The sequence below is a fragment of the Pseudomonas sp. A-RE-22 genome, from assembly GCF_019956035.1.
Classification (GTDB): Bacteria; Pseudomonadota; Gammaproteobacteria; order Pseudomonadales; family Pseudomonadaceae; genus Aquipseudomonas; species Aquipseudomonas brassicacearum.
This window is the reverse complement of the sequence record NZ_JAHBCZ010000041.1, coordinates 1-48,949: the sequence shown is the minus strand read 5'-3', so window position 1 is coordinate 48,949 and position 48,949 is coordinate 1. Positions and strand designations below refer to the sequence as shown.

At 61.2% G+C, this 48,949-nt stretch carries 51 protein-coding genes and 1 pseudogene; 16 read left to right on the top strand and 36 right to left on the bottom strand.

Going from position 1 to position 48,949, the window contains the following annotated elements; all coding sequences use genetic code 11:
• Nucleotides 1–131 (bottom strand): annotated as a pseudogene (locus KGA89_RS20055) (alkaline phosphatase family protein); the annotation flags it as partial.
• Nucleotides 132–342: 211 nt separating this feature from the next.
• Nucleotides 343–1,410: an ABC transporter substrate-binding protein gene (locus KGA89_RS20050; protein ID WP_003204550.1), complete on the bottom strand. Its 1,068-nt coding sequence runs from the start codon at nucleotides 1,408–1,410 to the stop codon at nucleotides 343–345.
• A 349-nt stretch (nucleotides 1,411–1,759) separates the two neighbouring features.
• On the opposite strand from KGA89_RS20050, the gene KGA89_RS20045 reads away from it, so the two are divergent.
• Nucleotides 1,760–2,506 (top strand): UTRA domain-containing protein, encoded by a 747-nt coding sequence (locus KGA89_RS20045; RefSeq protein ID WP_223472370.1) that lies wholly within the window; start codon nucleotides 1,760–1,762, stop codon nucleotides 2,504–2,506.
• A gap of 7 nt (nucleotides 2,507–2,513) precedes the next feature.
• Here the strand turns inward: KGA89_RS20045 and KGA89_RS20040 are convergent, their stop codons facing one another.
• The 7 genes from KGA89_RS20040 to minC form a co-directional block, all read right to left on the bottom strand.
• Nucleotides 2,514–2,696, bottom strand: coding sequence for a hypothetical protein (locus KGA89_RS20040; protein WP_003204546.1), 183 nt, complete (start codon nucleotides 2,694–2,696; stop codon nucleotides 2,514–2,516).
• A gap of 245 nt (nucleotides 2,697–2,941) precedes the next feature.
• Complete coding sequence (locus tag KGA89_RS20035) at nucleotides 2,942–4,231, bottom strand: M18 family aminopeptidase (RefSeq protein ID WP_014339686.1); 1,290 nt, start codon at nucleotides 4,229–4,231, stop codon at nucleotides 2,942–2,944.
• A 95-nt stretch (nucleotides 4,232–4,326) separates the two neighbouring features.
• Complete coding sequence (locus KGA89_RS20030) at nucleotides 4,327–5,430, bottom strand: hypothetical protein (RefSeq protein ID WP_223472369.1); 1,104 nt, start codon at nucleotides 5,428–5,430, stop codon at nucleotides 4,327–4,329.
• Between the two features lie 44 nt (nucleotides 5,431–5,474).
• Nucleotides 5,475–6,110, bottom strand: coding sequence for an RluA family pseudouridine synthase (locus KGA89_RS20025; protein ID WP_013694041.1), 636 nt, complete (start codon nucleotides 6,108–6,110; stop codon nucleotides 5,475–5,477).
• 104 nt (nucleotides 6,111–6,214) lie between these two features.
• Nucleotides 6,215–6,469 (bottom strand): cell division topological specificity factor MinE, encoded by a 255-nt coding sequence (minE, locus tag KGA89_RS20020; protein ID WP_003179111.1) that lies wholly within the window; start codon nucleotides 6,467–6,469, stop codon nucleotides 6,215–6,217.
• Nucleotides 6,469–7,281: a septum site-determining protein MinD gene (gene minD / locus KGA89_RS20015; protein WP_003179114.1), complete on the bottom strand. Its 813-nt coding sequence runs from the start codon at nucleotides 7,279–7,281 to the stop codon at nucleotides 6,469–6,471. Before minD ends, minE begins: the two co-directional genes overlap by 1 nt.
• Before the next feature lie 200 nt (nucleotides 7,282–7,481).
• Entirely contained in the window at nucleotides 7,482–8,219 is a 738-nt protein-coding gene (gene minC, locus KGA89_RS20010; protein ID WP_003204540.1) for a septum site-determining protein MinC, read from the bottom strand.
• Between the two features lie 118 nt (nucleotides 8,220–8,337).
• Between minC and KGA89_RS20005 the strand changes: the two genes are divergently transcribed.
• Together KGA89_RS20005 and KGA89_RS20000 are read left to right on the top strand one after the other, a co-directional pair.
• Nucleotides 8,338–9,270 carry a lipid A biosynthesis lauroyl acyltransferase gene (locus KGA89_RS20005; RefSeq protein ID WP_003204537.1) on the top strand — a complete coding sequence of 311 codons (933 nt, stop codon included), beginning with the start codon at nucleotides 8,338–8,340 and terminating at the stop codon, nucleotides 9,268–9,270.
• Between the two features lie 49 nt (nucleotides 9,271–9,319).
• On the top strand, nucleotides 9,320–10,474 hold the full coding sequence (locus tag KGA89_RS20000; RefSeq protein ID WP_223472368.1) for a patatin-like phospholipase family protein: 1,155 nt from the start codon (nucleotides 9,320–9,322) through the stop codon (nucleotides 10,472–10,474).
• 224 nt (nucleotides 10,475–10,698) lie between these two features.
• Here KGA89_RS20000 and KGA89_RS19995 read toward each other — a convergent pair whose 3' ends face one another.
• The 6 genes from KGA89_RS19995 to puuE all read right to left on the bottom strand — a co-directional run bounded on the left by KGA89_RS19995 (nucleotide 10,699) and on the right by puuE (nucleotide 16,353).
• Nucleotides 10,699–11,484 (bottom strand): outer membrane protein OmpK, encoded by a 786-nt coding sequence (locus KGA89_RS19995; protein WP_214509621.1) that lies wholly within the window; start codon nucleotides 11,482–11,484, stop codon nucleotides 10,699–10,701.
• 356 nt (nucleotides 11,485–11,840) lie between these two features.
• Complete coding sequence (locus tag KGA89_RS19990) at nucleotides 11,841–13,142, bottom strand: urate hydroxylase PuuD (protein ID WP_223472367.1); 1,302 nt, start codon at nucleotides 13,140–13,142, stop codon at nucleotides 11,841–11,843.
• 51 nt (nucleotides 13,143–13,193) lie between these two features.
• Nucleotides 13,194–13,697, bottom strand: coding sequence for an ureidoglycolate lyase (locus KGA89_RS19985; protein ID WP_223472366.1), 504 nt, complete (start codon nucleotides 13,695–13,697; stop codon nucleotides 13,194–13,196).
• Between the two features lie 139 nt (nucleotides 13,698–13,836).
• Nucleotides 13,837–14,832, bottom strand: a complete 996-nt coding sequence (alc, locus tag KGA89_RS19980) for an allantoicase (RefSeq protein WP_003204527.1) — start codon at nucleotides 14,830–14,832, stop codon at nucleotides 13,837–13,839.
• A gap of 67 nt (nucleotides 14,833–14,899) precedes the next feature.
• The gene (gene uraD / locus KGA89_RS19975) at nucleotides 14,900–15,415 is read right to left on the bottom strand and encodes a 2-oxo-4-hydroxy-4-carboxy-5-ureidoimidazoline decarboxylase (protein ID WP_223472365.1); all 516 of its coding nucleotides are present in this window, start codon (nucleotides 15,413–15,415) and stop codon (nucleotides 14,900–14,902) included.
• The gene (puuE, locus tag KGA89_RS19970) at nucleotides 15,412–16,353 is read right to left on the bottom strand and encodes an allantoinase PuuE (RefSeq protein ID WP_003204523.1); all 942 of its coding nucleotides are present in this window, start codon (nucleotides 16,351–16,353) and stop codon (nucleotides 15,412–15,414) included. The genes uraD and puuE overlap by 4 nt, the downstream gene beginning before the upstream one ends.
• A gap of 413 nt (nucleotides 16,354–16,766) precedes the next feature.
• Here puuE and uraH point away from each other — a divergent pair, with 413 nt between their 5' ends.
• A complete protein-coding gene (uraH, locus tag KGA89_RS19965) occupies nucleotides 16,767–17,120 on the top strand; it encodes a hydroxyisourate hydrolase (protein ID WP_014339674.1) in 354 nt (117 codons plus the stop codon).
• A 217-nt stretch (nucleotides 17,121–17,337) separates the two neighbouring features.
• Here uraH and KGA89_RS19960 read toward each other — a convergent pair whose 3' ends face one another.
• From KGA89_RS19960 to KGA89_RS19950, 3 genes are all read right to left on the bottom strand, one after another.
• Complete coding sequence (locus KGA89_RS19960; RefSeq protein WP_003204515.1) at nucleotides 17,338–17,964, bottom strand: LysE family translocator; 627 nt, start codon at nucleotides 17,962–17,964, stop codon at nucleotides 17,338–17,340.
• Between the two features lie 62 nt (nucleotides 17,965–18,026).
• On the bottom strand, nucleotides 18,027–19,376 hold the full coding sequence (locus tag KGA89_RS19955; RefSeq protein ID WP_003204513.1) for an NCS2 family permease: 1,350 nt from the start codon (nucleotides 19,374–19,376) through the stop codon (nucleotides 18,027–18,029).
• A gap of 375 nt (nucleotides 19,377–19,751) precedes the next feature.
• Complete coding sequence (locus KGA89_RS19950) at nucleotides 19,752–20,198, bottom strand: MarR family winged helix-turn-helix transcriptional regulator (RefSeq protein WP_057452451.1); 447 nt, start codon at nucleotides 20,196–20,198, stop codon at nucleotides 19,752–19,754.
• Between the two features lie 82 nt (nucleotides 20,199–20,280).
• Here KGA89_RS19950 and KGA89_RS19945 point away from each other — a divergent pair, with 82 nt between their 5' ends.
• On the top strand, nucleotides 20,281–21,447 hold the full coding sequence (locus tag KGA89_RS19945; RefSeq protein WP_223472364.1) for a PLP-dependent aminotransferase family protein: 1,167 nt from the start codon (nucleotides 20,281–20,283) through the stop codon (nucleotides 21,445–21,447).
• 153 nt (nucleotides 21,448–21,600) lie between these two features.
• On the opposite strand, the gene KGA89_RS19940 is transcribed toward KGA89_RS19945, so the two are convergent.
• The 5 genes from KGA89_RS19940 to KGA89_RS19920 form a co-directional block, all read right to left on the bottom strand.
• Nucleotides 21,601–21,972 (bottom strand): glutathione S-transferase N-terminal domain-containing protein, encoded by a 372-nt coding sequence (locus tag KGA89_RS19940; RefSeq protein WP_003204508.1) that lies wholly within the window; start codon nucleotides 21,970–21,972, stop codon nucleotides 21,601–21,603.
• 104 nt (nucleotides 21,973–22,076) lie between these two features.
• Nucleotides 22,077–22,622 carry a GTP cyclohydrolase I FolE gene (gene folE / locus KGA89_RS19935; RefSeq protein WP_003204506.1) on the bottom strand — a complete coding sequence of 182 codons (546 nt, stop codon included), beginning with the start codon at nucleotides 22,620–22,622 and terminating at the stop codon, nucleotides 22,077–22,079.
• Nucleotides 22,623–22,699: 77 nt separating this feature from the next.
• Nucleotides 22,700–23,257: a Smr/MutS family protein gene (locus KGA89_RS19930; RefSeq protein ID WP_003204497.1), complete on the bottom strand. Its 558-nt coding sequence runs from the start codon at nucleotides 23,255–23,257 to the stop codon at nucleotides 22,700–22,702.
• A 74-nt stretch (nucleotides 23,258–23,331) separates the two neighbouring features.
• Entirely contained in the window at nucleotides 23,332–23,652 is a 321-nt protein-coding gene (locus KGA89_RS19925) for a hypothetical protein (RefSeq protein WP_003204495.1), read from the bottom strand.
• A 130-nt stretch (nucleotides 23,653–23,782) separates the two neighbouring features.
• Entirely contained in the window at nucleotides 23,783–24,373 is a 591-nt protein-coding gene (locus KGA89_RS19920) for a cysteine hydrolase family protein (RefSeq protein ID WP_003204493.1), read from the bottom strand.
• A 254-nt stretch (nucleotides 24,374–24,627) separates the two neighbouring features.
• On the opposite strand from KGA89_RS19920, the gene prmB reads away from it, so the two are divergent.
• Nucleotides 24,628–25,536: a 50S ribosomal protein L3 N(5)-glutamine methyltransferase gene (gene prmB, locus KGA89_RS19915; RefSeq protein ID WP_003204491.1), complete on the top strand. Its 909-nt coding sequence runs from the start codon at nucleotides 24,628–24,630 to the stop codon at nucleotides 25,534–25,536.
• Between the two features lie 140 nt (nucleotides 25,537–25,676).
• Here prmB and KGA89_RS19910 read toward each other — a convergent pair whose 3' ends face one another.
• Nucleotides 25,677–26,465, bottom strand: a complete 789-nt coding sequence (locus tag KGA89_RS19910; RefSeq protein WP_003204489.1) for an N-acetyltransferase — start codon at nucleotides 26,463–26,465, stop codon at nucleotides 25,677–25,679.
• Between the two features lie 107 nt (nucleotides 26,466–26,572).
• Complete coding sequence (locus KGA89_RS19905; RefSeq protein WP_003204487.1) at nucleotides 26,573–27,538, bottom strand: alpha/beta hydrolase; 966 nt, start codon at nucleotides 27,536–27,538, stop codon at nucleotides 26,573–26,575.
• Between the two features lie 142 nt (nucleotides 27,539–27,680).
• Here KGA89_RS19905 and aroC point away from each other — a divergent pair, with 142 nt between their 5' ends.
• The 3 genes from aroC to KGA89_RS19890 are packed head-to-tail and all read left to right on the top strand — an operon-like array spanning nucleotide 27,681 to nucleotide 30,520.
• Entirely contained in the window at nucleotides 27,681–28,772 is a 1,092-nt protein-coding gene (gene aroC / locus KGA89_RS19900; protein ID WP_003204486.1) for a chorismate synthase, read from the top strand.
• Between the two features lie 34 nt (nucleotides 28,773–28,806).
• Nucleotides 28,807–29,952 carry an MFS transporter gene (locus tag KGA89_RS19895; RefSeq protein ID WP_223472363.1) on the top strand — a complete coding sequence of 382 codons (1,146 nt, stop codon included), beginning with the start codon at nucleotides 28,807–28,809 and terminating at the stop codon, nucleotides 29,950–29,952.
• 34 nt (nucleotides 29,953–29,986) lie between these two features.
• On the top strand, nucleotides 29,987–30,520 hold the full coding sequence (locus KGA89_RS19890) for an acireductone dioxygenase (RefSeq protein ID WP_013694037.1): 534 nt from the start codon (nucleotides 29,987–29,989) through the stop codon (nucleotides 30,518–30,520).
• 211 nt (nucleotides 30,521–30,731) lie between these two features.
• Here KGA89_RS19890 and KGA89_RS19885 read toward each other — a convergent pair whose 3' ends face one another.
• On the bottom strand, nucleotides 30,732–31,010 hold the full coding sequence (locus tag KGA89_RS19885; RefSeq protein WP_003204481.1) for a DUF3509 domain-containing protein: 279 nt from the start codon (nucleotides 31,008–31,010) through the stop codon (nucleotides 30,732–30,734).
• 356 nt (nucleotides 31,011–31,366) lie between these two features.
• On the opposite strand from KGA89_RS19885, the gene KGA89_RS19880 reads away from it, so the two are divergent.
• From KGA89_RS19880 to KGA89_RS19865, 4 genes are all read left to right on the top strand, one after another.
• Complete coding sequence (locus KGA89_RS19880; protein WP_223472362.1) at nucleotides 31,367–33,205, top strand: long-chain-acyl-CoA synthetase; 1,839 nt, start codon at nucleotides 31,367–31,369, stop codon at nucleotides 33,203–33,205.
• Nucleotides 33,206–33,299: 94 nt separating this feature from the next.
• Entirely contained in the window at nucleotides 33,300–33,818 is a 519-nt protein-coding gene (locus tag KGA89_RS19875) for an ankyrin repeat domain-containing protein (protein ID WP_003204479.1), read from the top strand.
• Nucleotides 33,819–33,998: 180 nt separating this feature from the next.
• Nucleotides 33,999–34,529 (top strand): hypothetical protein, encoded by a 531-nt coding sequence (locus KGA89_RS19870; protein ID WP_003204477.1) that lies wholly within the window; start codon nucleotides 33,999–34,001, stop codon nucleotides 34,527–34,529.
• A gap of 71 nt (nucleotides 34,530–34,600) precedes the next feature.
• A complete protein-coding gene (locus KGA89_RS19865; RefSeq protein ID WP_003204476.1) occupies nucleotides 34,601–34,792 on the top strand; it encodes a PLDc N-terminal domain-containing protein in 192 nt (63 codons plus the stop codon).
• Between the two features lie 60 nt (nucleotides 34,793–34,852).
• Here the strand turns inward: KGA89_RS19865 and KGA89_RS19860 are convergent, their stop codons facing one another.
• From KGA89_RS19860 to gcl, 9 genes are all read right to left on the bottom strand, one after another.
• Nucleotides 34,853–36,055: an MFS transporter gene (locus KGA89_RS19860; RefSeq protein WP_223472361.1), complete on the bottom strand. Its 1,203-nt coding sequence runs from the start codon at nucleotides 36,053–36,055 to the stop codon at nucleotides 34,853–34,855.
• A gap of 278 nt (nucleotides 36,056–36,333) precedes the next feature.
• Entirely contained in the window at nucleotides 36,334–37,332 is a 999-nt protein-coding gene (locus tag KGA89_RS19855; RefSeq protein ID WP_223472360.1) for a sulfate ABC transporter substrate-binding protein, read from the bottom strand.
• Between the two features lie 96 nt (nucleotides 37,333–37,428).
• Nucleotides 37,429–38,253 carry an ion transporter gene (locus KGA89_RS19850; protein ID WP_223472359.1) on the bottom strand — a complete coding sequence of 275 codons (825 nt, stop codon included), beginning with the start codon at nucleotides 38,251–38,253 and terminating at the stop codon, nucleotides 37,429–37,431.
• Nucleotides 38,254–38,273: 20 nt separating this feature from the next.
• Nucleotides 38,274–39,176: an urea transporter gene (locus KGA89_RS19845; protein ID WP_223472358.1), complete on the bottom strand. Its 903-nt coding sequence runs from the start codon at nucleotides 39,174–39,176 to the stop codon at nucleotides 38,274–38,276.
• Nucleotides 39,177–39,299: 123 nt separating this feature from the next.
• Nucleotides 39,300–40,715: a pyruvate kinase gene (gene pyk / locus KGA89_RS19840; protein WP_223472357.1), complete on the bottom strand. Its 1,416-nt coding sequence runs from the start codon at nucleotides 40,713–40,715 to the stop codon at nucleotides 39,300–39,302.
• Nucleotides 40,705–41,985 carry a glycerate kinase gene (locus KGA89_RS19835; RefSeq protein ID WP_223472356.1) on the bottom strand — a complete coding sequence of 427 codons (1,281 nt, stop codon included), beginning with the start codon at nucleotides 41,983–41,985 and terminating at the stop codon, nucleotides 40,705–40,707. The genes pyk and KGA89_RS19835 overlap by 11 nt, the downstream gene beginning before the upstream one ends.
• Nucleotides 41,986–42,131: 146 nt before the next feature.
• Complete coding sequence (locus tag KGA89_RS19830) at nucleotides 42,132–43,022, bottom strand: 2-hydroxy-3-oxopropionate reductase (RefSeq protein WP_223472355.1); 891 nt, start codon at nucleotides 43,020–43,022, stop codon at nucleotides 42,132–42,134.
• A 158-nt stretch (nucleotides 43,023–43,180) separates the two neighbouring features.
• Nucleotides 43,181–43,963, bottom strand: coding sequence for a hydroxypyruvate isomerase (gene hyi, locus KGA89_RS19825; protein ID WP_027911521.1), 783 nt, complete (start codon nucleotides 43,961–43,963; stop codon nucleotides 43,181–43,183).
• 136 nt (nucleotides 43,964–44,099) lie between these two features.
• On the bottom strand, nucleotides 44,100–45,875 hold the full coding sequence (gene gcl, locus KGA89_RS19820; protein WP_003204462.1) for a glyoxylate carboligase: 1,776 nt from the start codon (nucleotides 45,873–45,875) through the stop codon (nucleotides 44,100–44,102).
• 268 nt (nucleotides 45,876–46,143) lie between these two features.
• Between gcl and KGA89_RS19815 the strand changes: the two genes are divergently transcribed.
• Both KGA89_RS19815 and KGA89_RS19810 read left to right on the top strand, forming a co-directional pair.
• On the top strand, nucleotides 46,144–46,584 hold the full coding sequence (locus KGA89_RS19815) for a GlcG/HbpS family heme-binding protein (protein ID WP_223472354.1): 441 nt from the start codon (nucleotides 46,144–46,146) through the stop codon (nucleotides 46,582–46,584).
• 212 nt (nucleotides 46,585–46,796) lie between these two features.
• Nucleotides 46,797–47,255 (top strand): REP-associated tyrosine transposase, encoded by a 459-nt coding sequence (locus KGA89_RS19810; RefSeq protein ID WP_223472353.1) that lies wholly within the window; start codon nucleotides 46,797–46,799, stop codon nucleotides 47,253–47,255.
• Nucleotides 47,256–47,357: 102 nt separating this feature from the next.
• On the opposite strand, the gene KGA89_RS19805 is transcribed toward KGA89_RS19810, so the two are convergent.
• Nucleotides 47,358–47,963 carry a TetR/AcrR family transcriptional regulator gene (locus KGA89_RS19805; RefSeq protein ID WP_003204456.1) on the bottom strand — a complete coding sequence of 202 codons (606 nt, stop codon included), beginning with the start codon at nucleotides 47,961–47,963 and terminating at the stop codon, nucleotides 47,358–47,360.
• A 130-nt stretch (nucleotides 47,964–48,093) separates the two neighbouring features.
• Here KGA89_RS19805 and KGA89_RS19800 point away from each other — a divergent pair.
• On the top strand, nucleotides 48,094–48,949 hold an 856-nt coding region (locus KGA89_RS19800; protein ID WP_223472352.1), incomplete at its 3' end, for a DUF808 domain-containing protein.

Genomic DNA, 48,949 nt, shown 5'->3' with positions numbered 1-48,949 from the left:
GGCAACTCACATTCCAGTTTGTAGAGGGCCGCGCGTCCTGCGCCGACGTAAGCCTGCAAATGCCCCATGGCATGCCGGGCGACCTCATGGTTGAGACCGTCGAGCACCACCAGGATGACGTTGTGCTTCATGGGTACCGGGACTCCGGGCAGATACCAGAAAACTCGAATCCTCCAAGCTCCACTGTAAGAGCAGGCCTGTGGGAGCAAAGCTTGCTCGCGATGCTGGCGACACGGTGCAATTTCAAGACCGTGTCATCGTTTATCGCGAGCAAGCTTTGCTCCCACAGGGACCGCTTCTACAGTTGGGTGCCCAGTGGATATCCGAGCGGGAGCTAGCGCCTCACTTCATCTCGACGATGACTTGTTCATTCCACGCCTGCGGCAGTGCCTTGGAAGTCTTCTCCCAAGCATCCGCGTCCTTGATCGGGGTCACGCCTTTGTACTGCTCGTTCGGCAGCAGCTTGGCCTTGACCTCTGCCGGCAGGGTCAGGTGCTCGGCGCGGATCGGACGGGCGTTGCCCTTGGCCAGGTTGATCTGGCCGGCGTCGCTGAAGATGTACTCACGAGCCAGCTTGGCGGCGTTCGGGTGCTTGGCGTATTTGTTGATGATGGTGGTGTAGCCGGAGATGACCGAGCCGTCGGACGGAATCAGCACGATGTAGTCATCCGGGTTGGCCATCTTGGCCTTGTAGCTCAGGCCGTTGAAGTCCCAGACCACGCCGACTTCGACTTCACCCTTTTCCATCGTGGCGATGGTCGGGTTGGCCATGGACAGGCGCCCTTGCTTGGCGATCTCGGCGAACATCAACAGCGCCGGCTGGACGTTCTTCTCGTTACCGCCGTTGGCCAGGGCCGCGGCCAGCACGCCGTTGGCGGCCTGGGCGGCGGTGCTCACGTCACCGATGGAGACTTTGTATTTGCCGGTCTTCAGGTCCGCCCATTTGGTTGGTACTTCGGAACCGTGCAGCAGCTTCTTGTTGACGATGAACGCGATGGTGCCGGTGTAGGCCAATGCCCAGTTGCCGTCCTTGTCCTTGGCCCAGGCAGGGACTTGTTCCCAGGTGCTTGGCTTGTAGGGTTGAACCACGCCCTGCTTGACCGCGATCGGGCCGAAAGCTGCACCGACGTCGCCGATGTCGGCGCTGGCGTTGTCTTTCTCGGCGGCGAACTTGGCGATTTCCTGGGCCGAGCTCATGTCGGTGTCGATGTGTTTCAGGCCGTAGACCTTGGCCAGGTCGTCCCAGGTGCCTTTCCAGTTTGCCCAGTCATCGGGCATCCCGACGCTGTTCACGGCGCCTTCCGCTTTCGCAGCGGCTTCCAACGTTTTCAGATCGGTGTCAGCGGCCATGGCGGCGGTGCACATGGCAATGGTCGAGCCTAACAGTGATGCCAGGAAAAGCTGTTTCATCCGAAGCTCCTATGGGCGTTTTCAACGCTGCGATTGCGGTTGTGTTGGTCTAGGTCAGCAATACCTGAGCCAATGTAGGCGAGCCCTGTGACATTTTGATGTCGGTGTTGGAGGGTCCAGGAAATGCCCGGCTCGTGGAGGTTGCCTGCGAATTAAGCGTAGACCATGGTTAAATAGCTGATCTGAAAGGACTTGGCCGTTAATTTGCACGCTTGCAAAACGACCGTTCGGCGGCTCTGTCATCTGCCAGTCATGTGCAGTGCCTAGGCTTGCTGGACCAAGAAGCGGATCGATGGACAGTCGATCTTGCCCCGAAACAGTGCTGGTCTAGTCCAGATAGGTAACGTTGATGCGCATCGATGCAACCAAAGCGGTGACAGCCATCGGACAGGTCCTGCAAGAGCAACTCGACCACGGGTTGCTGGCGCCCGGTAGCAAGCTGCCGGCCGAGCGCAAGCTCAGTGAATTGTTCGGGACCACGCGGATTACCGTGCGTGAGGCGTTGTTGCAGCTCGAAGCCCAGGGGCAGATTTATCGGGAGGAGCGCCGGGGCTGGTTCGTCTCGCCGCCGCGCCTGGCCTACAACCTGATGCAGCGCAGCCATTTCCACGCCATGGTCGCAGCCCAGGGGCGTGTGCCTTCTACCCAAGTGATCTCGGCGCGCCTGCAACCTGCCTCGGCGGCGGTGTGTGCCTGGTTGCAACTGCCGGCGTTGTCCAGCGTGATCCAGATCTGCCGCGTGCGGCGTATCGACGAGCGGCTGGTGCTGTACGTCGAGCACTACCTGAACCCGCAGTATTTTCCGGACATCTTGGGGTTTGACCTCAACCAGTCCATCACCGAGCTGTACGCCCGCCATTACGACCTGCACTACGGCCGGGTGAAGTTTGAAATCGTGCCCACCTCTTTACAGCTGGAAGCGGCAGCGGCGTTGAAGGTCTCGGTGGGCAGCCCCGGGCTTCGCATCGCACGGGTCAACTATGACCAGCATCAGCGGCTGATCGATTGCGACCTGGAGTTCTGGCGACACGATGCGATCCATGTCGGCGTGGATGTGCCGGAGCAACCTGTGCAGGAACAATCGCCCGCAGCCTGAGGCAGGGTCAGAGCGACTCGTTGAGCTTGCTCAGGATCTTGATCACCACCGTGGCGAGGATCAACAACATGCCGATCCACATGGCAAAGACCCCGACGCTCTTGTCACGGAAGTTGAAGCCGATGGCCAGCAGGATCATGCCTGCAACGATGGGCACCAGCATGGCGTTGAACGAAGACATCGAGATCATGGCGACAGCCTTGTCGGGGAAGGATAAGGCCAGTCTAGTTGGGGTTTTGCCGGGGTGTGCTGATGTATGTCACATCGCCCTCATTCCCGAGGCAAACACTGTGTGGGAAGAAAACTGTAAGGGAGCAAAGCTGTGTGGGAGCAAAGCTTGCTCGCGATGAAGGCGACTCGGTCTTTCCAGAAATCGAGTCGCCTTCATCGCGGGCAAGCCTTGCTCCCACAGGGTTCATCATGCCTTCGGGGCGGTTATGGCAATTCGCGAGAGGCGTAGAACGCGCTCAGCACCTTCACCAGATGCGCCAGGTCATGGCTGCCGCACAGTTCGCGGATCGAATGCATGGCGAAGGTCGGCAAACCGATGTCCACGGTGCGCACGCCCAACTGGCTGGCGGTGATCGGGCCGATGGTCGAGCCACAGCCCATGTCGCTGCGCACCACGAAGCTCTGCACCGGCACTTCTTCGGCCATGCACAGGTGGCGGAAGAACCCGGCGGTTTCGCTGTTGGTGGCGTAGCGCTGGTTGCTGTTGACCTTGATCACCGGGCCGGCATTGAGCTTGGGGCCGTGGTTGGCGTCGTGCTTGTCGGCATAGTTGGGATGCACGCCGTGGGCGTTGTCCGCCGACACCAGCAGGGATTTCTGAATGGTGCGGACGAACTCTTCACCTTCGGGCAGCAGGCGACGCAGGGTCTGTTCCAGCATCGGGCCGTCGGCGCCACAGGCCGAGCACGAGCCGACTTCTTCGTGATCGTTGCACACCAGCACGCAGGTTTCTTCGGTGTCAGCGTTCAGCAACGCTTGCAGGCCGGCGTAGCACGACAGCAGGTTGTCCAGGCGCGCACCGGCGATGAAATCGCCGTGCAGGCCAATGACCGCAGCGCTTTGCGTATCGTAGAAACTCAACTCGTAATCGAGTACCACGTCGGCATTCAGGCCGTGTTCGCGAGCCAGTTGATCGGTGAGCACGGCACGGAAATCGACGCGCTCGTCCCCGGCGAACTGGGCAAGGATCGGCGGCAGTTCATTCTGCGGGTTGATGGCCCAGCCCTGGTTGGCTTCGCGATTGAGGTGGATGGCCAGGTTCGGAATCGTGGCGATCGGTGCCTTGAAATCGATCAACTGGCTTTCGACCTTGCCATCGCGACGGAAGGTCACGCGCCCGGCCAGGGACAGGTCCCGGTCGAACCACGGCGCCAGCAATGCACCGCCGTAGACTTCCACGCCCAGTTGCCAGAACCCGTGGCGTTGCAGTTCCGGCTGCGGCTTGACCCGCAGGCAGGGGCTGTCGGTGTGGGCGCCGACCAGGCGGATGCCATCGTGCAACGGTGAGTTGCGGCCGAGCTTGAAGGCGATGATCGAGGAGTCGTTGCGCGTGACGTAATAGCGACCGTTGGCCTCGGTGGCCCAGGTCTCGCGTTCGTCAAGACGCTGATAGCCTGCCGCCTCCAGGCGCTTGGCAAGGCTGGCGGTGGCATGGAACGGGGTAGGGGAGGCCTTGAGAAAGTCGATCAGGCCCTGGTTCAACTCTGCGCGCATAAGTAGCTCCAGACAGCGATGGGCGGCAGTTTAACCTATCGACGACAAGCGTTGCAGGCCCAATCCCTGATGGCGCTTGTGTCCAATGTCCTTGATTACCTCGATACCCCAAGTCGCTCGCGCAGGTAGGCCATGATGATTGGCTTGTCTCGCGCCCTGGACGGTTCGGGCAGGTGCTGCGGCCAGTGTTCCAGTTGGCCGAACAGCTGTTGCTGGCGCTCCGGGTCCAGGCGAAGAATCTCCCGCGATGCCGAATCCCACCAATGGTGCCGGCAAAGGTTGTAGTAAGGATGCTCCGGTGCCGCGCTGCCATACAGCAGGTCACGGCCGATCCTGCGTAAGGCGCCGCGCTGGTGGCGCAATTTCCATTTGATCTTCAGGCGCCGTCCGGCCGACGGGAAAGGCCGGGTGCGCGGTACGTCATGGCAGCGCTTGACCAACTGCGTACTGAACGCCTCGCCGTGTTGGGCAAAGAAGTGCGCCTGCATGGTGTGGAAGAAGCGTTTCTCGGCGAAGTAGTGATAAACGTGTCTGTTGGTTTCGTTAATGGTCTGGTTGCGTAGCGTGAACGAGATCGCGATCTGTTCGATGGTGTGGATGTCGAAGCCACCTTCGGTCCATTCATCGATCAGCCCGACGGCCTGGCCCAGCAGCGCAGCGTCGTTGTCGGTCACGCCGCATAGCCCGCTGTTGTAGAGCTTGAAGCTGTTGTCCGGAGTGATGCCGTGGCGGCGCAGGTGCGTACCTAGCTTGAGGTAATCCTCGCGCTTGCAGACGTAGTCCCAGTTGTATTCGAAGCTGTCCATCAGGTACTGCCCTGGCTGGATTTGCTTGAACAGCAGGTTGGGATCGGCGAGGAACAGCGTGTCGGTGTCGACGAACAGGGTTTTTTCCGCCAGCGTCAGGCTGGCCGCGATGGCGCAGGCTTTGCGCCGGTGAATGTAACCGTTATTGCCCCGCCACTCTGTCAGCAACTGCGGGCTCAGCGCGAGGGTCTCGACCGGCCAGCCCTGATAATCCTCAGGCCGGTCGGTCAGGATCCTGATGGTGGGCAGGGTCGACGGATTGCCGTGGGCGAGGGCGGTCAGGATGCTGAACTTGGCCTCGTGGCGATAAGCGTCCTTGTCGCCATAGACCAGATACAGCAGTTGGTGCCGAACTTTTTTGACGGGTGTTTCCTGAAAATCAATAACCTGCATGCCAAGCCTTTATCGGATGAAGCCATTTTCCATGGGGAAGCAATCTAGAACGGTGCCGGGCACTCGAAGCGCAAGCGCTCGCCGCTTTGCGGATGGGTGAAGCTGAGCATGCTGGCGTGCAGGCACAGGCGCGGCCAGGCAGCGAGGGCCTGCGGGTGGGCGTAGAGTCCGTCGCCCAGCAGCGGATGACCGATGGACAGCATGTGCACGCGCAATTGGTGCGAGCGCCCGGTAATCGGCGTGAGTTCGACGCGGCACCAATCGCCGCAACGTTCCAGCACGCGCCAGAAGGTCAGGGCGTGTTTGCCGTGCTCATGGTCCACCACATGCCGAGGTTTGGTCGGCGGGTCATAGCGCAAGGGCAGGTCGATGCTGCCGCTGTCCAGTTCCGGTTGGCCCCAGCACAGTGCCGTGTAGGCTTTTTCGGTTTCGCGATCATGAAATTGCCGGGACAGTTCGCGATGGGTGTCCGGGTCGCGGGCCAACAGGATGATGCCGGAGGTTTCCCAGTCCAGTCGGTGCACGATTCGCGCTTCCGGATAGCCGTTTTCCTGCAGGCGGGTGATCAGGCAGTCCTTGTTGTCGTCGGCCCGGCCGGGCACGGAGAGCAACAGGGTCGGCTTGTCGACCACCAGGACGGCGTCGTCCTGATGAATGATGCGGATGTTGGACAGGGGCATTGAAAACAGTCTCGTTACAAACGCCAACGGCGGCTCGGGCCTTTTTTCCTAACCCTGTGGGAAGGACTCCAGGACCCGAGCCGCCGTGGCTCCCGCAGGATCTATCAGCGATCCGGCAGGGTGATGTTGAGTTCCAGGATCGAGCAGCTGCCCTGGCTTTCCAGTGCCACGTGCACGTCATCGCTACCGATGTTGACGTATTTGCGGATCACTTCCACCAGTTCCTTCTGCAAGGCCGGCAAGTAGTCAGGGGTGCTGCGTTGGCCGCGTTCGTGCGCCACGATGATCTGTAGACGCTCTTTCGCGACCGAGGCGGTACTGGGCTTTTTGTTGGCACGAAAGAAGTCAAAAAGGTTCATTACCTACCTCCAAACAGGCGCTCGAAGAAACCTTTCTTCGTTACATCGAGGAAACGATGCTCCACGGTTTTGCCCAGCAGGCGATCGACGGCATCGCTGTATGCCTGGCCGGCGTCGCTCTGGTCGTCGAGAATCACCGGTACGCCGGAGTTGGAGGCCTTGAGTACCGCTTGGGATTCCGGAATGACACCCAGCAGGGTGACGGCGAGGATTTCCTTGACGTCTTCGACGCCCAGCATTTCGCCATCGCTGACCCGTTGCGGGTTGTAGCGGGTCAGCAGCAGGTGTTCCTTGATCGGCTCTTCGCCCTTCTCGGCGCGACGGGATTTGCTCGCCAGCAGGCCCAGCATGCGGTCGGAGTCACGCACCGACGACACTTCCGGGTTGGTCACGACGATCGCTTCGTCAGCGAAGTACATGGCCAGGTGGGCACCTTTCTCGATACCGGCCGGGGAGTCGCACACCACGAACTCGAAGTCTTCCTTGAGTTGCATCAGGACTTTTTCCACGCCTTCCTGGGTCAGCGCGTCTTTGTCGCGGGTCTGACTGGCGGCCAGCACGTAGAGGTTCTCAAGGCGCTTGTCCTTGATCAGGGCTTGCTGCAGGTTCGCTTCGCCGTTGACCACGTTGACGAAGTCGTAGACCACGCGACGCTCGCAACCCATGATCAGGTCCAGGTTACGCAGGCCGACGTCGAAGTCGACGATGACTGTCTTGTGGCCGCGCAGAGCGAGGCCGGTACCGATAGCGGCGCTGGTGGTGGTCTTACCCACACCACCCTTGCCGGATGTAACCACGAGAATCTTGGCCAAGGTGTTTCACCCCTAAGGAAAAAGGACTTTTTCAGCCCCTGAAAAACATCTCTGGAAAACTGCTGCAATTGGACAGGCTTGGCTGGAATCGGATGTCGGGCGGGGTCTACCTCCGGTAAACACTGCCTGATCCTTTTTCCTACGTCGTTTAAGCCGTTTTCGCTCGTTTTAGAGATGCTTGGAAAATGCGGCAGTATCCGTTAAAGCCGAATGATGTTCAACACGTCGCCCGACAGGCTGATCTGAACGCCGGCCCCCCACAACGGATCGCGGCGCAAATCCTCGGAGACCTTGTACTGCCCGGCGATGGAGACCAGTTCAGCGCTCAATTGCTGACAGAAGATCCTGGCTTTCGTATCGCCCTTGACGCCGGCCAGCGCACGACCGCGCATCGGGCCGTATACATGGATGTTGCCATCGGCGAGAAGTTCCGCCCCCGGGCTGACCGAGGACACGATGACCAGATCGCCACCCTGGGCATAAATCTGCTGCCCGCCGCGCACTGGCGAGGTGATGACACGCGTCGGCTTGATGGTGGGCTCTGGTGGTTTTTCCGGGGCTTTCTTGGCTTCGACCGGGCTCAGCTCCAGCACGCGCTCCCGGGCGCCGGACGGCGGCAGCACCGGAATGTCCACGGCGATGGCGGCGGCGATGTCTTCGATGCGGCTGGCGCGGATCGCCAGGGTGCGCAGGCCGTGCTGGCGGCAAACGCGCATCAGGCCTGGCAGGTCCACCGCGCCTTCGCCGGCCGGCAGCTTGTCCAGGGCCAGCACCAGCGGTGCATTGCTGAAGAAGTTCGGGGCCTGGGCGACTTTGGCCGCCAACTGCCGGTCAAGGCCTTCCAGGTCGTTGCGGGCCAGCTCCAGCACCGTAATGGCGAGCATGCTGCCCTTCAGCTGGAACACGGGATCTTGGTCTAGCGGTTCGGTTTGGCTCATGGTCGGCGTACAACGGCTTGTCACTAAAAGTGCCGAGACTTATAACGAGATCGTCCGCCAGCCGCAACCCGGGTCGAACAATGTAGAATGCGCGGCCCATGTCCTAATGGAAGCTGTAATGGATCGCCCGCGTTTTCGAGCTGCATTTTTTCATCCGCGTTTCTGGCCGCTGTGGTGCGGCCTGGGCCTGTTGTGGCTGATCGTTCAATTGCCTTATCCGTTGTTGCTGCGGGTCGGTCGCGCACTGGGCGCGCTGATGTATCGAGTAGCCGGCGACCGACGGCGCATCGCCCGTCGCAACCTGGAACTGTGTTTCCCGCAAAAGTCCGCCGCCGAACGCAAGCGTCTGCTCAAGGAAAACTTTGCCTCCACCGGCATCGCCTTTTTCGAAATGGCCATGAGTTGGTGGTGGTCGCGTTCGCGCCTGGCGAAACTGGCCCATGTCGAAGGGCTGGAGCATCTCAAGCAGGCCCAGCGCGAGGGCAAGGGCGTGATCCTGATGGCACTGCATTTCACCACCCTGGAAATCGGCGCGGCCTTGCTCGGTCAGCAGCACACCATCGATGGCATGTACCGCGAGCACAAGAACCCGCTGTTCGACTACATCCAACGCCGCGGCCGCGAGCGGCACAACCTCGACTCCCTGGCCGTGGAGCGTGACGACGTGCGCGGCATGCTCAAGCTGCTGCGGGCCGGGCGGGCGATCTGGTATGCGCCGGACCAGGATTACGGCGCCAAGCAGAGCGTGTTCGTGCCGTTGTTCGGCATCCAGGCCGCGACGGTCACCGCCACCAGCAAGTTCGCCCGCCTGGGCAAGGCGCTGGTGGTGCCCTTCATCCAGGAACGCCTGGCCGACGGCAGCGGTTATCGCCTGGTGATCCAGGCCCCGCTGACGGATTTCCCGGGTGAGACCGAGGAGGCCGATTGCATCCGCATCAACCAGTGGGTCGAGCAGTCGGTGAGTGATTGTCCCGAGCAATACCTTTGGGCCCACCGGCGTTTCAAGAGCCGTCCACCGGGCGAGCCGAAGCTGTACGACAAACGCGGTTGAGTCGGTAGTCCGCCATTTTTCAGCAGCACCTTGAGCACGGAGCATTGCGATGACCCCAGCTGAACCGGTTACAGGTTTGATTCTTTCCGGCGGTGGGGCTCGAGCGGCGTATCAGGTGGGCGTACTGGCGGCCATCGCCGAATTGTTGCCGGACGGTGCGGACAATCCGTTCCCGGTGATCGTCGGCACGTCGGCCGGGGCGATCAACGCAGTCAGCCTGGCGAGCGGGGCGATGGATTTCAAGACCGCCATCGAGCGGCTGACGGCGTTCTGGCAAGCGGTGCGCAGCCATCAGGTCATGCGCAGCGACTGGCGGGGCGTGATCGCCCAGGCGACGCGTTTCATTACCCACAGTCTGTTGGGCCTGGGGGCCAAGTTACCGGTGGCGCTGATCGACAGTTCGCCGTTGCGCGAACTGCTCCAGGCCCAATTCCACGCCTCGGGCATCGAGCAGGCCATTGTCGAGCAGCAACTGCGCGCGGTGGCGGTGACGGCGTTCGGTTATGAATCCGGCCAGGCCGTTACCTTCTACCAGGGGCGCGGGACCATCGATGCCTGGCTGCGCCATCGACGTATCGGAGTGCCGACGCAGTTATCGGTGGAGCACCTGCTGGCCAGCTCGGCGATTCCCTTGTTGTTCGCGCCGGTCAGGATCGGCCCGCAATATTTCGGTGACGGCGCGGTACGGCAATCGGCGCCCATCAGCCCGGCCTTGCACCTGGGGGCCAATCGGGTGCTGGTGATCGGCGTCAGCGGCAACCCCCGTGGTGCTGGCGGGCAGGATCCCACCGAGCGCAGCTACACCGGCCTGCAACCGACCCTGGCGCAGATCGGCGGCCATATGCTCAACAGCACGTTCATTGACAGCCTGGAAAGCGACATCGAGTTGCTTGAGCGCCTGAATGGGTTCAGTCACCTGCTGCCCGATGACGTACCGGCCCACGCCCTCGGCGCGGCGCCGGTAGACGTGCTGGTGATTTCCCCGAGCCAGCCGATCGACGAAATCGCCGCCCGCCATCGCCAGGAACTGCCCCGTGCGTTGCGGTTATTCCTGCGCGGGCCGGGCGCGACCAAGACCAGTGGCGCAGGGGTGCTGAGTTACCTGTTGTTCGAGTCGGGGTATTGCAGCGAACTGATCGAGCTGGGACGCCAGGATGCGTTGGCGCAGCGTGAGGCGTTGAGTCGGTTTTTGGGGTTGGCATAAGGGATGTAAGCAGGTCCACCGCCATCGCGAGCAAGCTCGCTCCCACAGGAGATTTTGCGGTGGACGCTGAAACTGGGTCCAACACACAAACCCATGTGGGAGCGAGCTTGCTCGCGAAGGCGACTGAACATTCAACATTGATGTTGGCTGATGGTCCGCTTTCGCGAGCAAGCCCGCTCCCACAAGGGATTTGTGGTGAGCTCTGAACCTGAGGCTCAGTCAGGTCAGAAATGGTACTTCAGCAAGAAGCTGGTATTGCTCTGGTTGGTCTTGAACCCGTCGCTGTCTTCGATCCCGTACTTGTTCTTCCAGTAGTCATACTCCACGCCCACATACAACTGCTTGGCGCCGAGCTTCAATGCCTTGCCCAGGTCATATTTGATCTGCGGGTTGATGTGCAAGTTGGCGTGGTAGGTGCCCTTGGAGTTGGTGTCGTTGTCCACCACCCAGTCGATGAAACCGTCGATCAGGAGGTCGGATGAACCCATGGGGATGGTATAGGCCCAGGTCGGGGTGATCTGCCAGACGTTGTCGCCGGCGCGTGGGCCTTCGGTCTGGCGGTTGTAGAAGTTCAGCTGGAAGTAGTCGAAGCCGGGAATCGCCAGGTCGAAGCCCGGGCCGATCAGGTAGGACTCGTTGTCGCCTTCGCCGAACTCATACGTCATGGCCAGCAGCACATCCTTGATCGGGCCCAGTTCCAGCTTCTGGTCGAAGATCTTGCCGAACGACAGGCGTGGGCTGAACTCACCGTAGTAGGTGTTCGGGCCGGACTGGCTGTCGTCCTGGCCGTTGTAGAAGATCCGATCGAGGAAGAAGAAGTTGTCCCCGTATTTCCAGGCGTCGGCGTGTTCGAAGGTCACGGTCTGCTGGATGCGCGGGTTGACCTGGAAATCCTTGCCATACAGGTAGGTCAGGCTGTTGTTCTGCCACTGGAACAGGTCGTCGGCCATCGCTTGGCCGCCGGCCAACAAGGCTCCTGCGAGTATCAGGCTGGTGCACGTACGTTTCATTCGGTTTGCTCCCAAAGGTAAGTGGTACCGCTTTTTTTCAGGTCAGCGCTCTGGTGTGGCGCCTTTTTCCTCGGATAAAAAACATCCGTTCGGTCAGCTTTTTGCTTGTGGCCAGTGCTGATAGCAAGAGCTGAGCCAAGGTCAAAAAAGGCTCGTCCAGCTATTTGGAACAGTCGAAAAAGGTGTTTTCCAGAGACACCCGATATCCCCGTGATGCTGGGATAAGCTGGCGCCTCGGTCAGGATTCGATGATTTTTTACAGTGCTCGGATGCGAACGGCCGCGCAGGGTACGGGCTTGCCCTGACGGGCTCAAGTGCCCTGCAACGGCGCATTCGCGGCGAATTTGGGGCGCGGCTCAGTTGGTCCGCGCGCCCTGGTTGATCCACGCGCCGATCAGGTCGCGTTCCTGCTGGGTCATCTGGGTGATGTTGCCCAGGGGCATGATCTGGTTGGTCACGGCCTGGGCCTGGATGCGCGCGGCCTGTTGCTGGATCTGCTCTGGCGTATCGAACATCACCCCACCTGGTGCGGCGCTGAACAGCGGGCTGGTGGGCTTGGCCGAATGGCAGACCGAGCAGCGTTCCTGGATCACGCTGTGGACCTTCTCGAATGAAGGGCCCTGGGCGTTGGCGGCCTGGGTGGGCGCCGCTGTCGGTGCGGCGGGGGCCGTCGCCGGTTTTGCGCCACCACCCACTGCCGTTTCCGGCAACGGTTGGTACTCGATCACGCCAGCAGCCTTGGCCACCTCCGGTGCGGTGGGCATGGGCTTGGGACCTGTGACATAAGCCAGGCAGATCATCGCCAGGGCTCCGACCGGCAGCGTCCAGGCAAAGCGGTTGCTGTCATGGCGCGTGTTGAAGTAGTGGCGCACCAACACCGCCGCTACGGCGATCCCGGCCAGGATCAGCCAGTTGTACTGGCTGCCGTAGGTGCTCGGGAAATGGTTGCTGATCATGATGAACAGCACCGGCAAGGTGAAGTAGTTGTTGTGGCGCGAACGTAACAGACCCTTGGCCGGCAGTGCAGGATCGGGTGTGCGGTTCTCGGCGATGGCCGCCACCAGCGCACGCTGGGCCGGCATGATGATGCGGAACACGTTGCCGACCATGATCGTCCCGATGACCGCCCCGACGTGCAGGTAGGCGCCGCGACCGCTGAACACCTTGCTGAACCCGTAGGCCGCGGCGATCAACAGCACGAACAGGATCACGCCGAGCAGGGCAGGGCGCTTGCCCAGGGCCGAGTCGCAAAGAAAGGAATAGACGAACCAGCCGACGAGCAACGAACCGAGGCCCAGGGCGACGCCTTCGGGCCCGCTCAGGCTGCTGCCGGGGGCCAGCAGGTAGACGGTCGGGTTCCAATAGAACACCACGCACAACAGCGCGATGCCGGACATCCAGGTGAAGTAGGCTTCCCATTTGAACCAGTGCAGGTTGTCCGGCATGGAGGGAGGCGCGAGTTTGTATTTTTCCAGGTGGTAGATGCCGCCACCGTGGATGGCCCAGAGGTCACCGGCCAGGCCGCTCCTGGGGTTGACGCGATTGAGGTTGTTTTCCAGCCAGACGAAGTAGAACGACGCGCCGATCCAGGCCACGCCAGTGATCATGTGAACCCAGCGCACGCTCAGGTTCAGCCATTCCAGCATATGTGCTTCCACAGTCTTTACCTCTCGCCCGTCACGCTTGTCTTCGCGTGATCGGACCTTCTCTTATTGGTGGGGGGCGAGGATCAAGTACTCATCCTCTTGGAAAAAATGCTCATCGCAGTTATTGCCTGTGCCACTGCGATCAACCACCAGGAAGTCATCCCGCTTTTCGATCGTCAGCACCGGGTGGTGCCAGACGCCGCGATGGTAATTAATGCCCTGCCTGCCGTTGGTGACGAAGGCGCGGACCAAGCCTGATACAGGTGCATCGCCAAGTGGCGCGACCACGATCAGAAAGGGGTTGCCGAGCAGCGGAATGAACGCCTGGCTGCCCAGCGGATGGCGCTCCAGCATGCGCACGGTCAGCGGCATTTCCAGCGCGTCGGCGCGGAAGATGCTGATGATCGCCTTGTCGTCCGGCGTGGCGGTTTCCACCGTCGCCAGGTGATGGAAGCGCATGGTCGAACCGTTGTTGATCATGAAGTGATCGCTGCCGTCGGTTTCGATCACGTCACCGAACGGGGCGAAGGCTTCTTTGGTCAACGGTTCGATCTTGAGTGTGCGCATGCTGGTCTTCTTAATCTTTTGAGTTTGATCGTTCCCACGCTCTGCGTGGGAACGCCGCCATGGACGCTCCGCGTCCACTGTGACGCGGAGCGTCACGGTATGCATTCCCACGCAGAGCGTGGGAACGATCATCGCAATCTTACTTCGACACCTTGCCGAGCACCCGCAGGCGACTCACGCCACCATCCGGGAACACATTCAGGCGGATGTGGGTGATCGGCCCCAGCGCTTTGATCTGCTCGGCGAAGGTGTGTTCGGCGTGCATTTCCAGCTTCTGGCTCGGCAGCAGCTCACGCCAGAACAGCGATTGGGTTTCGATCTGGCTGTCGGTGCCGCCCTTGACGAACGCGCCCTGGATCGAGCAGCTGTCGGGATAGTTGCCCTTGAAGTGCAGGGTGTCGACGATGACTTTCTCGACCTCGCCGGCATGGCCCAGGGCGACGATCACCCAGTCATTGCCCGGGGTACGACGACGGGCGGTTTCCCAGCCGTCGCCCATGTTCACGCCACGACCCGGGTTGAGGATGTTGCTCATGCGGCCGAAGTGTTCGTCGGAGCAGGCCAGGGCACGGCCACCATTGAGGGCGGCAGCCAGGTCGATCTGTTCATTGTCGCCGACGGCCGACCAGTCGCGGTACGGAATGCCATAGACCCGCAACCGGGCCACGCCGCCATCGGGGTAGATGTTGAAGCGCAGGTGGCTGAAGGCCTGGTCGTTACTGATTTCGTGATAGTGGTGGCTGTTGCCTTGCAACTCGACGGCCGACAGCACTTCAGTCCACTGGGTGTTTTCGTCTGGCTCGCCTTCGGTCAGGAAGCAGGCTTCCAGGGAGGCCGACGGTGGGTAGTTACCGGTGAAGAATGAGGTGTCGATGTCCACGCCTTTGATCGAGCCGGCCACACCCAGGCGGATCACCGCGCTGTCATAGCCTTCGAAGCGCTTGCGCCGCGATTCCCAGCCGTCCATCCACTTGCCGTTGTCATCGAACACGCCCTCCTTCCATACGGCCGGGGTCGGTTGGAACAAACGGTTGGCGTCGGCGAACCAGTCATCGGTGACCGAAATGATCTTGGTGCCGAGGCGGGCGTCGGCCAGGTTGACGAACTTCTCGAAAGGTACGGCGTAAGCTTTCATTCTTCTTGTCTGCCTTTAAATAAGTTGGCTGGGGATGCCTGCAGGATCTGGGGCTCAGGACTGCTTGCTAAAGGGTCAGTAGTCGGAACAACGCGATCTTGTTGATCTCTGCCAGCGCGCATTTGAATTCGGTGTCTACCGAATGATGGATGCGTGTTTCGAACGCCGCGAGGATCTGATGCCGGTTGCTGCCTTTTACCGCCATGATGAAGGGAAACTTGAACTTGGCCTTGTAGGCGTCGTTCAGCTCGGTGAAGCGCTGAAACTCTTCGGCCGTGCATTGGTGAATACCGGCGCCGGCCTGTTCGTTCGTGCTGGCTTCGGTCAGTTGGCCCTGGACGGCGGCTTTGCCGGCCAGGTCCGGGTGAGCGTTGATCAGGGCCAGTTGGCTGGCTTGATCGGCACTCAACAGGATGTCGCTCATGCGCTGGTGCAGGGTTTCGATCTGGTCGATCGACGGGTCCTGGCCCAGGTCGAAAGCCTTTTCGGCGACCCATGGCGAATGTTCATAGATATCGGCAAAAGCCCGGACGAAGGCTTCACGGCTCAAGGTGGATGGCTTGAGGGTCTGGAAGGCAGTCATTTCGAAGCTCCTGGTTTCGAAGCTTGCGGGCACGGGTGAGTCTGTTGCCAGTGGCGGGCGATGTCGACACGACGGCTGAACCAGACCTGTTCATGACCCTTGGCATATTCAAGGAAGCGCTTGAGGGACGCGAGGCGGGCAGGGCGGCCGATCAGGCGGCAGTGCAGGCCGATGGAGAGCATCTTGGGGGCTTCGGCGCCTTCGGCATACAGCACGTCGAAGGCGTCCTTGAGGTATTGGAAGAAATCATCGCCCTTGTTGAAACCCTGCACCTGGGTGAAGCGCATGTCGTTGGTGTCCAGCGTGTACGGGATCACCAGGTGCGGCTTGCCGTGGGGTGTGTTCGGTTCCCAGTAGGGCAGGTCGTCGTCGTAGGTGTCGCTGTCATAGAGAAAACCGCCTTCCTCCATGACCAGCCGGCGGGTATTGGGGCCGGTGCGACCGGTGTACCAACCCAGCGGACGCTCGCCAGTGATTTCGGTGAGGATGCGGATCGCTTCGAGCATGTGCTCGCGTTCCTGGGCCTCATCCATGTATTGGTAATCGATCCAGCGATAGCCGTGGCTGCAGATTTCGTGACCGGCGGCAACCATGGCGCGGATCACGTCCGGATGGCGCTGGGCGGCCATGGCCACGGCGAAAATGGTCAGCGGGATATCGAATTCCTTGAACAGCTTGAGGACCCGCCAGACCCCGGCACGGCTGCCATACTCGTAAAGCGATTCCATGCTCATGTTGCGCTCGCCCTGCAGCGGTTGCGCCGCGACCATCTCCGAGAGGAACGCCTCGGATTCCTTGTCGCCATGCAGGATGTTGCGCTCGCCGCCTTCTTCGTAATTGAGCACGAAGGACAGGGCGATGCGGGCATTGCCCGGCCACTGGGGATGGGGAGGGTTACTGCCGTAACCGATCAGGTCGCGTGGGTAGTCAGCGCTCACTGCAGTTTTCCTTCTTGTTCGAACCATGTGGGTGGCGCCCTGATGATGGATCATGGGCTGGCGTCACGACGATGGAGTGATTGTATACAACTTTATGTGCGATTTGTAAGCCTGATTTTTTGCATTTTTTACCGCTGTCCCCGGTTTGTCTACACTGCAAGAAACCTGCCCATCTGGTCAATTAATGGCCGGAAGAATGGTGTATCCGCTGGTTTGGCTTGAGATTGGGCAGGAACCTTTGTCGGAACGCGCATGGACTAAATATCTGTTTTTTATTGTGTACAATTTTATTTTAAAATGTCTTAATTCGCTCATCGCCGTGGCGTTTCGTGCTCCGAAACGGTGCGGCCTGTCTTTCAACTGATTCAGGAGGCGTCGGGCCGGACTGCACAGCAGCGAGGCGCGCACAATCAATGGGACGTTTGACTACTCACGTTTTGGATGCTGCACACGGCTGCCCAGGCAGCTCGATCAAGGTCGAGTTGTACCGCGTGGAAGGTTCGCAACTGCAACTGGTCGCCAGTGCGCTGACCAACAGCGATGGTCGCTGCGACGCGCCGCTGCTGCAAGGGGATGACTACCGTTCGGGCGTCTATCAGATTCAATTCCATGCCGGCGATTACTACCGCGCCCGTGGTGTCCAGTTGTCCGAGCCGGCGTTCCTGGATGTGGTGGTGCTGCGCTTCGGCATTTCGGCCGAGCAGGATCATTACCACGTACCCCTGCTGATTTCGCCTTACGCCTATTCCACCTATCGGGGCAGCTGACCCCCAAGCAGCTGCCTTGTCCTGGAAGCGACTGCGCATGGCGCTTCTTTGGTTTTTCGCCCGCTCACACTGCGGGCTTTTTTTCGTCCGTGGAAATGGGCTGTCTGGGAGGGACTCATCGTCGGATCGCCGCCCGGAGCAAGCTCGCTCCCACGCTGGATTTTGCCGCTCACAAAAAACCTGTGGGAGCGAGCTTGCTCGCGATGCTTTTGCTTTTTTAGCGGCTCAACAAGGAGGCTGCGCCCGCACCGCCAAATAATCCTGCGCTGATGCGGTTGAACCAGCCCTGGCCTTTCCCCGTACGCAGATACCGCGCCGCGCCATGGGCACCAAGGCCGTAGGCCAATTTGCACAGCAGGTCGAGTACGGTCCAGGTGGCGATCATGATCAGCAGTTGTGGCAGGAATGCTTGTTCGGCGCTCAAGAATTGCGGCAGGAAAGCGGCGAAGAACAGGATGTCTTTCGGGTTGCTGGCGCCCAATACGAACGCCCGGCCGAAGAGGGCGCGAAAGCGCGGGACGGCTGCGGCCTGGGGCACGTCGGCGCCTTGGGACGGTTGGCGTGATTGCTGCCAGCTCTGCCAGGCCAGGTAAAACAGGTACAGGGCACCGACAATCTTCAGGGCACTGAACAGCTGTTCCGACGCCATCAACAACGCACCGAGCCCCAGCGCCGAGGCACTCAGCAGGCAGATCGAAGCGATCACGCCACCCAGGAATGCCGGATACGAGCGGCGCAGGCCGTAGTTCAGGCTATTGCCGATCATCAACAACGACAACGGGCCGGGGATGAGGATCACCACCAAGGCGGCACCGCTGAACAACAGCCAGGTTTCCAGATTCATTGCTTTGCTCCTGATGTACAAAAGCCTCACCCATTGGGTGAGGCGGGTGAATACGGTGCCGCTTACAAGAAGATGAACTTGGCGATGAAGATCGCGCAGAGCACCCACAGGCTGACGGAGATTTCCTTGTGCTTACCGGTGCCTGCCTTGAGCACCACATAGGTGATGAAACCCAGTGCGATACCGTCGGCGACCGAGAACGTCAGGGGCATCATGATGGCCGTGACAATGGCCGGGATGCTGTCAGTCGCCTCGTCCCATTCGATGTGGGCCATGCCGCCCATCATCAGCATGGCAACGTAGATCAAGGCCCCGGCCGTGGCGTAGGCCGGGATCATCCCGGCCAGCGGTGCGAAGAACATGGCGGCAATAAATAGCACACCGACGGTCACCGCGGTAAGCCCCGTGCGGCCACCGGCGGCCACACCAGCGGCGCTTTCCACGTAGCTGGTCACCGGCGGCACGCCGACCATGGCGCCAAATACGCTGGAGGCGCTGTCGGCTTTCAAGGCGCGGGACAGGTTCTCGATCTTGCCATCGGCTTTCACCAGGCCGGCGCGCTGGGCAACGCCCATCAGGGTGCCGGCGGTGTCGAACATGTGCACGAACAGGAAGGCCAGCACCACGCTGATCATGCTGACGTTGAACACACCGGCCACGTCCATCGCCATCCAGGTGGGGGCCAGGCTCGGCGGTGTCGACATGACGCCGTTGTACTGCACCAATCCCAGGCCCCAACCGGCCAGGGTCACGGCGATGATGCTGATCAGGATTGCGCCGAACACGCGGTGATAACTGAGCACGGCGATCATCAGGAAGCACACTGCGGCCAACAATGGACCGGGCTCACGCAACGAGCCGAGCTTGATCAGGGTGGCGGGGCTGTCGACGATGATCCCGGCGGTTTTCAGGCCGATCAGCCCGAGGAACAACCCGACCCCCGCGCCCATGGCGAACCGCAGGCTCACCGGAATGCTGTTGAGCAGCCACTCCCGCACCCGTGACAGGGTCAGGACCATGAACAACACACCGGAAACGAATACCGCGCCCAACGCAGTTTCCCAGTTGTAGCCCATGGTGCCGACCACGGTGTAGGTGAAGAATGCGTTCAAGCCCATACCTGGCGCCAGGCCCACCGGCCAGTTGGCGTACAGTCCCATCAACAGGCAGCCCAGGGCCGCGGCGATGCAGGTGGCGACGAACGCGGCACCGTGATCGATGCCGGCGTCGGCCATGATGTTGGGGTTGACGAAGATGATGTAGGCCATGGTGATGAAGGTCGTCAGGCCGGCGATCAGCTCGGTCTTCACCGTGGTGCCATGCAAGCTGAGTTTGAAGATGCGCTCCAGCCAGCCACTGCGTAGTGGCGGCGAGAGGTCCAGCGTCCGGGCTTCGGGTTTGCGGCTTTCCACAGCGAGTACTCCTCAAGAGTCTTATTGTTATTTCCAGCACCGCACACGCCCTGGGGGTGGCTGCGATGCGCTGAGGCAGGTAAGGCTGGCGAAGTATGTTGACCTGTTGGTCAGGAACTCGCACGAAGCGAATTATGCTTTTGTATACAAATAAAGCAAATAATGTTTTCTGTGTTGTCGACGAAATGTCGGGCGATAGGGATATATCGCCCTGGCGGACGCTATCGCGAGCAAGCTTTGCTCCCACGGCGGGCGTCCACTGACCCTCTGTGGGAACAGTTTTGCTTCCAGCAGGTGTCCGCTGGGACCCTCTGTGGGAGCAAGGCTTGCCCGCGATGGCGATAGACCGGGCAATACACAGCTTGCAGAGGAAACTCAGTCGACAGCCACCTGACCCTTTCCCAGCCCCAGATTCACCGCCAACCACCCATCCACCGCCGCTTCCCCGGCCTCGGCAAACACCCGCTCCAGCAATTTCACCTGCTCACGCCGCAACGCCTGCTCGAACCGCTCGCCCTCGGCCGTCAGTTCCAGCAGCCGCTTGCGCTTGTCGGTCTCGGACGCGACGCTGTTCACCAGGTGCATTTCCATCAGCTGCCGCAACGGCATGTTCAGCGCCTGCTTGCTCACCCCGAGCACCGCCAGCAATTCCTTCACGCTCAATGACGGGTAGCGGGCGATGAAAAAAACGATGCGCTGGTGCACCCGGCTCAACCCGCGGCGCTCGAGCATTTCATCGGCCTTGGCGGTGAACGCCTGGTAACCGAAGAAAAACGCTTCCATGGCCATTTGTTGGGAAGTCGGGTTTTTAAGGTCAAGCATATTGACGTATCCACAGAGGTCGGCGTAATTTCGGTCAACCAGTTTGACTCATTATTCCCGTGCCCCGCTACAGGTGACCTCCATGGCTTTTTCCGAACGTGTCTCGCGCCTCAAAAGTTCTTTGATTCGAGAAATCCTCGCGGCAGCGCAGCGCCCTGAAGTGATGTCGTTCGCCGGCGGCCTGCCGGCCGAAGCCATGTTGCCGAAAGTGGAATGGGCGGCCATGCCGTTGTCCATGGGCCAGTACGGCATGAGCGAAGGCGAACCCGCCCTGCGCGAAGCCCTGGCGGCCCAGGCGCGGACGCTGGGTGTGGCTTGTGAGGCGAGTCAGGTGCTGGTTGTCTGCGGTTCCCAGCAAACCCTCGACCTGGCGGCCAAGCTGCACATCGACGTCGGTACGCAAGTGATGCTCGAAGCGCCGACGTATCTGGCGGCGTTGCAGATTTTCCAGCTGTTCGGCGCCGACTGCATCACCGTGCCCCTGGAGGCCGACGGCCCAGACCTGAAACAGTTGCGGGCCCGGCTGGAGCAGCATCGGCCAGCGTTCATCTACCTGATCCCGACGTTCCAGAACCCCTCGGCAGTGCGCTACAGCGAAGCCAAGCGCGATGCGGTGGCGGCGCTGTTGGACGAGTTCGACGTGACCCTGATCGAGGACGAACCCTACCGCGAGCTGACGTTCGATGGCGGCAGTGCCACGCCAATTGTCAGTCGCTTGAAGAAGGCCAGCTGGATCTACACCGGCACCGTGTCGAAAACCCTGTTGCCGGGGCTACGGGTGGGCTACCTGATCGCCAGCCCGGATCTGTTCCCGCACCTGCTGCGGCTCAAGCAGTCGGCGGACCTGCACACCAATCGCATCGGCCAATGGCAGGCGCTGCAATGGATCGGCACCGAGCAGTACCGCAGCCATTTGAGTGAGTTGAGGGATTTCTATCGGGATCGTCGCGACCGCTTTCAGGCGGCGCTGCACAAGCATTTTGCCGACATCGCGGACTGGAGCGTGCCCCAGGGTGGGTTGTTTTTCTGGCTGACTCTCAGGCAACCGCTGGACACCCGCACCTTGCTCCCCGCCGCGCTGGCGGCCGACGTTGCGTTCATGCCGGGGGAACCGTTCTTCCCTGAACCGGACCAGCATCCGGGGCACTTGCGCTTGAACTTCAGCCACATCGATCCGGCGCGGTTGGATGAAGGGCTCAAGCGGTTGGCGGGGGTGGTGCGGGAGGCGTTGGCTGCAAAGGCAGCCTGATATCAGGGGGCTTTGCGGTGGCTGTCCGGGCCCCATCGCGAGCAAGCTCGCTCCCACAGTGGGCCTTGGTGAATGCTGGATTTGTATCCACCACTGTCCCCTGTGGGAGCCGAGCTTGCTCGCGATGAGGCCAGTCGTCGCACTAGAAAACTATCAGGCTGCCGAGAACCGCTTATCCAGATAATCAATGATCACCTTGGACTCATACATCCAGGTGGTCTCGCCATTTTCTTCAATCCGCAGGCACGGCACCTTGATCCGGCCGCCTTGCTCCAACAGGGCCTGGCGATCCTGCTCGTTGTTTTTCGCATCGCGCAGGGCCACGGGTACGTTGAGGCGGCGCAGGGTGCGGCGGGTTTTCACGCAGAACGGGCAGGCGTGGAACTGATACAGCGTCAGGCTGCGAGCGGCCTGCTCGACCTGCGCCTGGGCCTCGGTCGGGCGCTGTTTCTTGCCCGGGCGGGTGATGAAGTCGATGAAGATGATGAGCTGGCCCAAGCCAACCCGAAGCGCTTTGACGATCACGGTATTAAGCCTCGCGGCAGGGAAGAAGAGGGCGCGCAGCTTACCTGATTTTTCACAGGCGAAAAAAAACCGGCGATCAATGCCGGTTTTCTTCGTGCGACGGATTACTTGATGAGGCTGAGGAATTCGCTGCGAGTGGCGGCGTTTTCCCGGAACTCGCCGAGCATCACCGAGGTGATCATCGAGGAATTCTGCTTTTCCACACCGCGCATCATCATGCACATGTGCTTGGCCTCGATCACCACCGCCACGCCCAGGGCGCCAGTCACTTGCTGGACCGCATCGGCGATCTGGCGGCTGAGGTTTTCCTGGATCTGCAGGCGACGCGCATACATGTCGACGATGCGCGCGACTTTCGACAGCCCCAGCACCTTGCCGCTCGGGATGTAGGCCACGTGAGCCTTGCCGATGAAAGGCAGCAGGTGATGTTCGCACAACGAGTACAACTCGATGTCCTTGACCAGCACCATCTCGCTGTTGTCGGAGCTGAACAAGGCACCGTTGGTGACTTCTTCCAGGGTCTGTTCATAACCGCGGCAGAGGTACTGCATGGCCTTGGCAGCACGCTTGGGCGTGTCGAGCAGGCCCTCGCGGGAAACGTCCTCGCCCAGTTGGCCGAGAATCGCGGTGTAATTCTGTTCCAGAGACATGAAACTACCTGTGGGATTTTACGCAAAGGGCAAGGGTACGGTGGCGGACACGGCGCTGCAAGCTCGGCAAGCGAGGGCTATTCGTCGCGACCTTCCATCATGGTGCGCTTGAGCATCACGTAGACCGCCCCGGCGCCGCCGTGTTTTGCCTGGCAGGAGGTGAAGCCCAACACTTGTGGGTGCTGGCGCAGCCAGGTGTTGACGTGGCTCTTGATCATCGGCCGCTTGCCGTCCAGGCGCACGGCTTTGCCATGGGTGACGCGCACGCAGCGGATTTCGAACTTGGTGGCTTCGGCCAGGAATGCCCAAAGGGTTTCCCGGGCTTTTTCAACGCTCATGCCGTGCAGGTCGAGGCTGCCCTCGAAGGGGATCTGGCCGACCTTCAGCTTGCGCATCTGGCTTTCCTGGACACCGTCGCGTGCCCACATCAACTCGTCTTCCGGTCCGACGTCGATCACGAACTGATCGGACAGGCCATCCACGGTCGTAGCGTCGGTGCGCACGGTGGCGGCCTGGCGCAGCTTGGCGATTTGCGCGCGATCGGCCTTGGGCTTGCCGGTTTCGGCGCGGTCGTGCTTGATCGGTTTTACGCCCTGGATCGCACTTTTGAACAGGGAAAAGTCGTCGTCTTGCATGTCAGCCTCCGCGAAGGCCGGCCAGTTTACCCAACTCTGGCGGGATCAGGCGCGACAAAACGTCGGATGGCGGGTCAGTCGTGCTTTTTCATCAGGTGCGGAGCCATGGCCAGCTCCAGGGATTGGCGGGCGCGACGGCGGCAGCGGCGCCAGAGCCAGACGCCCAGTAACAACACGAAAAGACCGACTGCCAGGATGATCGCCGAACCCAGCGGAGTGGCGTTCAACTCACCCAGTGCGGGCGGGCGGCCCAGCAGGCTGGCGGCACCGGCCATGGCCAGCAGCACACCGAATGTTGCCAGTAGCGCAGCGATTGCCGCGCCAAAACGAAACCGCCAGTTGCTCGGGCCCTTGGGCCGCAAGCGACGTGCGTCAAAACCATCGGATAACTTCATTCCGACCTTCCTCAATGGGTATCGGCCCTTCGACCGGAAGATGTTCGGGTTGTTCCTGACAGTATGGCAATTGCGGCAAATGAGAGGCTTTTGCGGATGAGCGGCGGGAGTGGCCGCTCATCAAGGCGAATCAGATGAAGTCACGAGTCAATGCCAGGGTGGCGAAGTTGTCCGCCATGATCGCCATTTCGGTCTGCTGAACGTGTTCGGCGCTGAGGACGCCGCCCTTGTATGGCAGGTCGCGGGTGGCGCAGGCATCTTCCACCAGGGTACAGCGAAAGCCCAGGTTCTTGGCGGCGCGCACGGTGGTGCTGACGCTGGAGTGGCTCATGAACCCGCACACGATCAGGTCCAGGGGGCCGAAGTCTTCCAGGCGCTTTTTCAACTCGGTGCCGTGGAAGGCGCTGGGCAGCAGCTTTTCGATCACGGTTTCGTCGGCTTGGGGTTCGAGGCCGGGAATGAACTCCCCGCGCTCGCCTTGCGGATCGAACAGCCCGCCATGGGTGCCCAGGTGGCGCACATGCACGATCGGCCGACCGGCTGCACGGGCCGCACCGAGCAATTGCTTGATGTTCGCGACGGCTGCATCCATGCCGCTCAGGGCCAGGGGGCCGGCGAGGTATTCTTTCTGGGCATCGATGATGATCAGGGTCGCTTGACTCAGGTTGGCCGCTGCATAACCACGGCCGCTGAGTTGAAACATCGTTTTTGGAACGGACATTCTGGGGCTCCTTCGAGTGGGGCTTTTGCGACATTGTCCTCTGGCTGAGCGGTTCTGTGAATCGCTTCCATCGCAAGGGCCGCCGTTGCTGGCCTACAGCCTTGTCAAGATGCTCATCTTGTTCAATAGGCGGATCAAAAAACGGATAATTCCTACGATTGGTCCGGGGTTTTTCGTTCGTCATCGGGGCGTGTTTGGGTGGGGCCGCGTTTGGCTGGTAGACTCGCCCGTCGATTTTTCTGGAGTTTGCCGCCGTGATCACTTCCCGTCTCCGTACCCTGCGCGACCATATCCGTTGGGCCGTCAGCCGTTTCCATGGGGAGGATCTGTTTTTCGGTCATGGCACCGACAATGCGTGGGACGAAGCCCGGCAACTGGTGTTGGGCGCATTGCACCTGCCATGGGAAATTGCCGACAGCTATCTGGACTGCCGTCTTGAAGACGAAGAACTGGTCCATGTGCAGCGCCTGCTGCGCCGGCGTATCACCGAGCGTGTGCCAACCGCCTATTTGTTGGGTGAGGCCTGGTTCTGCGGGATGTCGTTCATCGTCGACGAGCGCGTGCTCATTCCGCGCTCACCCATCGGCGAACTGATCGAAAAGCATTTCGAGCCGTGGCTGGGCCAGGAGCCGGCACGAATTCTTGATCTGTGCACCGGTTCCGGCTGCATTGGCATTGCCTGTGCCTATGAGTTCCCGGAGGCCGAGGTGGTGCTGGCCGACCTGTCGTTCGAAGCGCTGGAAGTGGCCAACCAGAACATCGAGCGCCATGGCGTCGATGAGCGCGTGTTCACGGTCCAGGGCGATGGTTTCGACGGTCTGCCGGGGCAACGTTTCGACTTGATCGTGTCGAACCCGCCCTACGTCGATGCAGAAGATTTCGCCGACATGCCGCAGGAATACCAGCACGAGCCGGAGCTGGGCCTGGCTTGTGGCGATGACGGCTTGAACCTGGTGCGCCGGATGCTGGCCGAGGCGGCCGATCATCTGACCGAGAAGGGGTTGTTGATTGTCGAGGTGGGCAACAGCCAGGTGCACGTCGAGGCGTTGTACCCGGAAGTCGATTTCGCCTGGCTCGACTTCGAACGCGGCGGCCATGGTGTGTTCATGCTCAGTGCCGAACAGTGCCGCCAACACCAGGGGTTGTTTGCTTCGCGGGTTTGATCCCCCTTATCCATCTGGGTGCACCCACTGTGGGAGCGAGCTTGCTCGCGATGGCGTCGGATCAGCAGCATTGAAGTTGGCTGATTCACCGCTATCGCGAGCAAGCTCGCTCCCACAGGGTTGTTCAGGCGCTGTCGGGCTTAATGCCGCGTCGCAATCCAGATCAGCAACCCCGCCTGGAACATGGCGAAGGCCACCAGGCAGGTGATGGTGAAGCGCAGGCCGGCGTCTTCGCGCTTGAACTTGGTGACCTTTTCTTCCTGCTGCTTGAGTTTGACTTCCTGTTCCGCCAGGTTCTGCTCGGCCTGTTGCAGCATCTGCGCCGCTTCAAGGATTTCCACGAATTGCAGCTTCTCGGTGTTCCAGTCCCCGAGCAGATCGCCAACGTGGGTTGGCTTGACGCTGCCCTTGAGGTGCTGGGCATCGGCATAGACCACCTCGAAGCCCTGGGCCTTGAGAAAGCGGTCGCGGCGCAGGCGAGTGTCTTCGTTCAGGGCGTCCTTGTTATCCAGGTCGGTGCCGTCTACCCGGTAGGCCGACCAGCGTTTCTTGGCCCAGGTGATGCCCTGGGCCGCCAGGAAACGGCCGATGCCACGGTTGGACGGCTCGACTTGCAGGTTGTCCGGGGAAAAAAACAGGCGTTTTTCGACGTGGTCGGCCCAGACGTCCAGGTGATTCTGTTCCTTGCGCACGCGCTGGTTCGGCAACTGGATGCTCATGCGCAGCAGGCTGCGTTCCTTGCTGTGGCGCTCGACATAGCTGAACTCGACAAACCGCAGCGGCCGCACACCGGTGGCGCGGTCGGTCTTGAGCGGCGCCAGCCGGAGCATTTTGTGATGCTCGGTATGCACGTCGGCCCACGGCAGCTCTACCGCAGGCGAGGCGGGAGCTTCGGCAGCGGTGTTGGGAGAAGTTTCAGTTTCAGTCATAACGGCAAAAATCCTGTCCAGGCCGGCGGGTCGGCAGCCATAGCGCTGCCCGACACCGGGCTATCGGCCGTTTTTGCCAGTCCTGAAGCTAAATCGACTAAAACCGCCTAACGCGCGGCTAACGAGTCAATAAAACGCAGAATTCGCGAACCAAGCTCGGCCGCCAGGGGCAGGTTGGGATCCTTGTAGGAGGCCAGTTGCCGTTTCACGTCGTTGGGCACGATGCGCATCACGTGGTTCATGCCCTCGATCAACGCCAGTTCGGCATCGGGCTTGGCGGCTTTCAACTGCCTGGCGTCATCGACGCTGACCTGGATATCGCTGCTGCCCTGGATGATCAAGGCCGGCATTTTCAACGCCGCGAAGGCCTGGGCCGGGTCCTGGCGGAACAGCGAGATCAGGTAGGGCTGCACGCTGGGGCGGAAAATGACCTGCAGCTGTGCCGGTACGTTGTCATCGAGGCGACCGGCCTTGAGGCTGTCGAGCAGCTCGTTGCTGCGCAACATCAGCGGCGGTGGCAGGCGGTTGCTCAGTTGTTGGCGCAGCACCTGGTCGATCGGTCGGGCGCTGCCAGACAGCGAAATCACCGCCGCCGCGTTGGCCTGGGGCGCGGCGAGGCTGGCGATCAATGCGCCTTCGCTGTGGCCCAGCAGGATCAACGGGCCCAGTCGCGGATCGGCGGCGAGCTTGTGGCTCCAGGCCACGGCATCGGCCACATAGGCCTCGACGCTCAGGTTGCGTTCGTCCGGTGTCGCCGCGAGGCTGGCCGCTACACCGCGTTTGTCATAGCGCACGCTGGCAATGTTGTGTTTGGCCAAGACCCAGGCCAGGCGCTTGAGGCTGTCGTTGCGCCCACCGTCGGGGTTGTTGCCGTCGCGATCTGTAGGACCTGACCCGGAAATGATCAGGACAACCGGCACCGGCGTGTCGGACTTGGGCAGCAACAACGAGCCGAAAAGCTCACCATTGCCCGTATCGAGGCTGATTGGGCGTTGCAGCACCGTGGCCTGGGCCAGGCCGCAAAACAGGCCGGTGAACAAGGTAAGGCTTAAGGCAAGCAGCTTTAACATCATCACGCCATTAGTTGCGAAGGTGCCGGTTGGACTGGTGGCCGCCGATAAGGTTCGAGGATGAACTACGCGGGGAGCCTGCGTATACTGGCGCGCATTACGAATCCAAGGTTGAGTCTCTCAGCGATTTCACGGAGCACCCTGCATGTCCGGCAATACCTACGGCAAGCTGTTCACTGTCACCACCGCGGGCGAAAGCCATGGCCCGGCGTTGGTCGCCATTGTCGACGGCTGCCCGCCGGGCCTGGAGATTTCCCTGGACGACCTGCAGCGTGACCTGGACCGGCGCAAGCCCGGCACCAGCCGCCACACCACCCAGCGCCAGGAAGCCGATGAAGTCGAAATCCTGTCTGGCGTGTTCGAAGGGCGCACCACCGGCTGCGCCATCGGCCTGTTGATCCGCAACACCGACCAGAAGTCCAAGGACTACTCGGCCATCAAGGATCTGTTCCGCCCAGCCCACGCCGACTACACCTACCACCACAAATACGGTGAGCGCGATTACCGTGGCGGCGGTCGCAGCTCGGCGCGGGAAACCGCCATGCGCGTGGCGGCCGGGGCGATCGCCAAGAAGTACCTGGCCAGCCAGGGCATCGTCATTCGTGGCTACATGAGCCAGTTGGGCCCCATCGAAATCCCGTTCAAGACCTGGGACTCGGTGGAACAGAACGCGTTCTTCTGCCCCGACCCGGACAAGGTGCCAGAACTTGAGGCCTACATGGATCAACTGCGTCGGGACCAGGATTCGGTCGGCGCGAAGATCACCGTGGTCGCCGAAGGGGTGATGCCTGGCCTTGGCGAGCCGATCTTCGACCGCCTCGACGCCGAGCTGGCCCACGCGCTGATGAGCATCAATGCGGTGAAAGGCGTGGAGATCGGCGCCGGTTTCGCCTGCGTTGCCCAGCGCGGCACCGAGCACCGTGACGAACTGACCCCGCAAGGTTTCCTGAGCAACAATGCCGGCGGCATCCTCGGCGGCATTTCCTCGGGCCAGCCGATCGTGGCGCACCTGGCCTTGAAGCCAACGTCCAGCATCACCACGCCGGGCCGCTCCATCGACATCCATGGCAACCCGGTGGACGTCATCACCAAGGGCCGTCACGATCCGTGCGTCGGCATCCGCGCCACGCCCATCGCCGAGGCGATGATGGCGATCGTGCTGATGGATCACCTTCTGCGTCATCGCGGCCAGAACGCCGACGTTCGCGTCAGCACTCCGGTGCTGGGGCAGCTTTGATGGTTGGCCTGCCGACCGCCGTGGCCTGACGACCATGGCGGCACTGCCGTACTGGCGGCTCTCCAGTTTCTATCTGTTCTATTTCGCGCTGCTCGGTTCGACGGCGCCGTTCCTGGCGCTGTATTTCGATCACCTGGGGTTCAACGCGGCGCGCATCGGCGAGCTGGTGGCGATTCCCATGTTGATGCGCTGCGTGGCGCCGAACATCTGGGGCTGGCTGGGGGACTACACCGGCCGGCGCCTGGCGATCGTGCGGTTTGGCGCGATCTGCACGCTGCTGGCCTTCTCGCTGATCTTCATCGATAAAAGCTACGCCTGGCTGGCGATGGTCATGGCGCTGCATGCGTTCTTCTGGCACGCGGTGTTGCCGCAGTTCGAAGTCATCACCCTGGCCCATCTCGGCGGGCAGGCCTCGCGCTACAGCCAGATCCGCCTGTGGGGCTCCATCGGCTTCATCATCACCGTGGTGGCGCTCGGCCGTTTGTTCGAATGGCTGAGCCTGGACATCTACCCGGTGGCGCTGGTGTTGATCATGGCCGGCATCGTTCTCGCCAGCTTCTGGGTGCCCAACGCCCAGCCCCTGCAGGGGCCGCGCGTCGCAGGGGAAGGGTTCCTGCGGCAACTGCGCAACCCTGGCGTGCCGGCGTTCTACACGTGTGTGGGCCTGATGCAGGTGAGTCACGGGCCGTATTACACCTTCCTGACCTTGCACCTCGAACACTTGGGCTACAGTCGCGGGCTGATCGGCCTGCTCTGGGCCCTCGGAGTGGTGGCGGAAGTTTTGGTGTTCCTGCTGATGAGCCGGATCCTGGCGCGGTTTTCCGTGCGCCGGGTACTGCTGGCGAGTTTCCTGCTGGCGGCGTTGCGCTGGTTGTTGTTGGGCTCGCTGGCCGAGTTTCTCTGGGTATTGTTGCTCGCCCAGGTGCTGCACGCGGCGACCTTCGGCAGTTTTCACGCCGCCGCCATCCATTTCGTGCAACGCAGCTTCGGTCCTCGCCAGCAAGGCCAGGGGCAGGCGCTGTATGCGGCGCTGGCCGGTACGGGCGGGGCCTTGGGCGCGTTGTATTCCGGCTATAGCTGGAACGCCTTGGGTGCCAGTTGGACATTCAGCCTCGCCAGCCTCGCGGCTTTCGCGGCAGCCGTTATCATTGCCACACGTATGCAAGAGGACCGGCCATGAGCCTTCGAACCATTAATTTGCTGGAGCCTTTGTCATGAGCAGCCTGTCGGTCTATCACGTTTCGAGCCCAGACATTCCGAACAAAGTGTTGACCCACGTCGAGGACATTGCCGCGACCCTGGCTGAACAAGGTATTCACTTTGCCCGTTGGGAGGCGGCGGTGAAAATCCAGCCGGGTGCCAGTGAGGAGGACATCATTGCGGCTTACCAGGCTCAGATCGATGGGGTGATGACTGAGCGGGGTTATGTTGCGGTCGATGTTGTCAGTGTCAGCAGCGATCAGCCGGAACAGGCTGGGGAGCTCGATGAGTGTCGCCATAGCCAGGATGAAGTGCGGTTTTTCGTTGCCGGTCGTGGCTTGTTTAACCTGCACGTTGGGGATTATGTCTACGCGGTGCTGTGTGAAAGGAATGACTTGATAACGGTGCCTGCTGGTATGCCGCATTGGTTTGACAGGGGGGAGCGGCCGCATTTCGTTACGATTCGTTTGTCTGGTGATTTGCAGGGGTTGGTTGCTGAGGTTACGGGGGATGATATTGCTCGGCGGTTTCCTCGTCTGGAAGACTGACCTGCGTTGGTGGTGCCCTGAGCTTGTGTGTATATCCGTTGCTGCAGTAACGGCTACTTAGGGTTCCGCCCTTACGGCGGGTCACTTTTGGAAGAGCCGGGAGCCGGACCCCCTCCACAAAAGAAGCCCCAAAAAAACGGCGCTTCCCCTTTCTGAAGGAAGCGCCGTTTTTTCAAGCAAGAGCAAGCAGCTCCGCGTTTTTCCAGCAGGCTCAAGCGCTATGGTAAGTCGGCAAAGCAAACCGATGCTGGCTCTGCAACAAGGTGATCTGTGGCAACTCGCTAGCCTGTTCAGCCAGGTCACGACGAATCGCGCTGATCGCCCAGGACAACTGATCCCCCGCATGCAGTTGAGCATAGGAAATCGTGCGTTTGAACAGCTTGCCGTCGCTATTACGCAAGGTCAGCAGAATGCCGCCATCCGGGCGGGGCTGGGTGGTCACTTCGTAGTTGGAAAACAGGGACGCAAACTTTTCTTGAATCATGTTCATAGTTGACTGCTCCATGGTGTGGCAAACCGTGGAGGGGGAGTTGCACTGTCTGTGCCAGCATTCGGTTTTATATAAAATCCTTTAAAAACAGATAGTTATATTTTTTCTGTATTTTTGATTTCGTGCATCTTGCATGAATAGCCATCGTGCATCCTGCATTTTGCGTGGTCGGGCAATGATTTTTGGAACCAAATCGTTTCCCGGTGCTCGCGCTTCGCCTGTCTCGGGCAGCGGATACAAAACATTGCAAAAACCGCGTGTACAGCGCCGCAATTGCCAGCGTACTTTCGAGCCAAAATCACCTGCTGCCCGATAACAAGAACCGAGACCCACGAGGTCGAACGGGGAAGATCACCATGAGTCGTACACCCAGCGACGCGATTACCTGGGGCATGATGCTGCGCAAGCTGCCAGCCATTGCCAAAGCCGTCCCCCGAATCGTCAAAGGCATGAAGCTGGCCAACGTCCAGGACCCGACCCAGCCTTGCGGCCTGGGCTGGTGTTTCGAACAGGCCACGCAACGCAATCCCCAGGGCCCGGCACTGCTGTGCGGCGAGACGGTGTTGAGTTATGCACAGGTCAACGCGCAGGCCAATCGCATCGCCCATTACCTGCTGGCCCAGGGCATCGGCAAGGGCGATTGCGTGGCTATATTCATCGAGAACCGGCCACAGCTATTGATCAGCGTGTTGGCAATGGCCAAGGTCGGCGCGGTCAGTGCCATGCTCAACACCTCGCAAACCGGCGACGCGCTGGTGCACAGCCTGGCCCTGGTCAGCCCGGTCGCGGTGGTGGTGGGGGATGAACGGGTCGCGGCCTTCAACGACATACGAGAACGAACCACACTGTCGAGCAGCAGGACCTGGTGGCTGGCGGATCAGGACAGTGCCGATATCCCGTCCGATGCCCCATCCGGTTTCATCGACCTGATGGCTGGCAGCGAGGATTACCCGAGCGATAACCCGGCGTGCAGCCGGCAGGTTTTCTGCAACGATCCGTGTTTTTATCTCTACACCTCGGGCACCACCGGGTTGCCCAAGGCCGGGGTGTTTCGCCATGGTCGCTGGATGCGCACGTCCACCAGCTTCGGCCTGATCGCCTTGGACATGCAGCCCGACGATGTCGTGTATTGCACCTTGCCGCTGTACCACGCCACCGGCCTGTGCGTGTGCTGGGGCGCGGCGATATGTGGGGCCTCGGGGTTCGCGATCCGGCGCAAGTTCAGCGCCAGCCAGTTCTGGAGCGACGTACGCCGTTACCGGGCGACCACGCTGGGGTATGTCGGTGAGTTGTGTCGCTACCTGATCGACCAGCCTGTCGCTGCCGATGATCGCCACCACGGTGTGAAGAAAATGATCGGCAACGGCTTGCGCCCCGGGGCCTGGTCGACCTTCAAGGGCCGGTTTGGCATCGACCACATCTGTGAGCTGTATGCCGCCAGCGACGGCAATATCGGTTTCACCAACATCCTGAATTTCGACAACACCATCGGGTTTTCCCTGATGGGCTGGGAGCTGGTGCAGTACGATCATGCCAGCGGCCTGCCGTTGCGCAACCTGCAAGGTCGCATGCAAAAAGTGCCCAGGGGCCAACCGGGTCTGTTGCTGGCGCGGATCGATGAGAAGGCGCCACTGGATGGCTACACCGATCAGGCCTTGACCGAAAAAACCATCTGCCGGGATGTCTTTGCGCCGGGCGATCGTTACTTCAATACCGGAGACCTGTTGCGCAACATTGGTTTCGGGCATGGGCAGTTTGTTGATCGCCTCGGCGACACCTATCGCTGGAAAGGCGAAAACGTCTCCACCACGGAAGTCGAAAATGTGCTGCTGCAACATCCGCAGGTGGCCGAGGCAGTGGCTTATGGCGTGGAGATCAATGGCACCAATGGCCGTGCGGGCATGGCGGCAATCACCCCGTCCGAATCCCTGGCGACCCTGGACTTCAGCGAGTTGTTGCAGTTTTTGCAATGCAAGCTGCCTGCCTATGCCGTGCCGCTGTTCCTGCGCATCAAGGTGAAAATGGACACCACCGGCACCTTCAAGTACCAGAAGACCCGCCTCAAGGCCGAAGCATTCGACCCATGCGTCACCGGGGATGAGCCGGTCTACGCCTGGTTGCCGGGCACCGATACTTACGTGCGGGTGGATCGGCAGCTGGCAGTTCGGATTCAGGGCGGACAATTGCGTTATTGATTCTGGCTATGACGGGCACAGTGAAAAAAGGGATGACAGCGCCCGGGTCCCTCGGGAAACTAGCCGCTTTGCGAAGAGCTGAGTGGAGTTTCCCATGTCCGATACAAGCCGCCAGATGACCCCGGAAGAGGCTGCGGAGTTTGCCGAGCAGGTGTTCAACGTCGCACGCCAGGGTGATGCGGCCATGATGGCTGCGTTGCTGAGCAAGGGCCTGCCGCCCAACCTGCGTAACCACAAGGGCGACACCTTGTTGATGCTGGCCGCTTACCACGGGCATGTGGAAACGGTGAAAGTGTTGCTGGAGCACAAGGCCGATCCGGAAATCCGCAACGACAACGGCCAGAGCCCGATTGCCGGCGCGGCGTTCAAGGGCGACCTGGCAGTGGTTTCGGCGTTGGTCGAGGGCGGCGCGCAAGTGGAAGGCGCCTCCTTCGATGGTCGTACCGCGCTGATGATGGCAGCGATGTTCAACCGCGTGGAAATCGTCGACTACCTGATTGGCAAAGGTGCCGACCCGAAAGCCAAGGATGCCAACGGCGTCTCGGCCCTTGATGCCGCCAAGACCATGGGCGCGGTGGACACCACGGCGCAGTTGGAAAAGTTGTTGGCCTGAAAGACTGTGGGAGCAAAGCTTGCTCGCGATACAGGCACTCGGTTCCAGAGAGACCGCGTTGTTTTCATCGCGGGCAAGCCTTGCTCCCACAACGCCACAGGTCCTTCTCCAATCCTATCCGCAAGCGAATGCGTTATCCTGCCCGCCCTCAAAACACCCTTCGCCACAGGATTCACCGCCATGAAAGCCGCCCTCATCGAACTCATCGGTAAAATCAGCTCCGGCTGCCTCGGCGAGGCGGACATCGCGAAAATCGCTGACGAAGCGGCCCAGGCCTACGCCGATACGGCGGTTTTCCTGGCGGCCAACCCCGATATCAACTACGACGACACGTTCCCGATCCCGTTGGGTGAGTGGGTAGTGGTGGGCAGCCTGCCGGACACCGTGCTGTTCCAGGCCGACACCTACGTGGACCTGTTCGAACAGATCGTCGCCTCGTTCGGCCCCGGCGTGGCGTTCAACCTCAAGCCCAAGCAACTGGCGAAAACCGAAGCCCTGACCGCGCTCAACCGCATACAGATCCAGATGAGCAGCCTGAACAAGGAAAACGGTGGCTACGTGCTGATGAACTTCAGCCAGTTGCTCGACGATGAATTGCAGATGGTGTTGGTGTACGGCAACGATGTGCCGCGGGTGCTGGAGCTGTGTGCCGAGGTCGGCATTGCCGCCGCGCCCTCCCTGGAAGCCCTCAAGGTCGCGGTTCACGTCTGAAGCAATAAAACGGAACCCTTGCCTGGGGCCCGCTATCCTAAGTGTGCACATCACCATTTGGGAGCGACACCATGGGTTCCACCTTCAACGGCCTGGTCGGCCTGATCATCCTGGCGCTCGATATCTGGGCGATCATCAATGTACTCAAGAGTGGCGCGGAAACCGGGATGAAAATCCTCTGGGTGCTGCTGATCCTGCTGTTGCCGGTACTGGGCCTGATCATCTGGGCGATTGCCGGGCCGCGTGGCAACGTGCGGATCTGACACGCTCAACCAAAAAGCCCGGGCGCTGAAGGCGACCGGGCTTTTTTATGCGTGGGGTATTCAGGCCGTAGCCAGGGACGGCTTGCGCGAGGTGCTCAAGAAGCGCAGCAAGGCCAACAGTGGGAAGGCACTGCCGACGATCACCACCCACAACCAACCGCCGTGTTCGTACACCGCACTGGCAATCGATGAGCCGAAGGCGCCACCGACGAAGATACTGGTCATGTACAGCGCATTCAGTCGGCTGCGACTCTTGGCATCGAGGGCATAGATGGTGCGCTGGCCCAGGACCATGTTCATTTGCACACAGAAATCCAGGACCACGCCGGTCACCGCCAGGCCGATCACGCTGTAGAGCGGATGGATGAATGCCGGCAGGAAACTCAGGCTGGCGAACAACATCGCCAGCAACGAGGCGTTGCGGGTATGGCCGGCATCCGCCAGGCGACCGGCGATGGGCGCGGCGATGGCACCAATGGCACCGACCAGGGCGAACAGCGCGATTTCAGTCTGGGACAGGCCATGGTTACGTGACAGCTCCAGCGGCACGGCGGTCCAGAACAGACTGAACGTGGCGAACATGCAAGCCTGGTAGAACGCCCGTTGCCGCAGCAGCGGTTGCTGGCGCAGCAGGGTACCGAGCGAGCCCAGCAGTTGACCGTAGGTAGCGCTATGGTCGGGCTGGCGCTTGGGCACGGTCAGCGCGAGGACGATGCTGATGGCGGCCATCAACACGGCGGCGATGATGAACATGGCCCGCCAGCCGAAGTGATCGGCCACGACGCTGGAGACCGGCCGCGCCAGCAGGATCCCCAGCAGCAGACCGCCCATGATCCCACCCACGACCCGTCCCCGGGTTTCCTCCGGCGCCAGGTGCGCGGCCAGCGGAATCAGGACTTGCACCGACACCGAGCTGAACCCCACCAGCAGAGAAACCAGCAGGAATACATTCGGTTGATCGGTGAACGCTGCCCCTAACAAACTGGCGATCGCCACCACGGTGGTGATGATCATCAGCCGACGGTTTTCCAGCAAGTCCCCCAGCGGCACCAGGAAAAACAGGCCAAGGGCATAACCGATCTGGGTCAGCGAGACGATCAGGCTGGCCATGGTGCTGCTCAGGCCGACGTCGGGTGCGATCAGTTCGATGATCGGTTGGGCATAGTAGATGTTGGCGACGATGGCGCCGCAGCAGAAGGCGAAGAGCAGGACCATGCCGCGGGTCAGGGGGCTGCCGGGCGAGGTGGGTAAATGAGCACTCATGGCAATCTCGTCGATCAATTGAAAGGATGGCGTGAGGCTAAAGACTTGCGGTGGGCTGGAATAGGGCTTTGTGGCTGATATCAGTCATGCCCGCAATTGATGGTGACAATCAGATTCATGTGGGAGCGAGCTTGCTCGCGATAGCGGCTGCACATACTGATCGTTCCCACGCTCCGCGTGGGAATGCCGCCCGGGACGCTCTGCGTCCTTTTGTGACGCAGAGCGTCATTGGATGCATTCCCACGCGGAGCGTGGGAACGATCGATGTGGATAGGAGGTTATTGCCCGCTGTAGATCTGGTCGAAAACCCCACCGTCATTGAAGTGAGTCTTCTGCACCGTGCGCCAGTCGCCGAAGGTTTTTTCCACCGACAGGAAGTCCACTTTCGGGAAGCGGTCGGTGTATTTGGCCAGTACCGCCGGATCCCGTGGGCGCAGGTAGTTGGCGGCGGCGATTTCCTGGCCTTCGGGCGACCACAGGTACTTGAGGTAGGCCTCGGCGGCTTCGCGGGAGCCTTTTTTCTCGACAACCTTGTCGACCACGCTGACCGGCGGCTCGGCCTCGGCGGAAACGCTCGGGTAGATCACTTCGAACTGGTCGCGACCGAATTCGCGGGCGATCATTTCCGCTTCGTTTTCAAAGGTCACCAGCACGTCGCCGATCTGGTTGGTCATGAAGGTGGTCGTCGCGGCGCGACCGCCGGTGTCCAGTACCGGCGCTTGCTTGAACAGCTTGCCGACGAAGTCCTTGGCCTTGGTTTCGTCACCGCCATTCTTCAGCACATAACCCCAAGCCGAGAGGTAGGTGTAGCGACCGTTGCCGGAGGTTTTCGGGTTGGGCACGATCACCTGCACACCGTCCTTGAGCAGGTCGGGCCAGTCTTTCAAGGCTTTCGGGTTGCCTTTGCGTACGATGAACACCGTGGCCGAGGTGAACGGCGCGCTGTTGTCCGGCAGGCGGGTGACCCAGTTCTCGGGCACCAGTTTGCCATTGTCCGCCAAGGCGTTGATGTCGGTGGCCATGTTCATGGTGATGACATCCGCCGGCAGGCCGTCGATCACCGAGCGCGCCTGCTTGCTGGAGCCGCCGAACGACATCTGCACGGTGATGTTTTCGTTGTGCTCGGCTTGCCAGTGCTTCTGGAAGGCGATGTTGTAGTCCTTGTAGAAATCGCGCATCACGTCGTAGGAAACGTTGAGCAGGGTCGGGGCGGCGTGGGCGAGGCTGCCGAAGGTCAGGCCTACGGCGAGAAGTGAGGCGCCAAAGAAGTTCTTCACAGCGAATTCCTTTTTATTCGAACGGGGGGTTCCGGGCAATTAGCCAGCACACTAGCTGTAAGCCTATAGACCTTCAAGCATCAAAAAGTGCTTTGCTTATTCCAATTTCTTAAACAGCGCATTGCCACAACGGGAGCAGAAAGCAGCACCGTGTTCGTGGTTATTTTTGCTGCACACCGGGCAATCGTGCTGGAGCTGGTCGCCGCGCATGGCGGTGGCCAGTTCAGCGGTGAAAATGCCCGTCGGCACGGCGATGATCGAATAACCGGTGATCATCACCAGGGATGACACCACTTGGCCCAGTGGCGTCTTGGGCACGATGTCGCCGAAGCCCACGGTGGTCAGTGTCACGATAGCCCAATAGATGCCCTTGGGAATGCTGGTAAAGCCATGCTCGGGACCTTCGATGACGTACATCAGCGTGCCGAAGACGGTCACCAGGGTCGAGACGCTGAGCAGGAACACGATGATTTTCTGCTTGCTTCCCCGCAGCGCCGCCATCAGGTAGTTGGCTTGCTTGAGGTAGGGACTGAGCTTGAGCACCCGGAAAATCCGCAGCATCCGGATGATCCGAATGATCAACAGGTATTGGGCATCGCTGTAGTACAGCGCCAGGATCCCCGGCACGATCGCCAGCAGGTCCACCAGGCCATAGAAACTGAAGGCATAGCGCAGCGGCTTGGGCGAGCAGTACAGGCGCAGGCCGTACTCGACGATGAAGACGAAGGTGAAGCTCCACTCGATACCGGCCAGCAAGGCCGCGTAATTTTTGTGCACGCTGTCGATGCTGTCGAGCATCACGATCACCAGGCTGGCGAGGATGATCAACAGCAAGGTGCTATCGAAGCGCCGGCCGGCCACGGTGTCGGCCTGGAAAATGATCACGTAGAGGCGTTCACGCCAATTGTTGCTGCTTTGCATAATCTTCGCCTGAACCGGAATCAGCGAAGCCTAGGGCGATTGCCCTGCAGAGCGCAAGGCGCGCTGTCGAGGCTGGCCTGGCACCACGCCCGGCCGGTGGCCTGGATCAACCAGCAGGTGAGGATGAACGGTGCCGTCAGGGGAGGCAGGCCGAGGGCGATAAAACCTGGGGTAAGCATGACCGCCAGGAGAATGCCCGTCAGCGGCAGCCAGGGTTGGCGGCGCTGTTGGCTGAGGGCCAGCGCCACCAACACCGGGTTGTAGCCGCCCAGTCCGCAAAGAGCGGTTGCGTTTTCATGTTGCGACAAGGCGAAGGCCAGGCCGGCGGCGGAACCGAACAATGCCCAAGCGGCAGCGCGACGGTCGGCCAGCAGCAGGCCCGCCGCGATCAGCGCACCCGCCGCCGGATGGCCGAGAAACATGACCTGGCCCAGCCCGCTCAAATGCGCGGCCAGCAGATTGGGTATCGTCATTTCAATCGAGGTGGTTGGGGGTGGCGGCAGGGTGAAACTCATCAGCAGCCAAGCCAACCCTACAAAAGGCGCGGTGTAGGCGGGCAGGCATCGAGGGCCACGGGTGCGCTTGAGCCATTGCTGGGTCAGTATCGCGCTGAGACCGCCTGCTGCGATGATCAACGGCGGCAACAGGACGGACCAGGACAACGCGAGGCTCAGCAGCAAGCCCAGCAGAATGCCGTTGTAGCTGAACAGCCCGGCTTGCCGGTCGGCCTTGGCGTAACCGCGTCGCTGGGCCGTGAGCAACCCGGCCACCCCACCCAGCAACGCGCCGCCGAACAGGGCGGGCGCGGTGAGCAGAATCGCCAGCAGGCACAGCAGGCCGCACAACGGATGGCGCTGGAGGAAGATCTGGCTGAAGCCGTTGAGCAGGGCGGTGGCCCAGTCGGGGCAGTGGGTGTTGGGCATGGTTGATATGTCTGATGGACCGAGTTGCCCTCATCGCGAGCAGGCTCGCTCCCACAAGGGTTTTGTGGTCGCCGCAAATCCAGTGTGGGAGCGAGCCTGCTCGCGAAGGGGCCAGTACAGGCGCTAGATCAACGTCTCAATGCGCAACGAATTGGTCGACCCCGGCTGCCCGAACGGCACGCCCGCAGTAATCAGCAAGGTATCGCCGCGCTGGGCCATGCCTTGGGCCTGGGCGATTTCCAAAGCGGTGGAACAGACTTCATCCACTTGCTTCAACCGATCGTTGACCACCGAGTGCACGCCCCAGGCCACCGTCAGGCGGCGGGCGGCCTGCAGGTTCGGCGTGAGGTTGAGGATCGGCACCGTCGGCCGTTCCCGCGCCGCCCGCAGGCTGGAACTGCCCGATTCGCTGTAGTTCACCAGCACCGCCACCGGCAGCACATTGCTGATACGGCGGATCGCGCAACTGATCGCATCCGACACTGTGGCCTCGGCTTTCGGCCGGCTGACGTCCAATTGCGCCTGGTAGTCGGGGCCGTTCTCCACCTGGCGGATGATCTTGCTCATCATCTGCACGGCTTCGAGGGGGTAATCCCCTGAAGCGGTTTCCGCCGACAGCATCACCGCGTCGGCCCCTTCGGCCACGGCGTTGGCCACGTCGGTGACTTCGGCGCGGGTGGGTGCCGGGGAGAAACGCATCGATTCGAGCATCTGGGTCGCCACCACCACCGGTTTGCCGAGGGCGCGGCAGGTGCCGATGATGTTCTTCTGGATCTGCGGCACGCTCTCGGCCGGGACTTCGACACCCAGGTCACCGCGAGCAACCATGATCGCGTCGCTCAATTCGGCGATTTCCCGTAGTTGGGCCACCGCCGATGGCTTCTCGATCTTCGCCATCAGGAACGCCTTGTCGCCGATCAGCGCCCGGGCCTCGCGGATGTCCTCGGGGCGTTGGACGAACGACAATGCCACCCAGTCCACGCCCAGCTCCAGGCCGAAACTCAAGTCGCGCCGGTCCTTGGCGGTCAACGGGCTCAGGTCGAGCACGGCCTGGGGGACGTTCACGCCTTTGCGGTCCGACAGCTCACCGCCGTTGAGCACCTCGGTGTCGATGGCTTCGCTGTGCCTGGCGGTCACGCGCAGGCGCAATTTGCCGTCGTCCAGCAGCAGGTCCATGCCGGGCTCCAGGGCCGCGATGATCTCCGGGTGGGGCAGGTTGACCCGGCGTTGATCGCCGGGCGTCGGGTCCAGATCCAGACGCAGGGCCTGGCCGCGTTGCAGCAGGACCTTGCCGTCGGCGAACCGGCCGACCCGCAGCTTCGGACCTTGCAGGTCCATCAGGATGCCCAGCGGGTAATTGAGTTGCTGCTCGACCTCACGAATCCACTGGTAGCGTTGGGCGTGATCGGCATGCTCGCCGTGGCTGAAGTTCAGGCGGAAGATGTTCACGCCGGCCTGTACCAGCGCGCGGATGCCATCGATGCCGCGGGTGGCGGGGCCGAGAGTCGCGAGGATCTTGACCTTTTTATCAGGCGTCATGTTTGGGGTTCTCGAGGATCAGGATGGCGCGAAAGTCGTTGACGTTGGTGCGGGTCGGTTCGGTGACGATCAGCGCATCCAGGGCGGCGAAGTAGCCGTAGCCATTGTTGTTGTCCAACTCGTCGCTGGCGCACAGGCCCAGCTCGGCGGCGCGGCGATAACTGTCCGGGGTCATGAGGGCACCGGCGTTGTCTTCGGAACCGTCGATGCCGTCGGTGTCGCCGGCCAGCGCGTAGATGCCGGGATGACCCTTGAGGCTGTCAGTCAGGCTCAGCAGGAATTCGGCATTGCGCCCGCCACGACCGTCGCCGCGCACGGTGACGGTGGTTTCGCCGCCGGAGAGGATCACGCACGGCGCCGCCAGTGGCTGGCCGTGCAGGGCGATTTGCCGGGCGATGCCGGCGTGGACTTTCGCCACCTCCCGGGATTCACCTTCCAGGTCACCGAGGATCAACGGGCTGAAACCGGCCTGGCGCGCCTTCACTGCCGCGGCCTCCAATGACTGCTGGGGGCGGGCGATCAATTGGAAGTGGTTGCGGGCCAGGCTCGGGTCGCCGGGCTTGACGGTTTCCGATGCTGGACTTTGCAACCAGTTGCGCACCGAGGCCGGCACCTCGATCCGGTAGCGCTGCAGAATCGCCAGGGCTTCGGCCGACGTGCTGGGGTCGGCCACGGTAGGGCCGGAGGCAATGACCGTGGCAAGATCCCCGGGCACATCGGAAATCGCGTAGGTGTACACCGTCGCCGGCCAGCAGGCCTTGCCCAGGCGCCCGCCCTTGATCGCCGAGAGGTGCTTGCGCACGCAATTCATTTCGCCGATGGTCGCGCCGGACTTGAGCAAGGCTTTGTTGATCGATTGCTTGTCGGCCAGGGTGATGCCTTCGGCGGGCAAGGCCAACAGGGCAGAACCGCCGCCGGACAGCAGGAAGATCACCCGGTCGTCTTCGCTGAGGTTGCTGACCATTTCCAGCACCCGCCGGGCCACGGCCAAGCCGGCGGCGTCAGGCACCGGGTGGGCGGCTTCCACTATTTCGATTTTCTGGCAGGGCGCGCCATGGCCGTAGCGGGTCACCACCAGGCCAGACACTTCGCCCTGCCAGCAGCGCTCGACCACTTGCGCCATGGCCGCCGCGGCCTTGCCGGCCCCGATGACGATCACCCGACCGCTGCGGTCGCTGGGCAGGTAGCGTTCAAGGACGTGTTGCGGATGGGCCGCATCGATGGCTGTGGCAAACAGCTTGCGCAGCAGTTGTTGCGGATCGACCGACATGGCGGGCTCCCGGTTTTTATTATGAGTGTTGATGCGCCCCCTGTGGGAGCGAGCTTGCTCGCGATAGCGGTGGGTCAGTGCCGGTGATGTTGGCGGTACTGCCATCATCGCGAGCAAGCTCGCTCCCACAGGGGGGAGTGCAGGGCTTATTTGTCGCGGATGGAGAAATTGGCCATATGCTCCAACCCCTTGATCAACGCGGAGTGATCCCAGTTGCTGCCACCAATGGCCGCGCAGGTGCTGAACACTTGTTGTGCGTTGGCGGTGTTGGGCAGGTTGATGTTCAGTTCCCTGGCGCCTTGCAGGGCCAGGTTCAGGTCCTTCTGGTGCAGGCTGATGCGGAAGCCTGGATCGAAGGTGCCCTTGATCATGCGTTCGCCGTGCACTTCGAGGATCTTCGACGAAGCGAAACCGCCCATCAGCGCTTCACGGACCTTGGCCGGGTCGGCACCGTTTTTCGAAGCGAACAACAAAGCCTCGGCCACGGCCTGGATGTTCAGGGCGACGATGATCTGGTTCGCGACTTTGGCGGTCTGGCCATCGCCGTTGCTGCCCACCAGGGTGATGTTCTTGCCCATGGCCTGGAACAGCGGCAAGACCCGCTCGAAGGCGGCGCTGTCGCCACCGACCATGATGCTCAGGGTCGCGGCCTTGGCGCCGACTTCACCGCCGGACACCGGGGCATCAAGGTACTGCGCGCCTTTTTCATTGATCTTCGCCGCGAAGGCCTTGGTGGCGGTGGGGGAGATCGAGCTCATGTCGATCACCACCTTGCCCGCGCCCACGCCCGCCGCCACGCCATCGGCGCGAAACAGCACATCCTCGACCTGCGGAGTGTCCGGGACCATGACGATGATGAACTCGGCTTCCTGGGCCACTTCCTTCGGATTGGCCAATGCCACTGCGCCACCGGCCAGCAGATCGGCCGGGGCCGGGTCGTGGTGCTGGGACAGGAGCAGGCTGTGACCGGCCTTTTGCAGGTTCAGTGCCATGGGGTGGCCCATGATGCCGGTGCCGATGAATCCGATTTTAGCCATGAGAAAATCCTCTTGTTGTTATCGCTGCTTCAGGCAAATGGGGGAATGCTTTCCTGTGGGAGCGAGCTTGCTCGCGATAGCGGTGGGTCAGTGCCGGTGATGTTGGCTGTACCGACGTCATCGCGAGCAAGCTCGCTCCCACAAGGGGAGGAGTTGGGTCAGATCGCGTTATGGGTTTTCAGCCAGCCCAGGCCCGCTTCGGTGGTGGTCAGCGGCTTGTATTCGCAGCCGACCCAACCCGTGTAGCCGATGCGGTCCAGGTGTTCGAACAGGAAGCGATAGTTGATCTCGCCCGTGCCCGGCTCGTTGCGGCCCGGGTTGTCCGCCAGTTGTACGTGGTTGATCTCGCCCAGGTGCGCTGACAGGGTCCGGGCCAGGTCACCTTCCATGATCTGCATGTGGTAGATGTCGTATTGCAGGAACAGGTTGGCGCTGCCCACCTGCTCGTGGATCGACAGGGCCTGGGCGGTGTTGTTCAGGTAGAAGCCGGGAATGTCGCGGGTGTTGATGGCTTCCATTACCAGCTTGATGCCTTTGGCCTGGAGCTTCTCGGCGGCGTATTTCAGGTTGGCGACGAAGGTTTTCTCCACCAGGGTTTCACTGCAGTTCTGCGGGCGAATCCCCGAGAGGCAGTTGACCTGGGTGTTGCCCAGCACCTGGGCGTAGGCGATGGCCAGGTCGACACCAGCGCGGAATTCCTCGACCCGGTCCGGCAGGCAGGCAATGCCGCGCTCGCCCTTGGCCCAGTCACCGGCCGGCAGGTTGAACAGCACCTGGGTCAGGCCATTGGCGTCGAGCAAGGCCTTGAGTTCGGCGGAGCTGTAGTCATAGGGGAACAGGTATTCGACGCCACTGAACCCAGCCTTGGCGGCGGCTTCGAAACGGGCGAGGAAATCCTGCTCGGTGAACAGCATGGACAGGTTGGCGGCGAAACGCGGCATGGTGGTCTCCTGTAGATAGTTGGCAGGCCCCCTGTGGGAGCGAGCTTGCTCGCGATAGCGGTGTGTCTGCTTGCATCCATGTTGAATGTAGCGCCGTCATCGCGAGCAAGCTCGCTCCCACAGGGACGCCGTTCGGTCAGTCGAGTAGCGAAATGGCAGTCGGTGCATCGTTGCCCACAAGCGCCAGATCTTCAAACTCATTGACGGCGTTGATCTCGGTGCCCATGGAAATGTTGGTCACCCGTTCCAGGATGATCTCGACGATCACCGGCACCTTGAACTCCTCGATCATCGCCTGGGCCTGGCGCAGGGCCGGCTGGATACCGGACGGCTCGAACACTCGCAACGCCTTGCACCCCAGGCCTTCGGCCACGGCAATGTGGTCCACGCCATAGCCGTTGAGCTCCGGTGCGTTGAGGTTGTCGAAGGACAGCTGCACGCAGTAGTCCATGTCGAACCCGCGCTGGGCCTGGCGAATCAAACCCAGGTAGGAGTTGTTCACCACGACGTGGATGTAGGGCAGCTTGAACTGCGCACCCACCGCCAGCTCTTCGATCATGAACTGGAAGTCATAGTCGCCCGACAGCGCCACGACCTTGCGGCTCGGGTCGGCCTTGACCACCCCCAGCGCGGCCGGAATGGTCCAGCCCAACGGCCCTGCCTGGCCGCAGTTGATCCAGTGGCGTGGCTTGTAGACGTGGAGGAACTGCGCCCCGGCGATCTGCGACAGGCCAATGGTGCTGACGTAGCAGGTGTCCTTGCCGAACACCTGGTTCATTTCTTCGTACACGCGCTGTGGCTTGACCGGCACGTTGTCGAAGTGCGTCTTGCGTTGCAGGCTGGCCTTGCGCTGCTGGCAGTCTTGCAACCAGGCGTCGCGGTTTTTCAGCTTGCCGGCGGCTTGCCATTCACGAGCCACTTCGATGAACACCGTCAGGGCCGAGGCGGCGTCGGAAACGATGCCCAGGTCGGGAGTGAACACGCGGCCGATCTGGGTCGGCTCGATGTCCACGTGAATGAACGTGCGGCCTTCGGTATAGACATCCACCGAACCGGTATGGCGGTTGGCCCAGCGGTTGCCGACGCCCAGCACCACGTCCGACTTGAGCAAGGTTGCGTTGCCATAGCGATGGGAGGTTTGCAGGCCGACCATGCCGACCATCAGCGGATGATCGTCGGGGATGGTACCCCAGCCCATCAAGGTCGGGATGACGGGAATGCCGGTCAGCTCGGCGAACTCCACCAGCAGTTCGCTGGCGTCGGCGTTGATGATGCCGCCGCCAGCCACCAGCAATGGACGTTCAGCCTGATTGAGCATCGCCAGGGCTTTCTCGATCTGCACACGGTTGGCCGCGGGTTTGGCCAGGGGCAGTGGCTGGTAGGCGTCGATGTCGAATTCGATCTCGGCCATCTGCACGTCGAACGGCAGGTCGATCAGCACCGGGCCCGGACGGCCGGAGCGCATCTCAAAGAACGCCTTCTGGAAGGCATATGGCACCTGGCCCGGCTCCAGCACGGTGGTTGCCCACTTGGTCACGGGTTTGACGATGCTGGTGATATCCACAGCCTGGAAGTCTTCCTTGTGCATACGGGCGCGGGGCGCTTGCCCGGTGATGCACAGGATCGGGATCGAATCGGCCGAGGCGCTGTAGAGCCCGGTCACCATGTCGGTGCCGGCCGGGCCCGAGGTGCCGATGCACACACCGATATTGCCGGCCTTGGTCCGGGTGTAGCCCTCGGCCATGTGCGAGGCGCCTTCAACGTGGCGAGCAAGGACGTGATCGATGCCACCCACCTTCTGCAGGGCGGAGTATAGCGGGTTGATCGCGGCACCCGGAATACCGAAGGCGGTGTCCACGCCTTCACGGCGCATTACCAGGACCGCGGCTTCGATTGCTCTCATTTTGCTCATTGTTTTGTGCCTCTTACGTTCTGTAATTGTATACAAGTGGCTTTGCGCAGAGTGTATTCACGGCAAACGGCGCAGGTCAATCCATTTCCTCAAGCATCTGTTTTATTCGTCGGAAGTCCAGGTTTTGCTGCGGTCTTTCATCGATCTAGGTGCTTTGTGAAAATTATTGTATACAAAAATGTGCGTTGTTGTGTTCTATTTGTTGTGTTCGGTTTTGCTGAAAGTGAAGCCCGCAAGGTTCTCCCATAACAAAAGAAGGACAGCACCCATGAGCGTTCTAACCTTGAAAATCGCCGTCAACCTGGCCGGGCAAGCCCTTGCCGCCGGTCGTGAAATCAGCGCTGCGCCTCTGACCGTCGCGGTCCTGGACAGCGGCGGACACCTGGTTGCCTTGCAGCGCGAAGACGGCGCCAGCCTGCTTCGCCCGCAGATCGCCATCGGCAAGGCCTGGGGTGCCATCGCCCTGGGCAAAGGCTCACGCCTGCTCGCCCAGGACGCCCAGCAACGCCCGGCGTTTTTCGCGGCATTGAACGGGCTGGGACAGGGCAACGTCGTACCGGCCCCGGGTGGGGTATTGATCAGGGATCAGGATGGGAAGGTGCTGGGGGCGATTGGTGTCAGTGGTGATGTTTCGGATGTGGATGAGCAGGTGGCGGTCAGGGCTGTGGAGGCGCTGCGGTTGAGGACGGATGTGGGGATTACTGTTTGATTTTGCGGTGAATTGACGGGCCTCATCGCGAGCAAGCTCGCTCCCACAGGGCTTGATGTTCGACACATGATGTCTGAACACCGCAAGCCTAGTGTGGGAGCGAGCTTGCTCGCGATGACGATCTACCAGACACATCCAGCCAAGAGTCTGTCCGGCATTCAAAAATCTACAGGCCTAGCCTTTGATGACCTGATCATTGGAGAGGCGAAGGAATGCCTGATCTACCTGCTTCACGTCGTTTGCGCACCGGCCGTTACGGTGAGTTGAATCGAATCTATCTATTGACCACTAACACGGCTGAGCGAAAGCCGATTTTCCAGGATTTCGCTTTAGGTCGATTGGTCGTTGAGCAATTTAGGTGTGCCCAGGTTGAGAGAAGGGCGAAGTCATTGGCTTGGGTGATCATGCCTGTCCATTTCCATTGGTTGATTGAATTGCAGCAAGGCTCGCTGAATGAGCTGATGCAAAAAACCAAGTCCTTGAGTGCTCGGGCGGTAAACATGTCCACAGGGCACAGAGGCAGCCTTTGGCAACCGGGATACCACGATCGAGCTCTGCGGCGGGAAGAGGATTTGGTAAAGCTGGCTCGCTATGTTGTGGCAAATCCACTGCGGGCAGGCCTGGTAGAGCGACTTGGCGACTATCCGCTGTGGGATGCCATTTGGCTTTGACTTGAAATCGAGTTGTCTTCAATCGCGAGCAAGCTCGCTCCCACAAGGGCGCCGCAAAACCCTGTGGGAGCGAGCTTGCTCGCGATGAGGGCTACTCAGTCTTCAGTCTGGCTCACACCCCTTCAACACCAACCGAATAATCGTCTGCGCCGCCGCTTCGTAATCCGCCTCATCAAGCTTGGCCTTGCCGGTCACGGCGCTGATCTGCCAGTCGAAATCGGCATAGGTCTGGGTGGCGGCCCAGATGCTGAACATCAGGTGGTTGGGGTCGATGGGGGCGATCTGGCCGCGGTCGATCCAGGTCTGGATGCAGGCGATGTTGTGCCGGGCCTGGGCGTTGAGTTGGTCCACCAGGTCGGGGCTCAGGTGGGGGGCGCCGTGCATGATTTCGCTGGCGAAGACTTTCGAGGCGAAGGGCAGGTCGCGGGAAATGCGGATCTTGGAGCGGATGTAGTGGCTCAGTACCTCGCCGGGCACACCGTCGGCATTGAACGGTGTCGAAGCCTGGAGAATCGGCTCGATGATGCTTTCCAGGACCTCGCGGTAGAGGTTTTCCTTGGATTTGAAGTAGTAGTAGACGTTGGGTTTGGGCAGGCCTGCCTTGGCCGCGATGTCGCTGGTCTTGGTCGCGGCGAAGCCCTTGTCGGCAAACTCTTCGCTGGCGGCACGCAGGATCAATTCTTTGTTGCGCTCGCGGATAGTGCTCATAAACCCAGGGGTTCCTTGCCTGTTCTGGCGGTGGCGCATGGTAGCACCGGCCTCGCGCGGCGCTCAAGAATGCCCAAGGCGCCGCGGCTCGCGGTATGCTGCGCGGCATTATTATTCAAGGAGCCCCTCCATGGCTGGAAGCAGTTTGCTGGTACTGATCGACGATATCGCCACCGTGCTCGACGATGTTGCGCTGATGACCAAGATGGCCGCCAAGAAGACCGCTGGCGTGCTCGGCGATGACTTGGCGCTCAACGCCCAGCAAGTCTCTGGTGTACGGGCCGAGCGGGAACTGCCGGTGGTGTGGGCGGTGGCCAAGGGTTCGTTCATCAACAAGTTGATCCTGGTGCCATCGGCGCTGGCGATCAGCGCCTTCGTTCCTTGGCTGGTGACGCCGTTGTTGATGGTGGGCGGCGCTTATCTGTGTTTCGAAGGGTTCGAAAAACTGGCCCACAAGTTCCTTCATAGCAAGGCCGAAGACCAGGCCGAACATGCGCAACTGGTCGAGGCCGTGGCGGATCCGGCGGTCGATCTGGTGGCGTTTGAAAAGGACAAGATCAAGGGCGCGGTACGCACCGACTTCATCCTGTCAGCGGAAATCATCGCCATCACCCTAGGCACCGTTGCTGATGCGGCACTGACCCAGCAGGTGATCGTCCTGTCGGGCATCGCCATCGTCATGACCATTGGGGTCTATGGCCTGGTGGCCGGGATCGTCAAGCTCGATGACCTGGGACTCTGGTTGACCCAGAAGCCAGGGCAGGCCGCCAAAAGCATCGGCGGCGCCATCCTGAGTGCGGCACCCTACATGATGAAAAGCCTGTCGGTGATCGGCACGGCGGCGATGTTCCTGGTGGGTGGTGGCATCCTGACCCATGGCGTGCCGGTGGTGCATCACTGGATCGAAAGCGTGACGGCCAGCGCCGGTGGTGCCGGGTTTATCGTGCCGACGTTGCTCAATGCGGTTGCGGGGATTGTCGCGGGGG

Excerpts from the sequence above, each read along its gene's own strand:
- KGA89_RS20050 (WP_003204550.1), bottom strand. The coding sequence starts at position 1,410 with ATGAAACAGCTTTTCCTGGCATCACTGTTAGGCTCGACCATTGCCATG.
- KGA89_RS20045 (WP_223472370.1), top strand. The coding sequence starts at position 1,760 with ATGCGCATCGATGCAACCAAAGCGGTGACAGCCATCGGACAGGTCCTG.
- KGA89_RS20040 (WP_003204546.1), bottom strand. The coding sequence starts at position 2,696 with ATGATCTCGATGTCTTCGTTCAACGCCATGCTGGTGCCCATCGTTGCA.
- KGA89_RS20035 (WP_014339686.1), bottom strand. The coding sequence starts at position 4,231 with ATGCGCGCAGAGTTGAACCAGGGCCTGATCGACTTTCTCAAGGCCTCC.
- KGA89_RS20030 (WP_223472369.1), bottom strand. The coding sequence starts at position 5,430 with ATGCAGGTTATTGATTTTCAGGAAACACCCGTCAAAAAAGTTCGGCAC.
- KGA89_RS20025 (WP_013694041.1), bottom strand. The coding sequence starts at position 6,110 with ATGCCCCTGTCCAACATCCGCATCATTCATCAGGACGACGCCGTCCTG.
- minE (WP_003179111.1), bottom strand. The coding sequence starts at position 6,469 with ATGAACCTTTTTGACTTCTTTCGTGCCAACAAAAAGCCCAGTACCGCC.
- minC (WP_003204540.1), bottom strand. The coding sequence starts at position 8,219 with ATGAGCCAAACCGAACCGCTAGACCAAGATCCCGTGTTCCAGCTGAAG.
- KGA89_RS20005 (WP_003204537.1), top strand. The coding sequence starts at position 8,338 with ATGGATCGCCCGCGTTTTCGAGCTGCATTTTTTCATCCGCGTTTCTGG.
- KGA89_RS20000 (WP_223472368.1), top strand. The coding sequence starts at position 9,320 with ATGACCCCAGCTGAACCGGTTACAGGTTTGATTCTTTCCGGCGGTGGG.
- KGA89_RS19995 (WP_214509621.1), bottom strand. The coding sequence starts at position 11,484 with ATGAAACGTACGTGCACCAGCCTGATACTCGCAGGAGCCTTGTTGGCC.
- KGA89_RS19985 (WP_223472366.1), bottom strand. The coding sequence starts at position 13,697 with ATGCGCACACTCAAGATCGAACCGTTGACCAAAGAAGCCTTCGCCCCG.
- alc (WP_003204527.1), bottom strand. The coding sequence starts at position 14,832 with ATGAAAGCTTACGCCGTACCTTTCGAGAAGTTCGTCAACCTGGCCGAC.
- uraD (WP_223472365.1), bottom strand. The coding sequence starts at position 15,415 with ATGACTGCCTTCCAGACCCTCAAGCCATCCACCTTGAGCCGTGAAGCC.
- uraH (WP_014339674.1), top strand. The coding sequence starts at position 16,767 with ATGGGACGTTTGACTACTCACGTTTTGGATGCTGCACACGGCTGCCCA.
- KGA89_RS19960 (WP_003204515.1), bottom strand. The coding sequence starts at position 17,964 with ATGAATCTGGAAACCTGGCTGTTGTTCAGCGGTGCCGCCTTGGTGGTG.
- KGA89_RS19950 (WP_057452451.1), bottom strand. The coding sequence starts at position 20,198 with ATGCTTGACCTTAAAAACCCGACTTCCCAACAAATGGCCATGGAAGCG.
- KGA89_RS19945 (WP_223472364.1), top strand. The coding sequence starts at position 20,281 with ATGGCTTTTTCCGAACGTGTCTCGCGCCTCAAAAGTTCTTTGATTCGA.
- folE (WP_003204506.1), bottom strand. The coding sequence starts at position 22,622 with ATGTCTCTGGAACAGAATTACACCGCGATTCTCGGCCAACTGGGCGAG.
- KGA89_RS19930 (WP_003204497.1), bottom strand. The coding sequence starts at position 23,257 with ATGCAAGACGACGACTTTTCCCTGTTCAAAAGTGCGATCCAGGGCGTA.
- KGA89_RS19925 (WP_003204495.1), bottom strand. The coding sequence starts at position 23,652 with ATGAAGTTATCCGATGGTTTTGACGCACGTCGCTTGCGGCCCAAGGGC.
- KGA89_RS19920 (WP_003204493.1), bottom strand. The coding sequence starts at position 24,373 with ATGTCCGTTCCAAAAACGATGTTTCAACTCAGCGGCCGTGGTTATGCA.
- KGA89_RS19910 (WP_003204489.1), bottom strand. The coding sequence starts at position 26,465 with ATGACTGAAACTGAAACTTCTCCCAACACCGCTGCCGAAGCTCCCGCC.
- KGA89_RS19905 (WP_003204487.1), bottom strand. The coding sequence starts at position 27,538 with ATGATGTTAAAGCTGCTTGCCTTAAGCCTTACCTTGTTCACCGGCCTG.
- aroC (WP_003204486.1), top strand. The coding sequence starts at position 27,681 with ATGTCCGGCAATACCTACGGCAAGCTGTTCACTGTCACCACCGCGGGC.
- KGA89_RS19895 (WP_223472363.1), top strand. The coding sequence starts at position 28,807 with ATGGCGGCACTGCCGTACTGGCGGCTCTCCAGTTTCTATCTGTTCTAT.
- KGA89_RS19890 (WP_013694037.1), top strand. The coding sequence starts at position 29,987 with ATGAGCAGCCTGTCGGTCTATCACGTTTCGAGCCCAGACATTCCGAAC.
- KGA89_RS19885 (WP_003204481.1), bottom strand. The coding sequence starts at position 31,010 with ATGAACATGATTCAAGAAAAGTTTGCGTCCCTGTTTTCCAACTACGAA.
- KGA89_RS19880 (WP_223472362.1), top strand. The coding sequence starts at position 31,367 with ATGAGTCGTACACCCAGCGACGCGATTACCTGGGGCATGATGCTGCGC.
- KGA89_RS19875 (WP_003204479.1), top strand. The coding sequence starts at position 33,300 with ATGTCCGATACAAGCCGCCAGATGACCCCGGAAGAGGCTGCGGAGTTT.
- KGA89_RS19870 (WP_003204477.1), top strand. The coding sequence starts at position 33,999 with ATGAAAGCCGCCCTCATCGAACTCATCGGTAAAATCAGCTCCGGCTGC.
- KGA89_RS19865 (WP_003204476.1), top strand. The coding sequence starts at position 34,601 with ATGGGTTCCACCTTCAACGGCCTGGTCGGCCTGATCATCCTGGCGCTC.
- KGA89_RS19860 (WP_223472361.1), bottom strand. The coding sequence starts at position 36,055 with ATGAGTGCTCATTTACCCACCTCGCCCGGCAGCCCCCTGACCCGCGGC.
- KGA89_RS19850 (WP_223472359.1), bottom strand. The coding sequence starts at position 38,253 with ATGCAAAGCAGCAACAATTGGCGTGAACGCCTCTACGTGATCATTTTC.
- KGA89_RS19845 (WP_223472358.1), bottom strand. The coding sequence starts at position 39,176 with ATGCCCAACACCCACTGCCCCGACTGGGCCACCGCCCTGCTCAACGGC.
- pyk (WP_223472357.1), bottom strand. The coding sequence starts at position 40,715 with ATGACGCCTGATAAAAAGGTCAAGATCCTCGCGACTCTCGGCCCCGCC.
- KGA89_RS19835 (WP_223472356.1), bottom strand. The coding sequence starts at position 41,985 with ATGTCGGTCGATCCGCAACAACTGCTGCGCAAGCTGTTTGCCACAGCC.
- KGA89_RS19830 (WP_223472355.1), bottom strand. The coding sequence starts at position 43,022 with ATGGCTAAAATCGGATTCATCGGCACCGGCATCATGGGCCACCCCATG.
- hyi (WP_027911521.1), bottom strand. The coding sequence starts at position 43,963 with ATGCCGCGTTTCGCCGCCAACCTGTCCATGCTGTTCACCGAGCAGGAT.
- gcl (WP_003204462.1), bottom strand. The coding sequence starts at position 45,875 with ATGAGCAAAATGAGAGCAATCGAAGCCGCGGTCCTGGTAATGCGCCGT.
- KGA89_RS19815 (WP_223472354.1), top strand. The coding sequence starts at position 46,144 with ATGAGCGTTCTAACCTTGAAAATCGCCGTCAACCTGGCCGGGCAAGCC.
- KGA89_RS19810 (WP_223472353.1), top strand. The coding sequence starts at position 46,797 with ATGCCTGATCTACCTGCTTCACGTCGTTTGCGCACCGGCCGTTACGGT.
- KGA89_RS19805 (WP_003204456.1), bottom strand. The coding sequence starts at position 47,963 with ATGAGCACTATCCGCGAGCGCAACAAAGAATTGATCCTGCGTGCCGCC.